48 protein-coding genes and 5 pseudogenes (1 of these 53 running past the window's edge) are annotated in these 56264 nt (G+C 72.0%); 27 read left to right on the top strand and 26 right to left on the bottom strand.

Annotated features, from left to right (window positions below; genetic code table 11):
- From ACX9I7_RS25540 to ACX9I7_RS25515, 6 genes are all read left to right on the top strand, one after another.
- Window positions 1–69 carry the 3' portion of a 3-oxoacyl-ACP synthase III family protein gene (locus ACX9I7_RS25540; RefSeq protein ID WP_459388642.1) on the top strand. It extends 975 nt beyond the left edge of the window, so only the last 69 of its 1044 coding nucleotides appear in the window; the start codon falls outside the window, past its left edge; the stop codon is at window positions 67–69.
- A complete protein-coding gene (locus ACX9I7_RS25535; protein WP_459388641.1) occupies window positions 66–815 on the top strand; it encodes a glycosyltransferase family A protein in 750 nt (249 codons plus the stop codon). Before ACX9I7_RS25540 ends, ACX9I7_RS25535 begins: the two co-directional genes overlap by 4 nt.
- Window positions 815–2317 (top strand): AMP-binding protein, encoded by a 1503-nt coding sequence (locus ACX9I7_RS25530; protein WP_459388640.1) that lies wholly within the window; start codon window positions 815–817, stop codon window positions 2315–2317. Before ACX9I7_RS25535 ends, ACX9I7_RS25530 begins: the two co-directional genes overlap by 1 nt.
- Window positions 2318–2618: 301 nt before the next feature.
- Window positions 2619–3953, top strand: coding sequence for a cytochrome P450 (locus tag ACX9I7_RS25525; RefSeq protein WP_459388639.1), 1335 nt, complete (start codon window positions 2619–2621; stop codon window positions 3951–3953).
- Complete coding sequence (locus ACX9I7_RS25520; protein ID WP_459388638.1) at window positions 3950–4873, top strand: NAD-dependent epimerase/dehydratase family protein; 924 nt, start codon at window positions 3950–3952, stop codon at window positions 4871–4873. Before ACX9I7_RS25525 ends, ACX9I7_RS25520 begins: the two co-directional genes overlap by 4 nt.
- A gap of 154 nt (window positions 4874–5027) precedes the next feature.
- Window positions 5028–5597: a peptidase inhibitor family I36 protein gene (locus ACX9I7_RS25515; RefSeq protein WP_459388637.1), complete on the top strand. Its 570-nt coding sequence runs from the start codon at window positions 5028–5030 to the stop codon at window positions 5595–5597.
- 50 nt (window positions 5598–5647) lie between these two features.
- Here ACX9I7_RS25515 and ACX9I7_RS25510 read toward each other — a convergent pair whose 3' ends face one another.
- The 4 genes from ACX9I7_RS25510 to ACX9I7_RS25495 all read right to left on the bottom strand — a co-directional run bounded on the left by ACX9I7_RS25510 (window position 5648) and on the right by ACX9I7_RS25495 (window position 10090).
- A complete protein-coding gene (locus ACX9I7_RS25510) occupies window positions 5648–5896 on the bottom strand; it encodes a DUF5133 domain-containing protein (protein ID WP_459388636.1) in 249 nt (82 codons plus the stop codon).
- 96 nt (window positions 5897–5992) lie between these two features.
- Window positions 5993–6439 (bottom strand): nitroreductase family deazaflavin-dependent oxidoreductase, encoded by a 447-nt coding sequence (locus tag ACX9I7_RS25505; RefSeq protein ID WP_387573737.1) that lies wholly within the window; start codon window positions 6437–6439, stop codon window positions 5993–5995.
- 119 nt (window positions 6440–6558) lie between these two features.
- The gene (locus tag ACX9I7_RS25500; RefSeq protein WP_459388635.1) at window positions 6559–8928 is read right to left on the bottom strand and encodes a collagenase; all 2370 of its coding nucleotides are present in this window, start codon (window positions 8926–8928) and stop codon (window positions 6559–6561) included.
- Between the two features lie 193 nt (window positions 8929–9121).
- A complete protein-coding gene (locus ACX9I7_RS25495; protein WP_459388634.1) occupies window positions 9122–10090 on the bottom strand; it encodes a LysR family transcriptional regulator in 969 nt (322 codons plus the stop codon).
- 101 nt (window positions 10091–10191) lie between these two features.
- Between ACX9I7_RS25495 and ACX9I7_RS25490 the strand changes: the two genes are divergently transcribed.
- Window positions 10192–11394 (top strand): M6 family metalloprotease domain-containing protein, encoded by a 1203-nt coding sequence (locus ACX9I7_RS25490; RefSeq protein ID WP_459388633.1) that lies wholly within the window; start codon window positions 10192–10194, stop codon window positions 11392–11394.
- 167 nt (window positions 11395–11561) lie between these two features.
- Here the strand turns inward: ACX9I7_RS25490 and ACX9I7_RS25485 are convergent, their stop codons facing one another.
- From ACX9I7_RS25485 to ACX9I7_RS25465, 5 genes are read right to left on the bottom strand one after another with little or no spacing between them, the layout of a single operon-like run.
- Window positions 11562–12548 carry an ABC transporter ATP-binding protein gene (locus ACX9I7_RS25485; RefSeq protein WP_459388632.1) on the bottom strand — a complete coding sequence of 329 codons (987 nt, stop codon included), beginning with the start codon at window positions 12546–12548 and terminating at the stop codon, window positions 11562–11564.
- Window positions 12545–13573 (bottom strand): ABC transporter ATP-binding protein, encoded by a 1029-nt coding sequence (locus ACX9I7_RS25480; RefSeq protein ID WP_459388631.1) that lies wholly within the window; start codon window positions 13571–13573, stop codon window positions 12545–12547. Before ACX9I7_RS25480 ends, ACX9I7_RS25485 begins: the two co-directional genes overlap by 4 nt.
- Entirely contained in the window at window positions 13573–14559 is a 987-nt protein-coding gene (locus ACX9I7_RS25475) for an ABC transporter permease (RefSeq protein WP_459388630.1), read from the bottom strand. Before ACX9I7_RS25475 ends, ACX9I7_RS25480 begins: the two co-directional genes overlap by 1 nt.
- Window positions 14556–15494 carry an ABC transporter permease gene (locus tag ACX9I7_RS25470; RefSeq protein WP_459388629.1) on the bottom strand — a complete coding sequence of 313 codons (939 nt, stop codon included), beginning with the start codon at window positions 15492–15494 and terminating at the stop codon, window positions 14556–14558. The genes ACX9I7_RS25475 and ACX9I7_RS25470 overlap by 4 nt, the downstream gene beginning before the upstream one ends.
- A 14-nt stretch (window positions 15495–15508) precedes the next feature.
- Complete coding sequence (locus ACX9I7_RS25465) at window positions 15509–17257, bottom strand: ABC transporter substrate-binding protein (RefSeq protein WP_459388628.1); 1749 nt, start codon at window positions 17255–17257, stop codon at window positions 15509–15511.
- Window positions 17258–17388: 131 nt separating this feature from the next.
- On the opposite strand from ACX9I7_RS25465, the gene ACX9I7_RS25460 reads away from it, so the two are divergent.
- From ACX9I7_RS25460 to ACX9I7_RS25425, 8 genes are all read left to right on the top strand, one after another.
- Entirely contained in the window at window positions 17389–18759 is a 1371-nt protein-coding gene (locus ACX9I7_RS25460; RefSeq protein ID WP_459388627.1) for an aminopeptidase P family protein, read from the top strand.
- 50 nt (window positions 18760–18809) lie between these two features.
- The gene (locus ACX9I7_RS25455) at window positions 18810–19958 is read left to right on the top strand and encodes an NAD(P)/FAD-dependent oxidoreductase (RefSeq protein ID WP_459388626.1); all 1149 of its coding nucleotides are present in this window, start codon (window positions 18810–18812) and stop codon (window positions 19956–19958) included.
- 148 nt (window positions 19959–20106) lie between these two features.
- On the top strand, window positions 20107–20421 hold the full coding sequence (locus ACX9I7_RS25450; RefSeq protein ID WP_387573715.1) for a (2Fe-2S)-binding protein: 315 nt from the start codon (window positions 20107–20109) through the stop codon (window positions 20419–20421).
- On the top strand, window positions 20402–21892 hold the full coding sequence (locus ACX9I7_RS25445; RefSeq protein ID WP_459388625.1) for an FAD/NAD(P)-dependent oxidoreductase: 1491 nt from the start codon (window positions 20402–20404) through the stop codon (window positions 21890–21892). Before ACX9I7_RS25450 ends, ACX9I7_RS25445 begins: the two co-directional genes overlap by 20 nt.
- On the top strand, window positions 21889–22797 hold the full coding sequence (locus tag ACX9I7_RS25440; RefSeq protein ID WP_189447131.1) for a dihydrodipicolinate synthase family protein: 909 nt from the start codon (window positions 21889–21891) through the stop codon (window positions 22795–22797). The genes ACX9I7_RS25445 and ACX9I7_RS25440 overlap by 4 nt, the downstream gene beginning before the upstream one ends.
- 45 nt (window positions 22798–22842) lie before the next feature.
- Window positions 22843–23847 (top strand): proline racemase family protein, encoded by a 1005-nt coding sequence (locus tag ACX9I7_RS25435; RefSeq protein ID WP_387573711.1) that lies wholly within the window; start codon window positions 22843–22845, stop codon window positions 23845–23847.
- Entirely contained in the window at window positions 23844–25244 is a 1401-nt protein-coding gene (locus tag ACX9I7_RS25430) for an aldehyde dehydrogenase family protein (RefSeq protein WP_459388624.1), read from the top strand. Before ACX9I7_RS25435 ends, ACX9I7_RS25430 begins: the two co-directional genes overlap by 4 nt.
- A 76-nt stretch (window positions 25245–25320) precedes the next feature.
- Complete coding sequence (locus ACX9I7_RS25425; protein WP_358629248.1) at window positions 25321–25992, top strand: GntR family transcriptional regulator; 672 nt, start codon at window positions 25321–25323, stop codon at window positions 25990–25992.
- A 73-nt stretch (window positions 25993–26065) separates the two neighbouring features.
- Here the strand turns inward: ACX9I7_RS25425 and ACX9I7_RS25420 are convergent, their stop codons facing one another.
- Window positions 26066–27400: an FtsW/RodA/SpoVE family cell cycle protein gene (locus ACX9I7_RS25420; RefSeq protein WP_459388644.1), complete on the bottom strand. Its 1335-nt coding sequence runs from the start codon at window positions 27398–27400 to the stop codon at window positions 26066–26068.
- Window positions 27401–27679: 279 nt separating this feature from the next.
- Between ACX9I7_RS25420 and ACX9I7_RS25415 the strand changes: the two genes are divergently transcribed.
- The gene (locus ACX9I7_RS25415; protein WP_387573706.1) at window positions 27680–28189 is read left to right on the top strand and encodes an O-acetyl-ADP-ribose deacetylase; all 510 of its coding nucleotides are present in this window, start codon (window positions 27680–27682) and stop codon (window positions 28187–28189) included.
- Window positions 28190–28833: 644 nt separating this feature from the next.
- On the opposite strand, the gene ACX9I7_RS25410 is transcribed toward ACX9I7_RS25415, so the two are convergent.
- Both ACX9I7_RS25410 and ACX9I7_RS25405 read right to left on the bottom strand, forming a co-directional pair.
- On the bottom strand, window positions 28834–29715 hold the full coding sequence (locus ACX9I7_RS25410) for an IS5 family transposase (RefSeq protein ID WP_459388623.1): 882 nt from the start codon (window positions 29713–29715) through the stop codon (window positions 28834–28836).
- 236 nt (window positions 29716–29951) lie between these two features.
- Window positions 29952–30947 (bottom strand): ArsR/SmtB family transcription factor, encoded by a 996-nt coding sequence (locus ACX9I7_RS25405; RefSeq protein ID WP_459388622.1) that lies wholly within the window; start codon window positions 30945–30947, stop codon window positions 29952–29954.
- A gap of 146 nt (window positions 30948–31093) precedes the next feature.
- On the opposite strand from ACX9I7_RS25405, the gene ACX9I7_RS25400 reads away from it, so the two are divergent.
- The gene (locus ACX9I7_RS25400; RefSeq protein ID WP_459388621.1) at window positions 31094–31465 is read left to right on the top strand and encodes a peptidase inhibitor family I36 protein; all 372 of its coding nucleotides are present in this window, start codon (window positions 31094–31096) and stop codon (window positions 31463–31465) included.
- 148 nt (window positions 31466–31613) lie between these two features.
- On the opposite strand, the pseudogene ACX9I7_RS25395 reads toward ACX9I7_RS25400, so the two are convergent.
- Window positions 31614–32084: pseudogene (locus tag ACX9I7_RS25395) on the bottom strand (helix-turn-helix domain-containing protein); the annotation flags it as partial.
- 29 nt (window positions 32085–32113) lie between these two features.
- Here ACX9I7_RS25395 and ACX9I7_RS25390 point away from each other — a divergent pair.
- Window positions 32114–32797: an FAD:protein FMN transferase gene (locus ACX9I7_RS25390; RefSeq protein WP_459388620.1), complete on the top strand. Its 684-nt coding sequence runs from the start codon at window positions 32114–32116 to the stop codon at window positions 32795–32797.
- Between the two features lie 199 nt (window positions 32798–32996).
- Here the strand turns inward: ACX9I7_RS25390 and ACX9I7_RS25385 are convergent, their stop codons facing one another.
- From ACX9I7_RS25385 to ACX9I7_RS25370, 4 genes are all read right to left on the bottom strand, one after another.
- The gene (locus tag ACX9I7_RS25385; RefSeq protein ID WP_459388619.1) at window positions 32997–34226 is read right to left on the bottom strand and encodes a PP2C family protein-serine/threonine phosphatase; all 1230 of its coding nucleotides are present in this window, start codon (window positions 34224–34226) and stop codon (window positions 32997–32999) included.
- 663 nt (window positions 34227–34889) lie between these two features.
- Window positions 34890–35741, bottom strand: coding sequence for an IS5 family transposase (locus ACX9I7_RS25380; protein WP_459388643.1), 852 nt, complete (start codon window positions 35739–35741; stop codon window positions 34890–34892).
- Window positions 35742–35844: 103 nt separating this feature from the next.
- Window positions 35845–38253, bottom strand: coding sequence for an ABC transporter permease (locus tag ACX9I7_RS25375; RefSeq protein ID WP_459388618.1), 2409 nt, complete (start codon window positions 38251–38253; stop codon window positions 35845–35847).
- An 82-nt stretch (window positions 38254–38335) separates the two neighbouring features.
- Window positions 38336–39082, bottom strand: coding sequence for an ABC transporter ATP-binding protein (locus ACX9I7_RS25370; RefSeq protein WP_459388617.1), 747 nt, complete (start codon window positions 39080–39082; stop codon window positions 38336–38338).
- A 142-nt stretch (window positions 39083–39224) separates the two neighbouring features.
- On the opposite strand from ACX9I7_RS25370, the gene ACX9I7_RS25365 reads away from it, so the two are divergent.
- Window positions 39225–40421, top strand: coding sequence for a sensor histidine kinase (locus ACX9I7_RS25365; RefSeq protein WP_459388616.1), 1197 nt, complete (start codon window positions 39225–39227; stop codon window positions 40419–40421).
- Complete coding sequence (locus ACX9I7_RS25360; protein WP_459388615.1) at window positions 40418–41101, top strand: response regulator; 684 nt, start codon at window positions 40418–40420, stop codon at window positions 41099–41101. The genes ACX9I7_RS25365 and ACX9I7_RS25360 overlap by 4 nt, the downstream gene beginning before the upstream one ends.
- Window positions 41102–41801: 700 nt before the next feature.
- Here the strand turns inward: ACX9I7_RS25360 and ACX9I7_RS25355 are convergent.
- Window positions 41802–42998, bottom strand: a complete 1197-nt coding sequence (locus ACX9I7_RS25355; protein ID WP_459388614.1) for an alpha/beta hydrolase family protein — start codon at window positions 42996–42998, stop codon at window positions 41802–41804.
- Between the two features lie 227 nt (window positions 42999–43225).
- Window positions 43226–43420, bottom strand: a complete 195-nt coding sequence (locus ACX9I7_RS25350) for a hypothetical protein (protein WP_459388613.1) — start codon at window positions 43418–43420, stop codon at window positions 43226–43228.
- 67 nt (window positions 43421–43487) lie between these two features.
- Here ACX9I7_RS25350 and ACX9I7_RS25345 point away from each other — a divergent pair, with 67 nt between their 5' ends.
- On the top strand, window positions 43488–44111 hold the full coding sequence (locus ACX9I7_RS25345) for a TetR/AcrR family transcriptional regulator (protein WP_459388612.1): 624 nt from the start codon (window positions 43488–43490) through the stop codon (window positions 44109–44111).
- A gap of 17 nt (window positions 44112–44128) precedes the next feature.
- Here ACX9I7_RS25345 and ACX9I7_RS25340 read toward each other — a convergent pair whose 3' ends face one another.
- The 3 genes and pseudogenes from ACX9I7_RS25340 to ACX9I7_RS25330 form a co-directional block, all read right to left on the bottom strand.
- Window positions 44129–44470 carry an SDR family NAD(P)-dependent oxidoreductase gene (locus ACX9I7_RS25340; RefSeq protein ID WP_459388611.1) on the bottom strand — a complete coding sequence of 114 codons (342 nt, stop codon included), beginning with the start codon at window positions 44468–44470 and terminating at the stop codon, window positions 44129–44131.
- A gap of 82 nt (window positions 44471–44552) precedes the next feature.
- Window positions 44553–44732, bottom strand: a pseudogene (locus ACX9I7_RS25335) (SDR family NAD(P)-dependent oxidoreductase); the annotation flags it as partial.
- Between the two features lie 54 nt (window positions 44733–44786).
- Window positions 44787–45122: a hypothetical protein gene (locus ACX9I7_RS25330; RefSeq protein ID WP_459388610.1), complete on the bottom strand. Its 336-nt coding sequence runs from the start codon at window positions 45120–45122 to the stop codon at window positions 44787–44789.
- Window positions 45123–45534: 412 nt separating this feature from the next.
- On the opposite strand from ACX9I7_RS25330, the pseudogene ACX9I7_RS25325 reads away from it, so the two are divergent.
- The 5 genes and pseudogenes from ACX9I7_RS25325 to ACX9I7_RS25305 all read left to right on the top strand — a co-directional run.
- Window positions 45535–45702 (top strand): annotated as a pseudogene (locus ACX9I7_RS25325) (macro domain-containing protein); the annotation flags it as partial.
- 387 nt (window positions 45703–46089) lie between these two features.
- Window positions 46090–46503, top strand: a complete 414-nt coding sequence (locus tag ACX9I7_RS25320; protein WP_387573685.1) for a hypothetical protein — start codon at window positions 46090–46092, stop codon at window positions 46501–46503.
- Window positions 46500–48413: a GMC family oxidoreductase gene (locus tag ACX9I7_RS25315; RefSeq protein WP_459388609.1), complete on the top strand. Its 1914-nt coding sequence runs from the start codon at window positions 46500–46502 to the stop codon at window positions 48411–48413. The genes ACX9I7_RS25320 and ACX9I7_RS25315 overlap by 4 nt, the downstream gene beginning before the upstream one ends.
- Window positions 48410–50272: a peroxidase family protein gene (locus ACX9I7_RS25310; RefSeq protein ID WP_459388608.1), complete on the top strand. Its 1863-nt coding sequence runs from the start codon at window positions 48410–48412 to the stop codon at window positions 50270–50272. Before ACX9I7_RS25315 ends, ACX9I7_RS25310 begins: the two co-directional genes overlap by 4 nt.
- 3 nt (window positions 50273–50275) lie before the next feature.
- Window positions 50276–50550, top strand: a pseudogene (locus ACX9I7_RS25305) (macro domain-containing protein); the annotation flags it as partial.
- Between the two features lie 393 nt (window positions 50551–50943).
- On the opposite strand, the gene ACX9I7_RS25300 reads toward ACX9I7_RS25305, so the two are convergent.
- Both ACX9I7_RS25300 and ACX9I7_RS25295 read right to left on the bottom strand, forming a co-directional pair.
- A complete protein-coding gene (locus ACX9I7_RS25300; RefSeq protein ID WP_459388607.1) occupies window positions 50944–52179 on the bottom strand; it encodes an MFS transporter in 1236 nt (411 codons plus the stop codon).
- Window positions 52180–52354: 175 nt separating this feature from the next.
- Window positions 52355–53197: a CAP domain-containing protein gene (locus ACX9I7_RS25295; protein ID WP_459388606.1), complete on the bottom strand. Its 843-nt coding sequence runs from the start codon at window positions 53195–53197 to the stop codon at window positions 52355–52357.
- 333 nt (window positions 53198–53530) lie between these two features.
- On the opposite strand from ACX9I7_RS25295, the gene ACX9I7_RS25290 reads away from it, so the two are divergent.
- Window positions 53531–54610 carry a hypothetical protein gene (locus tag ACX9I7_RS25290; RefSeq protein WP_459388605.1) on the top strand — a complete coding sequence of 360 codons (1080 nt, stop codon included), beginning with the start codon at window positions 53531–53533 and terminating at the stop codon, window positions 54608–54610.
- Window positions 54611–54622: 12 nt separating this feature from the next.
- Here ACX9I7_RS25290 and ACX9I7_RS25285 read toward each other — a convergent pair.
- A pseudogene (locus ACX9I7_RS25285) lies at window positions 54623–54844 on the bottom strand (hypothetical protein); the annotation flags it as partial.
- Window positions 54754–55653 (bottom strand): transposase, encoded by a 900-nt coding sequence (locus tag ACX9I7_RS25280; RefSeq protein ID WP_459388604.1) that lies wholly within the window; start codon window positions 55651–55653, stop codon window positions 54754–54756. The pseudogene ACX9I7_RS25285 and the gene ACX9I7_RS25280, both read right to left, overlap by 91 nt.
- Window positions 55654–56264 lie beyond the last annotated feature (611 nt).

The raw sequence follows: 56264 nt of genomic DNA, 5'->3' as shown, positions 1-56264 counted from the left end.
TTCGTCGGCCTCGGCGGCGGCATCAGCGTCATGACCATGGTCTGGGAGAAGTCGGAGGCGGCCGCGTGACCACCGCACTGTGGGTCGTCGTCCCCGCCCACCAGGAAGAGGCCCGCATCGGCGACACCCTGCGCGCCCTCGCCGCCCAGCACGACCGCGACTTCACGCTCGTCGTCGTCGACAACGCCTCCACCGACGCCACCGGCCGGATCGCCCGGGACTTCGCCGCCCGCGCCCCCTTCCCCGTCCACGTCCTGGACGAGCCCGAAAAGGGCGTCGGCAGCGCCGTCGACACCGCCTTCCGCCACGCCATCGACCACGGCGCCGCCTACCTCGCCCGCACCGACGCCGACTGCCTGCCCCGGCCCGGCTGGACCGCCGCCGCCCGCGCCGCCCTCACCCGGCGGCCCGGCCCACGGCTGGTCTGCGGCCGCGTCGACGCCCGCCACGACGAACACGGGCCGCTCGGCCGCGCCGCCTTCCGGACCGCCGTCGCGCTCGCCGCCGCCTTCGGCCGGCTGCGCCCCGCCCACGCCCGCCGGCACGGCTACCTCGCCCCCTACCGGATGCACGCCGGCAACAACATGGCCATCACCGCCGGGCTGTACCTCACCGTCGGCGGCATGCCCCGCCGCCCCTCACCCACCGACCGGGCCTTCCTCAACCGCGTCCGCCGCCACACCACGGCCATCACCCACGCCAAGGACATGGTCGTGGAGAACTCCACCCGGCGCCTGCGCGCCTACGGCCTCCTCGCCACCGCCCGGTGGTACCTCGACAAGGGCTGCGGCCACCTGGGGGAGGACCCGCGCTGATGCTCGACCGCCTCGACCACGCCCTGCGCCGCCACCCCCACCACCCCGCCGTCCTCACCACCACCCCCACCGGGGCCGTCCGCGTCCGCGCCACCCGGGGCGAACTCGCCGAACTCGCCGACGCCTACGCCGCCGCCCTGCGCGCCCGGGGCCTCGCCACCGGCGACACCCTCGGCGTCGCCGTACGCCCCGGCCCCCGCGCCCTCGCCGTCCTCCTCGCCGCCGACCGGCTGGGCCTGCGCGCCGCCGTCCTCGACCCCGGCGCGGGCCCCGACGTGCTGCGCGCCCGCCTCGCCCTGGCCCGGCCCGCCCTCGTCCTCGCCGACGCCACCGCCCAGGCCGCCGCGAGCTGGGCCCGGCCCCTGGCCCGCCGCGCCCGCCTCGCCCTGCCCGACCTCGCCGCGCTCGGCCCCGTCGCCACCCTCGGCCCCCGGCTCCCCGGCTGCGCCGCGCCCCTGGACCTCACGGCCCCGCGCACCGCCCTGCCCGCACGGCCGGACGGCGACGGCGACGCGGCCGTCGTCTTCACCTCCGGGACGACCGCGAGCCCCCGCGCCGTCGTCCACACCCGCTCGTCCCTCGCGGCGGGCATGAGCGCCGTCACCGAACTCGTCGCACCCCGCCCCGGACGGCCCGTGCTCGGCGGCACCTTCTTCGTCCTCGTACCGTCCCTGGCCCAGGGCGCCCCCGTCGCCCTCCCCGCGCGCCGGCCCCGCGTCCTCGCCCGCCAACTCGCCCGGCTCCGCCCCCAATCCACCTACCTGACGCCACCCCAACTGCGGGCGGCGCTCGGCGCCGAAGCCCGTTTCACCGGCGGCGTCTGGACGGGCTCGGCGCCCGCGAGCGCCGAGCTGCTCACGCGCGTCAAGCGCGCCGGGGCGGCCGAGGCGTGGGGCGTCTACGCGCTGACGGAGCTCTTCCCGGCCGCCGCCGTGGAGCAGGCCGAGAAGGCCGCGTTCACGGGCGACGGGGACATCGTGGGCGCCCCGCTGCCAGGAGTCGAGGCCCGCCGCGACACCGACGGCGAACTGCTCCTGACCGGGGCCGCCGCCCGCCACCGCTACCTCGGCGAGGACCCCGACCCGTGGGTCCGCACCGGCGACCGGGCGCGTCTCGACGCGGGCCGGATCGTGCTGGAGGGCCGCTGCAAGGACATGGTCCTGCGCGGCGCCGAGAACATCTATCCCGGCCTGTACGAACCGGCCCTGCACGTCCCCGGCGTCGAACTCGCCCTGCTCGTCGGCGTCCCCGCGCCCGACGGCGACGAACGGCTCGCCGCCCTCGTCCAGCCCGCGCCCGGCACCGATCCCCGCGCCCTGCGCGAGGCGCTCGCGGCGCCCCTCGCCCGCATGGGCACGGCCCGCCCCGACGCCGTCCTCCTGGCGACCGTCCCCCTCGCGGGCCGCTCCCGCAAACCGGACCGCGCGGCGGCCGCGAGCAAGGCGGCGGCGATCCTCGCGGGGCGTGAGGCGGGCGGGGGCCGGAAGGGAGGGTCACGGTGACGGTCCGTCCATGGCGCGCGGGGGCGAGGCACGCGGCCGTGGTCCGGCCGGAGCGCGTGGCGGCGACGCCTGCCCGGCGAGGCGACCGTGCCGGCCCCACCGGCGGCCGGACGGGGATCCGTGCTGCCCCGGCCACCCGGTGCGCCCGGGTCCGGGGCCGTACCACCGGGCGCCAGGATCCAGGCAACCTTCCGCCCGGTGGTCGCGGCGCCGGACGCCGAGCCCACGCCCGGCCCCACCGTCACCGGATCACGACGCACCGGACCGTGGTGCACTCCAACACCCCGAAGCGAGACCTGACATGACGACAGCGCGGACCGCGACCCAGGCGGCCGACGAGCCACAGCGGACGCTGCCGGAAAGCCGCCCCGTCACCGGCGCCCCGGCGCGGCCCGCCGCGTCGCCGCGCCCGCCCGGGACCGCCGCCGCGCGCCGGCGTGACCTGCGGGTCTACCGGGCCGGGCACCCGGTCCTGTTCACCCTGCTCGCCGCCGCGCGCCGCAGGCCGGTCCTGCGCGTCGGCCGCACCCTGATCGTCAACGACGCCGACGCCCTGCGGCACGCGCTGACCCGCCTGCCGCTGGACCGGGCCGCCGCCGGGACGACCGGGCGCGCCGCCCGCTCCGCCCTGGAGCCCGGGCGGGCCCACGGCGACGCCCCCGCCGGAGGCGTGCTGTTCGACCAGCAGGGCGCGGCACACCGCGCCGCGCGGCGGGCACTCGCCGACGACCTGTCCACCGCGGGCGTCGCCCGCCTCCGCCCGCTGTGGCAGGCCACCCTCACGCGCGGCCTCGCGCCGCTGGCCGAGGGGAGAGACGTCGACCTCGTGGCGCTCGCCCGGGAGGCCGCCGGGGTCACCGCGTGCGCCCTGCTGGGAGTGGACGCCGACCCGGTGCGGCTCGCCGAGGCGGCCGCCGACGCCGCCGCGGCGGCCGTACGGGAACACCTCCCCGGCCTGCCCCGCCCCCGCCTCCGGGCCCGTTCCCGGACCGGCGCCGCGGACGCGGCACGGCGGCTGAGCGACCTGCTCGACAGGGGCGCCCACTCCGACGACGCCGCCGCGCGGGCGATGCTCGCCGTCGCCTCCGTCACCACCGTCGTCGCCGCGCTGCCCCGCGCCGCCGCCTGGTGCGCGGACGCCGGCTGGTGGCACCTCGCCGCCGACGACACGACGCGCCCCGCCCTGGCCCGGGAACTGCTCCGCGTCACCGCGCCGTCCCCGCTGCTGCCCCGCGTCGCCGCCGGACCGGGCACCCTGGGCGGCCGGCCCGTACGGGCCGGCGACCGGCTGCTGCTCGTCGCCCGGCACGCCGTCCGCGCCCACACCGACGACCCCGACTGCCACCACCCGGCCGAACCCGCCCTGTCCCGGCTCGTCTTCGGCGCCGGACCGCACGCCTGCCCCGGGGCCCGGCTCGCCACCGCCCAGCTGGAGGACTTCCTGAACGCCCTCGCCCCCCACCGCCCCGTCGTCGTCCGCGCCCGCGCCGACCGGCGGGCCGCGCTGCCCGGCTGGCGCTCGCTGGTCGTCCGGCCGGGCGTCCGACCGGACGACCAGCCGGACATCCGGCCGGGCGGCGCCCGGTCGGCCGCGCGCACGGCCCCCGGCGCGCGCACCGCGCCGGAGCCGGCATGAGCCAGGCCCCGTCGCTCCGTATCGCCGTCACCGGGGCGAGCGGCTTCTGCGGCTCCCACATCGCCCTCGCCGCCGCCCGGTTCGCGGACGTGGTGTGCGTGGGACGCCGACCCGGCCCCGTCGGCCGGCACGTCGTCTGGGACGCCGCGCGCGAGACGCCCGCCCTCGCGGGCGCCGACGTGGTCGTCCACTGCGCGGCCGCCGTCGGCGACCCCGCCCCCGGCTCCCGCGCCGAGGCCCTGATGCGCGCCGTCAACGTCGACGGCACCGCCCGGCTGATGGACGCCGCAGCCGGACGCCCCGTCGTCTGGATCAGCAGCGCCAGCGTCTACGACCCCCGCGCCGACCGCTCCCTGGTCCGCGAGGACCACCCGGTCTCCGGCCAGCTCAACGCCTACGGCCGCACCAAGGCCGCCGGCGAGCGCCTCGCCCTGGCCGCCGGCGCGGTCGTCCTGCGCCCCCGGGCCGTCTACGGCCCGGGCGACCCCCACCTGCTGCCCCGGCTGCGCTCCCGCGTCCGCGCCGGCACCCTCCTGCTGCCCGGCCCGGACGTACCACTGAGCCTGACGTCGGTCACGAACCTCGCCGACGCCGCGCTCGCCGCCCCCGGCTGGCCGCCGGGCGCCTACAACATCGCCGACGCCGTCGCCCACCACCGCGACGCGGCGCTGCGCCGCGTGCTGCGGGCCCACGGCGTCCGCGCCCGGATCCGCCACCTGCCGCTCGGCCTGGCCCGGTCCGCCGCCCGCGCCGCCGAGACGGCGGCACGGCTGCGCCCGGATGCCGAGGCCGCGCTCTCCCGCTACGCCGTGGACCAGCTCGCCCACCCGGTCGTCCTGGACACCGGCAAGGCCCGCGCCCGGGGCTGGCTGCCCCGCCACGGCCTCGACGACTACCTGGCGGAGGTGGCCGGTCGGTAATCCGGCCGACTTGCCGCCGCCGTCGTCCGGGGTGTGCCGCATGGGCCCTGGTGGGCGGCTGGCGCGTTTGCCCGCCCCGGCCGGTCGCCGCCCTGGCGACGTACGCGCTGCCTGCGGTAGTCAGCAGGGGCAACCACCCTTGGATGGAGGACCCATGCGTACATCCCACAGAGCCGCCCTCGCCGCGGCCGTGGCCTTCGCCGGACTGTCCGCCGCCATCGTGCCGACGAACAGCGCCGCGGACACCCGCTCCGCCTTCACGGACCAGGCCGTGCGCGCGGGCCTGACGGCGGCTCAGACGGACGGGTTGCGGCAGCGCGTCGACGCGTACGTCGACGCGACGGGCGGCCGGCGGATCGCGCTCAACAAGATCGCCGTCAAGGGCGGCACCATCCTGGTCACCGTCCCCGGCGAGAGGTACGCGCGCGAGCTGAACGGCGTGCTGGACCGCACCGCCGTGGCCGCTTCCTGCCCGTACCTGTACTTCTGCGGCTGGCAGGGCGCCAACCGCTCGGGCGACCAGTGGAACATCTCCAAGTGCGGCGTCCAGCAGGAGATCCCGGACGGCTGGAACAGCGGCGGATCCTGGGAGAACAACCAGTCCAGCGGCACCCGGGCCCGGATGTACAACAAGAACCACGAGCTGATCTACACCACCCCGCCGGCCCCCTACGGCCCGGTCAACGGCGACTGGGGACCCGTCTGGTACGTCCGGGCCTGCTAGGCCGTCCGGGCCCACTGGGCCGTCCCGGCTCACCGGGCTGTCCGGGCCCGTCAGGCCTCGGGCAGCCGCAGGGCGGCCCGCGCGCCGGGCGCGCCCGGATCCCTCCGGTCGAGCCGGCGCCGGGCCGCCGCCAGGGCCGCGTCGATGTCGCGGGTGCCCGTCGACACGCACAGCGTGTAGACGACGTCCTCCCGCCCCCGCCGGGTCGCGGGGTCCTCGTCGCCCGACGCCAGTGCGCGCTCGAGCGCTGTGTACCGCCGGACGAGCTCGTCGAGCAGGGCAGGGTGGGCGAGCAGCATGGGTTCCCCTCCGGGCGGATCTGGACGACAGTTCTTCGTGCGTCTGCCCGGACGTCCCGGTCCCATGCCACTCGGCTCCCACCCGGCCGCCGGGGATCAGTGCCCGTCGGGCGAGGGCTCCAGGACGAAGACGGGGATCTCCCGGGAGGTCTTCGTCTCGTACTCGGCGTAGTCCGGCCACACCTCGACGGCCCGCGCCCACCACGCGGCCCGCTCCTCGCCGGTGACCTCACGGGCCGTCATGTCCTGGAGCAGGGTGCCGTCCCGCAGTTCCACCCGGGGGTCGGCGACGAGGTTGTGGTACCAGACCGGGTGCTTGGGGGAGCCGCCCTTCGAGGCGACGGCGGCGTACGAGCCCTCGTGCTCCACCCGCATCAGCGGCGTCTTGCGGAGCTTGCCGCTTTTCGCGCCCCGGGTGGTCAGGAGGATGACCGGCACGCCTTGCAGAGTGGTCCCCTCGGTGCCCCCGGAGCGCTCGATCAGTTCGACCTGGTCCCGCACCCACTTCGCCGGGCTCGGCTCGTACTCGCCTTTGAGTGGCATCTCATCCGTCCCCTCGTTCTTCGTCGTACGGCTGCCTCCATGGAATACCACCGGCCGTGGGGTTATTCCCGCAAGACCCCGGGCCGGTCCCGAAGGACCGGCCCGGGGACCCGGACGGGTCAGCCCCTCAGCGGACCCTCACAGCTGAAGTCCGCCGTGCCCGCGGCACGGCCGGACCACAGGTCGACCTTGCCGAAGGAGCAGTTCATGTCGGCGAAGTTGTTGGCGCCCGCCTTGCTGCGCTCGAGGACGAAGTAGTCGATCGTCTTCGACATGTCCTTGAAGACCAGGTCGGCGTCGCCCGGGCTGCTCAGGTTCGCGGTGATCCGGCCGGTGCAGACGAAGCGCGGGCGGTCGGACGAGCCCGCCGCCTTGCAGTCGGGCGACTGGCCCGTAGCGGCGGCGAAGGAGGAGCGGACCGAGGCCGCCGAGGCGTCCTGCAGCCGGTTCACCGGGGTGAAGGCGGTGGCCGGCACGTACAGGTCCTTGACCTTGCCGATCTGCTTGTCGAGGAACGCGTTGTAGTCGCGCTGCACGGCCCCGTCGCGCCCCATGCGGCTCCGCCAGGCGTCGAAGCCCGCCACGTCGTTCGCGCGCAGGTAGCCGTACATCTCCCGCAGCAGCGACGGCCGCTCGCTCCACAGGTACTCGAAGAACGTGCCGGCGTAGTTGTAGAACCGGAAGCCGTCGCGGTCGTACTCGGCGTGGAGCAGCTGGTCGACGGTCATGCGCGGCTTGCCGCCCGCCGTGTCGTTGATGATGCCCTGCACCAGCGACTTGCGCACCCGTATGCCCTCGTCGCGGGTCGACCCGTCGAAGAACTCGGCCGTGCCCTCGTCCATGGCCGTGGTGCGGTCGTTCTGGTACCACGGGCCCTCGCCGAAGCTGCCCGGCACCGCCCAGCGGCCGTTGAGGTAGTGGGTGTACTCGTGGCGGAAGAGCTCCTCGAGCGTCAGCGTGGAGTCCTGCGGCACACGGCGCTCGTACGTGTAGAAGGTGGCGCCGTTCTCGATGTAGATGCCGCCGTTGTTGGTGCCCATGCCCGTCAGCAGCGGGTGGTAGATCTCGTAGTCCGAGCGCGAGGCGTACAGGACGATGTTCAGCGTGGAGTTGGTGTCGCCCGCCAGCGGCTGGTCGGTGCCGAGCACGCGGTGGTACTGCGCCTTGACCTGCTTGCTCGCGTAGTACAGCCGGTCGACGGTGGCCCGGTCGAGCGCGGTGCGGACCTTGATGCCGCCGTTGTCGTAGGTGTACGTGTACGGGAACAGGCGCCGGTCGATGTCCGCCTTGCACACGCCGTACTGCTTGCAGGCGCCGTACTCGTTGAGCCAGGCGACGGCCTTGCCCCAGGGCTCGCTGCCCTGGCCGAAGGTGCGGACGACCGTGTCCAGCAGCCCGCCCAGCGAGGAGGTGACCTCGCCCTTGAGCGCGTCGATCTGGCCGAGGCGGCCGTACTCGTTGACGGCGTCGCGGGCCACCCAGGCGTTGTCCGTGCCCTTGAGGTGGGAGTAGCCGGCGAACGCCTTGAGGGCGGCGCGGTAGGCCGGGTCGGCGGCGACGGCCGAGCGGAAGGCGGTGTCGTTGTTGTTGACGCCCAGGTAGCCCACGGACAGCGCGCCCAGCGCGGCACCGCCCCAGCCCGCGTCCTTGGCGGTGTCGGGGTGGGAGGCGTCGAACATGCCCAGGATCCGCTTCATCAGCGGGAGTTGGTACTGGCGCAACCCTTGGCCACTGGCGGCGTACAGGGCCTCGCGCAGGGTCTCGCCGTTGACGCGGGTGGCGTCGAAGGTGTGCCCGCCGATGCCGAAGTAGTACACCGCGCGGCGGACGGCCTCGACGGTGGTGGCGTCGGTGAGGTCGATCTCGTCGTGCGAGAAGTCGTGGTAGGCCGCCGCGTGGAGGTAGGTGAACATCTCCAGCACATGGGAGGTGTTCTTCCCGTCGTGCCAGTAGCCGTAGCGCTCGGCGCGCTGGGCGACGGCCCGGACGTTCTCCCTGGAGAAGACCCGGGTCATCCGCGAGTCCCAGGTCCACAGGACGTCGCGCAGGCAGCCGTCGGCGGTGACGGCCGGGTCCATGAGGAAGTCGGCGAACTGCTCGGGCGAGAGCCGGCTGATGCCGTCGACGGTGCAGGGAACGCTGGTGCCGCCGATGTTGACGCGCGGGGTGACGGACTTCGCCACGCCCTTGGGGACGGCTTTGCCGTCCTTGGCCTTGTGCGGCCCGGGCACGCGTCCGTCGGTGAGCTCGCCGGGCGCGCTGGACTTCGCCGACTGCTGCTCGGGGGCCTTGGCGAGACGGGTGACCTCGTCGAAGGGGTTGGGCGTGCGGGCGTCGGGCCGTACGGCCGCGGCGGGGGCGGCGGGGGACGCGGCGGATTTCGCGGGAGCGGGGGAGTCCGCGTAGCCGGTCTGGACGGCCGTGGCGCAGAGGGTCACCGCGATGGCGGTGGTCAGCAGGGATCTGCGCACGAGGGTGGAGTGGAACACCGATGAACTCCTGTGTGGGAGGTGGAGTGGCCGCTCTGTTACGGGTGGCGCTCTGTTGCGGGTGTGCTCTGTTGCAGGTGGTGCGTGGGGGACCCGTGCGGCGGCATGTGATGTGTAACGTAGTAATGTGAAATGGCACTGACAAGCCCCTGGGCGACTGAGGATGTGTCAGGAGCCTCACACGCGAAATCCGTTATCGGTCCGTCAACTGCGCGGAACGCGGGTTCTGTTCACGCCATCGCGTGTACGAGCCGCTCGTGGCGCACGTGGTCAGATATCCCGCGCCGACCCCGCGTACGATCTCCTCGCCCCGGCCGGCGAGCGGACCGTCGCGACGCCACCCCAGCACATGGCGGTACCAGAGCGGATCGCCCGCCAGCGGGCGCACCACGACGCCCGGCACCTCCAGGAAGGTGGCCTGGCACAGGCTGACCGCGAGCCCCGCCCGTACGAGCTCGACCAGCTGACGGCCCTCCGCCTCGTAGGGCGTCCGCGGCCGACGGCCCGTCAGGGCGAGTGCGGTCGACCAGTATTCGCGCGTCCGGTCGCTGTCGGGGCGTGGCACCGCCCACACCTCCTCGACGAGGCGGCCGAGGTCCACCTCCTCCCGGGCCGCCAGCGGATGCGCGGCGGGCAGCAGCGCGAAGACGGGCTCGGTCACCAGCGGCCGCAGCTCGATGTCGCCGGGCGGCACCAGCTCCTGGCCCGGGCTGTCACCGAGCACGGCCGCCTCCAGCCGCCCGGCGGCCAGGTCGTCGAGCAGCGGCGCGGCCGCGTACTGGCAGCGTGCCGTCACCTCGGCCCCGGGCCGTACCGCGCGGATCGCCAGGACCAGATGGCCCAGCAGGGGCGCGCCCACCGAGCCGACGCGCACCCGGTCCGGGTCCGCCCGGCGGCGCGCGGCACGGGCGGTGTCGGCCAGCAGACCGTCGACGCCCGGCAGGACGGCCCGGGCCCGGGCGAGGACCAGCTCCCCCAACGGCGTGGCCACGACGCCCGCGCGCCCCCGGTCGAAGAGCGTCCCGCCCAGCATCGCCTCGATGCGCCGGAGCTGGGCGCTGAGCCCCGGCTGCGTCGTGCGCAGCGCGGCCGCCGCGCGCGTGAGGCTGCCCGCCTCCTCGATCGCGCACACCACCCGCAGATGCCGTAACTCGAGATCCATGCCGCGGATGTTATGGACCGGCGTGAGCTTCCCGACAGGCCCGGGCCTCAGCACCCTTATGCGAAACATCACACGCTCCTGCGAAGGGAGTTCGCGATCTCATGAACGGAAATCCTCCCTCCGGACCGGCCCGATCCGCACTTCTGCCGGCCATGGCCGCCGTCCTGCTCCTCCTGTGCGCACCAGCGCCACCCGCCTCGGCGACCGCGCCGACGCGCGACAGACCCTCGGCCTGTGCCCTGCCCGGCACCACCGGCTGGACCGACGAGGGCCACGGCACCGACCACTCCGTCTTCCAGCGCTCCTCCGGCCCGGTCCGGGTCGCCATGCTCTTCGTGGACTTCCCCGACGCGCCCGCCACCGAGTCCCCGGCCGAGGTCGCCGCCGGTGTCACACCCGGCGCGGACTGGATGCGGAGGGCCTCCTACGGCAAGGCGTGGCCGGACATCACCGAGCACCGGCGCTGGGTACGCATGCCCCACGCGTCCACGGACTACGGCTTCGCCCGGGGGCTGAGCCACGAGACCCACGAGGCCTACGTCAAGGACGCCGTGACGGCGGCCGACCCCCACGTGGACTTCTCGCGGTACGACATGGTCTACGTCGTTCCCACCCGGAACGCCTCCGCCATCTCCTTCTCGCCCACCTACATCCACGAGCCGGGAACGCGCGGTGTCGTCGCCGACGGCCACCGGCTGAAGTGGGCGGTGACCTTCGGCCAGGACGTCCGGCGCTGGGGGCCGAGGATCGTGGGCCACGAGACCGCCCACACCTTCGGCCTGCCCGACCTCTACGCCTTCGACGCGGCCGGCGACGCCCACCGTTTCGCCGGCGGCTGGGACGTGATGGGTCTGATCGGCGGCGCGGCGCCGCAGTACTTCGCCTGGCATTCGTGGAAACTCGGCTGGACCGAGGACCGCCAGGTGGTCTGCCGCGCGACCGTGGGCGCCGGCACCGTCCGCCTGACCGCCGTCGAACACGGCGGCGGCGTCAAGATGGCCGTCGTCCGCACCGGCCCCACGACCGCCTACGTCGTCGAGTCGCGGCGGGCGGTCGGCACGGACGCGCGTGCCTGCGCGACGGGTGCGCTGGTGTACAAGGTCGACTCGTCCGTACCGACGGGCAAGGGCCCGATCCGCGTGATGGACGCCCGCCCCGCCACCACCCCGCCGACCGGCTGCCGCCCCCTGGACGACGCCCCGTACCGGCCGGGCGAGTCGTTCACGGACCCGGCCGCGGGCGTGCGCGTCGACGTCCTGCGCTCCGACGCCCACGGCGACACGATCCGCGTCACGAAGTCGTAGCGTCTGTCCGGAGGCCCCCCTTGACTCCGGCCCTCCGGCCCCCGCCGGGGCCCGGGGCTTGCCCCGGTTACGGGAAGGGGCGGGACTGGGGAAGAAACCCCGCCGCGACGGCGCTCAGCCACGATCCACCGCCCCGGCGGTGCCGGACCGCCCTCGGCCCCGGCCGCTCAAACCGTCGCCGCCTCGGGGAAGTGGCAGGCCACCCGCCGCCCCTCACCCGGCACCAGGTCCCCCAGCGTCGGCGCCTCGCGCCGGCAGATCTCCCGCGCGGCCGGGCACCGCGGATGGAACGTACAGCCCGGCGGGGGAGCCGCCGGACTCGGCGGATCGCCGAGCAGGGTGATCCGCTCGCGCGTCCGCTCCGCCGCCGGATCCGGCAGGGGCACAGCCGAGAGCAGGGCCCGCGTATACGGGTGGGCCGGGGCCGCGTACACCCGCTCCTTGTCCCCGACTTCCACGATCCGCCCCAGGTACATGACGGCGACCCGGTCGCACACCCGCTTCACCACGGACAGGTCGTGGGCGATGAAGAGACAGGCGATCCCGAGCTCGCGCCGCAGCCGTTCCAGGAGATGGACGATCTGGGCCTGCACGGAGACGTCGAGGGCCGAGACCGGCTCGTCGGCGACGATCAGGCGGGGGCCGGTGGCGAGCGCGCGGGCGATGCCGATGCGCTGGGCCTGGCCGCCGGAGAACTCGTGCGGGTAGCGGTCGACGTGCTCGGGGATGAGCCCCACGAGCTCCATCAGCTCCACGGCCCGCGCGCGGGCGGCCGCCGCCGAAGCGCCCTGCGTCAGCAGCGGGTCGGCGATGATCCGGGCGACCGTCTGGCGCGGGTTGAGGGAGGAGTGCGGGTCCTGGAAGACCATCTGCAGCTCCTTGCGGAGCGGTTTCAGCTCGCGCTGCCGCAGCCGGCTGATGTCCCGGCCGTCGTAGGCGATCGTTCCGGAGGTCGGTTCCAGGAGCCGTACGATCATGCGGCCGGTGGTGGACTTGCCGCAGCCGGACTCCCCGACCAGCCCCAGGGTCTCGCCCGCGGCGACGTCGAAGGAGACGCCGTCGACGGCCCGTACGGGAGCGGAGCGGCCCCGTCTGCCGGGGAAGGTCATGGTCAGGTCCCTGACGGAGAGCAAGGGACGGTCGGCCGCGGTCATCGGGTGCCTCCGTGGGCTCCGGCGCCGGAGCGCAGGGGAAGGTGACAGGCCACCAGACGGTCTCGGGCCCGGACGAGCGGCGGCCGTGTCGCCTCGCACCGGCGCCGTTCGGCGCCCGTCGCGGCCGCCGCCACGGGACAGCGCGGCGCGAAGGGGCACCCGGGGGACGGGTCCAGCAGCGAGGGCGGGCTGCCCGGGATGGCCCGCAGGGGCGCGTCGTCCGGGTCGTCGAGGCGGGGGACGGAGTCGAGCAGCCCCTGGGTGTAGGGGTGGGCGGGGTCGGTGAAGAGGGCGTCGACGGGAGCGTGTTCGGCGGCCCGCCCCCCGTACATGACCAGCACGTCCTGGGCGACGCGGGCGACGACGCCGAGGTCGTGGGTGATCAGGACGACGGCGAGTCCGCGCTCCCGCTGCAGCCGGGCGATCAGCTCCAGGATCTGGGCCTGGACGGTGACGTCGAGGGCGGTGGTCGGCTCGTCGGCGATGAGCAGGTCGGGTTCGCAGGCCAGCGCCATGGCGATCATCGCGCGCTGGCGCATCCCGCCGGAGAACTGGTGCGGATGCTCTCCCGCCCGGCGCGCGGGCTCCGGGATGCCGACCTCGCCGAGCAACTCGACGGCCCGTCGGCGGGCGGCGGCGCGGCCGGTGCCGAAGTGGACGCGCTGGTGTTCGGCTATCTGCTCGCCGACGGTGTAGTAGGGGTGGAGGCTGGAGAGCGGGTCCTGGAAGATCATCGCCATCCGCCGTCCGCGCAGTCGGTTCAGTTCGCGTTCGGGCAGTCCGACCAGCTCGCGGCCGTCGAGGACGATGGAGCCGGTGACCTCGGCGGAGGTGTGGAGGCCCAGGACGGCCAAGGAGGTGACGGACTTCCCGGAGCCGGATTCGCCGACGATGCCGAGGGTGCGGCCTCGTCGTACGGAGAAGCCGAGGGAGTCCACGGCCCGTACGGGCCCGTGCCGGGTGGGGAAGGTGACGGTCAGGTCCGTGACGGACAGCAGGGGTGGTTCGTGCGCGGTGGCGGCCATCAGTACCTCACTCGCGGGTCGACGACGGCGTAGAGCAGGTCGACGGCCAGGTTGGCGACGACGATGAAGGCGGCGGCCAGGAGGGTGACGCCGAGGACGACCGGCTGGTCGCCGGTGGACAGGGCGCCGTAGAAGAGCCGCCCGATCCCCGGGAGCCCGAAGAGGGACTCGGTGATGACCGCGCCCGCGAGGAGTCCGCCCAGGTCCATGCCGAAGAGGGTGAGGACCGGGGTCATGCCCGCGCGCAGCCCGTGCTTGACGACGACGGTGCGGCGCGGGAGGCCCTTGGCGCGGGCGGTGCGGATGTATGGCTCCGTCATCGTCTCGATCATCGAACCGCGGCTCTGGCGGGCGTACATGGCGGCGTACAGGACGGCCAGGGCCAGCCAGGGCAGGAGGAGGTTCGACGCCCAGTGGACGGGGTCGTCGCCGAAGGGCACGTACTGCGGGTAGGGGAGCAGTCCGGCCGTGCGGACGATGCCGTAGATCAGCGTCATCGAGGTGAAGTAGACCGGCAGCGAGGCGGCGGCGACGGCACCGACCATCAGGACCCGGTCGGTGAGGGTGTCCTTGCGCAGGGCCGCGGTGACCCCGGCGCCGAGGCCGAGGAGCAGCCAGAGCACGGCCGCGCCCAGGGCGAGGGAGGCGGAGACCGGCAGCCGGTCCATCAGCAGGTCCCAGACGGCCTCGGAGTTCTCGTACGAGTAGCCGAGGCAGGGGAAGGCGCAGTGCAGGGCGTACTGTCCGCCGCCCAGGGTGCGGCCGGTGAAGATGCCGGTGACGAAGTCGGCGAACTGCCGCCACAGTGGCTGGTCGAGGCCCATGTGGGCGCGGATGGCGGTCAGTCGCTCGGTGCTGCAGGACTTGCCGCAGGCCGCGGCGGCGGGGTCGGAGGGCAGCACGTAGAAGATGGTGAAGGTGACGGCGGCGATGGCGACGAGCACGCCGATGACGCCGAGGAGCCGGCGGCCGATGTAGAGGATCACGCGCGGGCGCTCCTCGGGTCGAGGACGTCGCGCAGGGCGTCGCCGAGCAGGGTGAAGGCGAGCACCGTCAGGAACAGACAGGTGCTGGGGATGACGAAGTACATGGGGTCGGTGTCGTAGAAGGCGACGCTCTCGGCGATCATCTGTCCCCAGGAGGGTGTGGGCGGGCGGACCCCGACGCCCAGGTAGCTCAGCGCCGCCTCGGTCGCGATCATGCCGGGAACGATCAGGGTGGTGTAGGCGATGACGGGTCCCGCGACGCCGGGGAGGATCGCGCGGGTGAGGATCCGCCAGGGGCCGGAGCCGCTGACGCGGGCCGCGTCGACGTATTCGCGGCGCTTGAGCGAGAGGGTCTGGCCGCGGACGACCCGGGCGACGCCGGGCCAGCCGAACAGGCCGATGACGGCGGTCATCAGCAGGACGCGGTTGACGTCCTTCGCCACCGACAGCATGGCGATCATGAAGATGAGGGAGGGGAAGGACATGGTGAGGTCCATCAGGCGGGAGAGGACGGCGTCGACGCGGCCGCCGAAGTAGCCCGCCGCGATGCCGGCCGCCGTCCCGGTGACGACGACGATCGCGGTGGCGGTAAGGGCGATGAGCAGCGAGACCTGGGCGCCGTGGACGACGCGGGCGAAGAGGTCGCGGCCGGTGAGGGGTTCGACGCCGAGCCAGTGGTCGGCGGAGATGCCGCCGAGCGGGCCGATCGGCCGGCCGCCCAGGTAGGGGTCGACGGCGGTCTTGTCGAACTCCTCCGGCGTGAAGCCGCACAGCGCGCTGAGCAGGGGGGCGCCGGCCGCCATGAGCAGGAAGAGGGCGACGACGCCGAGCGAGATCCGCACGGAGGCGCGGCGGAGCAGTTCCGCGCGGGCGAGCCGCCAGGGGCCGCTGCCGGCGGGCACGCCGGCCGGTACGGGGGTCGTGGTGGTGGTCATGTCGCGGCGGCCTCTCAGCCCTGGCCCTTGGCGGGGTCCTTGAGGCCGATCGTCGCGTAGTCGAGCTGGCCGCCGAAGGAGGTCTGCCCGTAGGCGCCGGCGATGTTGCCGCCGACGACCAGGGGATAGCGACGGACCAGCACCGGCACGGCCGGGGCCTTGGCGAGGATGGCGCCGTCCAGCCGCTGCCAGGCCGCGGCCGCCTGCCGGGTGTCGGTCATGGCGGCGATCTCGTCCATCCGCTTCATGGTGGCGTCGTCGCGGAAGAGCGAGTGGTTGCCGGAGTTGCCCTTCTCCTTGATGTAGCGGGCGTCGAAGACGAAGGGCAGGAAGGTGGAGCCGGAGGGGTAGTCGGGGCACCAGCCCGTGTACACCATGTCGGTGCGGTTCTTCGTGTCGCCGATGGTGGCGTAGAACGCGGAGGGGTCGACCGTCTCGATGGTGACCTTGATGCCGGCCCGGGCCAGGGATTGCTGTATCGCCTCGGCCCGGCCCTTGTCGCCGGACGGTACGGTGATGCCGGTGGAGAAGCCGTCCGGCTTTCCGGCCTCCTTCAGCAGTTGTCTGGCCTTCGCGGTGTCGCCCTCGGCGGAGACCTTCAGGGTGTCGGGCTGGGTGCCGCCGAAGAGCGCGGCCGGCATGTACGCGGTCGACAGGTCGTTGAAGGCGGGGCCGCCGGACGTGGTCAGGACGGCGTCGCGGTCGAGGGCGTAGCGCACGGCCTGACGTACCTTCACGTTGTCGAAGGGCGCGCGGCCGGTGTGCATCTGGACCATGTCGGTGCAGTTGGTGGACTCGGCCACGAGCCGCTTGCGCACCGCCGGGTCGGGCAGCACCTTGACCGCGCTCTCCGGCCGCAGCGCGTACCAGGGGACGGCGGAGGCGTCGGCGCCCTGATCGGCGATCATCCGGTCGTCGATCTGGTTCGCCCTGAGGCCCATCACCATGACCAGCCGGTCCGGGTACGCCTTGCGCACCTCGTCCGTCGCGGGGTCCCAGTGCTCGTTGCGGACGAGGACCAGCTTCTTGCCCCGCGCATAGGAGTCGATCTTGTACGGCCCGGAGGAGAACGGCCGGTTGTCGTACTGTGGGCCGTTGTCGCGCGCCCGGGGTACGGGGGCGAAGGTGGGCATCACCGTCGCGTTGGGGAACTCGGCGAAGGGCTTGCGCAGTTCGAAGACGATGGTGCGGTCGTCGGGGGTCTTGACCGAGTCCAGGTGCTTGCCCTGGGCGGGGCCCTGGTAGCCGTCGGCGCCGGCGAGGTAGCGGGCGGCGTAGTCGGCGCCGCCGGGCAGGTCGGGGGAGAAGGACCGCTCGACGTTGTATTTGACGTCCTGCGCGGTGACGGGCGTCCCGTCCTCGTACTTCACCCCCTGTTTGAGATGGAACGTCCAGGTCCTGGCGCCGTTCGAGGGGGTGCCGAGGTCGGTGGCGAGGTCGGGCACCAGGTGGTTGCCCTGGACGCCGGGGGCGGCCTGGTACGTCACCAGCGTGCGGTAGAGCAGCCGGGTCCCGAAGCCCATGGCGTTCATGACCCAGTTGCGGGCGGGGTCGAGGTGGGCGAAGTCCTGGTTGGACAGGACGGTGAGGGTGCCGCCCTTCCGCGGTGTGCCGCCGACCACGGTGCCTTCCTCGGCCGGGGCGGGGTGCCCGGTGCCGTCCCGGCCGCCGCCGCCCGCCCGGTGTCCGCCGGAACAGCCGGACGCGCCGAGTGCGAGGGTGGCCGCCAGGGCGGCTAGAGCCGTACGGGTGCGCTTGTTCATCAGTGGTCACTCCGTGAACAGTCGAACAGCCGAACTGCTGGCTGAAATGTGACCCGTAACATAGTAATGTGAAATTGCACTGACAAGATGTCAGCATCTCTGTTACCCACCTGTGTCCGAGGAGGAGTCCCATGAACGAACCGACGGCCACCGCGATCCGGACGGTGAGTCACGACCTGCCCGTCACCCCCGAGTTCGAGCGCTTCATGGCGGGCGGCTGGGCGGCCACCCCGCTGCCCGGCGACATCCGGCTGCCCGTGGCGGACCTCGCCGCCGCCCGCCGGGCGAAGCTCTCCGCGCGCTTCCCCGGCGAGCGGCTGATCGTCCCCGCCGGGGAGCTCGCGGTCCGATCCAACGACTGCGACCACCGCTTCCGCCCCCACAGCGCGTACGCCTGGCTCACCGGGCTGACCGGCGAGGAACAGGCGGGCCACGTCCTCGTCATGGAGCCGGACGGCCCCCACGGCCACGAGGCGGTCCTCCACCTGCGGCCCCGCTCGCCGCGCGTCGGCGAGGAGTTCTACCGGGACCGCCGCTACGGCGAGTTCTGGGTCGGCCGGCGCCCCGACCTGGCCGAGGCCGAGCGCATGACCGGCATCCGCTGCACGGCCCTCGGCGCCCCCGGCCCGCTGCCGCCCGGCCGTAACGCGTCCACCGACTCCGAACTCGCCGCCGTCCTCAGCGAGCTGCGCCTCGTCAAGGACGCCTGGGAGGTCGCGCAGCTCCAACTGGCCGTGGACCACACCACCGCCGGGTTCGAGGACGTCGTCCGGGCGCTGCCGCGCGCCCTCGCCCACCCCCGTGGCGAGCGGTGGATCGAGGGCGTCTTCGGGCTGCGCGCCCGCGCCGAGGGCAACGGAACCGGCTACGAGACCATCGCCGCCTCCGGAGCGCACGCCTGCGTCCTCCACTGGATACGCAACGACGGGCCCCTGGACGCCGGCGAACTGCTGCTGCTGGACGCCGGAGTGGAAACGGACACCCTCTACACCGCCGACATCACCCGCACCCTGCCGCTCTCCGGCCGCTTCTCGCCCGTCCAGCGCCAGGTGTACGAGCTGGTCCTCGCTGCCCAGGAGGCGGGCATCGCCGCCCTCAAGCCGGGCGCGAGCTTCCGCGACTTCCACCGGGCCGGCATGCGGGTCATCGCGGAGGGCCTCGCCGAGTGGGGCGTACTGGCCGATGCCGAGGGTGACTTCCACCGCCGCTACACCCTCTGCAGCAGCGGCCATATGCTCGGCCTGGACGTCCACGACTGCGCCCAGGCCCGGGCCGACGTCTATCTCGACGGCGTCCTGGAGGAGGGGCAGGTGCTCACCGTCGAACCCGGGCTCTACCTCCAGCCCGACGACGAGACGCTGCCGCCCGAGCTGCGCGGGATCGGGGTGCGGATCGAGGACGACCTGGTGATCACGGCCGAAGGGGCGCGGCTGATGTCGGGGGCGCTGCCCCGCACTCCGGACGCGATCGAGGCCTGGATGGGGGAGTTGCTCGAGGGCTGATCGCTCGTCAAGTCTTGGCAGTGGCTAGTGCAATGTGAAATATTACTGCTGTGTTCACGAGCGACTCCCCGGACGTCATCGTCGTCGGAGCGGGCGTGGTCGGCGCGGCCTGCGCCTACTACGCCGCCCGCCACGGCCTCTCCGTCACCGTGCTCGACCGTGGTCCCGTCGCGGGCGGGACCACGGGGGCCGGTGAGGGAAACCTCCTGGTCTCCGACAAGGAGCCCGGACCCGAACTCGAACTCGCCCTCCTCTCCACCGGATTGTGGCGGGAGCTGGCCGACCGGCTCCCGGAGCGGGTCGAGTACGAGCCCAAGGGCGGCCTGGTCGTCGCCTCCGCCGACGCCGGCATGAAAGCGCTGCGGGACTTCGCCGCCGCGCAGGCGACGGCGGGCGTCACCGCCCACGAGATACCGGCGGACCGCCTGGCCGACCTGGAGCCGCACCTGGCCCCCGGCCTCGCCGGCGGCTTCCACTACCCCCAGGACGCCCAGGTCCAGCCCGCCCTCGCCGCCGCCCATCTGCTGCGCGCGTCGGGTGCTCGGGTGCGCACCGGTGAGGAGGTCACCGCGATCCTCACCGGGCCGGACGGCGGGGTGCGGGGTGTCCGCACCCGGGCCGGCACGGTGCGCGCCCCGCGCGTCGTGAACGCCACCGGCACCTGGGGCGGCGAACTCGCCCGCCTCGCCGGGTCCCACCTGCCCGTCATGCCCCGCCGCGGCTTCGTCCTCGTCACCGAACCCCTGCCGCGCGTCGTACGGCACAAGGTCTACGCCGCCGACTACGTCGCGGACGTGGCCAGCGGCTCCGCGGCCCTGCAGACCTCGGCCGTCGTGGAGGGCACCCCCAGCGGGCCCGTCCTCATCGGCGCCAGCCGCGAGCGCGTCGGCTTCGACCGCACCCTGTCGGTGGAGGCGCTGCGCCGCCTCGCGGCCCAGGCCACCGCCCTCTTCCCGGTCCTCGCCGGGGTACGGGCGATGCGGACGTACGCGGGATTCCGCCCGTACCTGCCCGACCACCTGCCCGCGATCGGCGCCGACCCGCGCGTGCCGGGACTGCTGCACGCCTGCGGGCACGAGGGCGCCGGCATCGGCCTGGCACCGGCCACCGGGCTGATCCTCGCCCGGCTTCTGACGGACGCCGAACCACCGCTCGACACCGGACCGTTCGACCCCGGTCGCTTCACGCCCGGCCCCTGACCGACCGCGCCGCCCACCCACCACCACGTGCCGACCGCCGAGCGCCCGCGCGTTTCCGCCCGTCGCGTCCCGCCGTCCGTCAACCGCCCGCCCGTCCAGGGCCAGGGCTCCGTCCCCCCGCTCACCCACCCCCGAGAGGAGGCCCGCAGTGGCCCGTACGCCCGTCGAACTGGCCGGGGCGGAGCCCGGTCCGTCGTTCGCGATCTCTTTCGACGGCCGTGACGTCCCCGCCCTGCCCGGGCAGAGCGTCGCCGCCGCGCTCTGGGCGGCAGGCATCCTCGCCTGGCGCACCACCCGCGAAGGCGGGCGCCCGCGCGGCGCGTTCTGCGGCATCGGCCAGTGCTACGACTGCCTCGCCACCGTCAACGGCCGCCCGAACCGCCGCGCCTGCCTCGTACCCGCCCGCCCCGGCGACCGCGTCACCACCCAGGAGGGACACGGCCGTGCCGACCTCGCCGTCTGAGACCTTCGACCTCGCCGTCATCGGCGCCGGCCCCGCCGGCCTCGCCGGAGCCGTCACCGCGAACGAGGCCGGGCTGTCCGTGGCCCTGCTGGACTCCGCCGCGCACACCGGCGGCCAGTACTTCCGCCACCCCGCCCCCGCCCTCGGCGCGACCCGGCCGCAGGCCCTCCACCACGACTGGCCCGCCTACGCCGCCCTGCGCGCACGCCTCGCCGCGAGCAGCGTGAAACACCTGCCCGGCCACCACGTGTGGACCGTCACCCGCGAGGCCGAGGACCGCTGGACCGTACACGCCCTCACCGGCACCGACAGCGAAGCGGACGAACCGGTGACCGTACGGGCCCGCGCCGTCCTGCTCGCCACCGGCGCCTACGAACGGCAACTGCCCTTCCCCGGCTGGACCCTGCCCGGCGTCGTGGGCGCCGGTGGAGCCCAGGCCATGCTCAAGGCCGGGCTCGTCCTGCCCGGCAAGCGCGTCGTCGTCGCCGGCAGCGGACCCCTGCTGCTCGCGGTCGCCTCCTCGCTCGCCACCGCCGGCGCCCGGGTGCCCGCCGTCGTCGAGGCATCCGGCTACCTCGGCTACGCCCGTCGGCCCCGAGCCCTCGTCACCAACCCCCACAAGCTCCTCGAAGCGGCCGTCCACGGCTCGGCGCTGCTGCGCCACCGCGTACCGGTGCGCACCCGCAGCGTCGTCACCCAGGTGCACGGCACCGACCGCGTCGAGGCCGTCATCGTCGCCCGCGCCGACCGCCACTGGCGGCCCGTGCCCGGCACCGGGCGCCGCATCGCCTGCGACGCCCTGGCCGTCGGCCACGGGCTCGTCCCCCAGATCGAACTCGCCACCACCCTCGGCTGCGCCACCCGGCGCACCCCCGACGGCACCACCGCACTCGACCTCGACGGCTTCCAGCGCACCTCCGTACCCGGCCTCTGGGCCGCCGGTGAGCCCGGCGGCATCGGCGGCTGGGCGCTGGCCCGCACCGAGGGCGAACTGGCCGGTCTCGCCATCGCCGCCCGGCTCGCCGGCCGGCCCCCGCACACCGGCGGACGGCTGCGCGGCCTGCGCCGCGACCGCGCCAGGATGCGGGCCTTCGCCGAGGCCATGGCCGCCGCCCACGCCCCCGGCCACGGCTGGACGCGGTGGCTCACCGACGACACCGACGTCTGCCGCTGCGAAGAGGTCACCGCCGGCCGCGTCCGCGAAGCGGCCCGCGACCTCGGCGCCCATGACGCCCGCACCGTCAAGCTCCTCACCCGCGCCGGCATGGGCTGGTGCCAGGGGCGGATGTGCGGGGCGGCCGTCGCCTGCCTGGCGACGGAAGGCGTGACGGACGGCACGGCGGAGGGGACCGTGCCGCCGTCCGCCGAACGCAGACCACTGGCCGTACCCGTCGCGCTCGGGGCCCTCGGCTCCGAACCTTCCGAGCGGCACGCCGCAGAACCCGACACAGAAAGGCCCACCGCACCATGACCGTCAACTCCTGGAGCACCGACCGACCCTGGCGCGGCATCATGGTCGCCACCGCGCTCCCGCTGCGCGACGACCTCTCCGTCGACCACGATGCCTACGCCGAGCACGTCCGCTGGCTCCTCGACAACGGCTGCGACGGCGTCGTCCCCAACGGCTCCCTGGGTGAATACCAGACCCTCACCGCCGACGAGCGCGCCCGCGTCGTGCGCACCGCCGTCGAGGCGGCCGGTGACGGCGCCCGCGTGATGCCCGGCGTCGCCGCCTACGGCGCCGCCGAGTCCCGCCGCTGGGCCGAGCAGGCCGCCGAGGCCGGCTGCGGCTCCGTCCTGCTGCTGCCCCCCAACGCCTACCGCGCCGACGAGGACGCCGTACGCGCCCACTACGCCGAGGTCGCCCGGGCCGGCATACCGGTCGTCGCCTACAACAACCCCATCGACACCAAGGTCGACCTCACCCCCGCCCTGCTCGCCCGGCTGCACGCCGACGGCCACATCGTGGCGGTCAAGGAGTTCTCCGGCGACGTCCGGCGCGCCTACGAGCTCGCCGAGCTCGCCCCCGAACTCGACCTGCTCATCGGCGCCGACGACGTCCTGCTCGAACTCGCGGTCGCCGGGGCCGTCGGCTGGATCGCCGGCTACCCCAACGCCTTCCCCGCCGCCTGCGCCGAGCTCTACCACGCCGCCGTCGCCGGCGACCTCACCACGGCCCTGCCGCTGTACAAGTCCCTCCACCCGCTGCTGCGCTGGGACTCCAAGACCGAGTTCGTCCAGGCCATCAAGCTCTCCATGGACATCGCCGGACGCCACGGCGGCCCCACCCGTCACCCCCGTCTGCCGCTGACCGGCGAGACCGAGGCCGCGGTGCGCGCCGCCACCGAGAAGGCCGTCGCCGACGGACACCACTGAGCCGCCCGTTCCGTCTCCCGTCTCCCGGCTTCCGAAAGGACGTCCGTGCGCACCCGTCACGTCTTCCACGCCGTCGACTCGCACACCGAGGGCATGCCCACCCGCGTCATCACCGGCGGCGTCGGGGTGATTCCCGGCGCCACCATGGCCGAGCGCCGGCTGCACTTCATCGAGCACCTGGACCACCTGCGCACCCTGCTGATGTACGAGCCGCGCGGCCACGCCTCGATGAGCGGCGCGATCCTGCAGCCGCCCACCCGGCCCGACGCCGACTACGGCGTGCTGTACATCGAGGTCTCCGGCGTGCTGCCGATGTGCGGGCACGGCACGATCGGGGTCGCCACCGTGCTCGTCGAGACGGGCATGGTGCCGGTCGCCGAGCCCGTCACCACCGTACGGCTCGACACCCCGGCCGGCCTGATCACCGTCGACGTACGGGTCGAGGACGGCGCGGCCAGGTCCGCCACGCTCACCAACGTGCCCTCCTTCTGCCTCGGCCTCGACCGCAAGGTGGACGTGCCCGGATACGGCACGGTGACCTACGACCTGGCCTTCGGCGGCAACTTCTACGCCTTCGTGGAACTGGACGCGCTGGGCCTGCCCTTCGACCGGTCCCGCAAGGACGACCTGCTGGCCGCCGGGCTCGCCGTCATGGACGCCGTCAACGCCTCCCCGGACCGGCCCGTCCACCCCGAGCGCCCCGAGATCAGCGGCCTCAAGCACGTCTACCTCGCCGCGCCCGGCTCCGACGCCCACCACTCGCGGCACGCGATGGCCATCCACCCCGGCTGGTTCGACCGCTCGCCCTGCGGCACCGGGACCTCCGCCCGGATGGCGCAGCTGCACGCCCGGGGGCTGCTGCCGCTGGGCCGGGACTTCGTCAACGAGTCCTTCATCGGCACCCGCTTCACCGGCCGCCTGGTGGGGGAGACCGAGGTCGGCGGGCTGCCGGCGGTCGTCCCCACCATCACCGGGCGCGCCTGGATCACCGGCACCGCCCAGTACTTCCTCGACCCGGACGACCCCTTCCCCGGAGGCTTCCTGCTATGACGTCCTTCCCTACGGCGTCCTCCGCCATGACGTCCTTCGTCTCCCGCAACCCGGCCGATCCCTCCGACGTCCTCGGCGAGTTCCCGGCGTCCGGCGCGCCCGCCGTGGCCGCCGCCGTGGAGCGGGCCCGCGCCGCCCAGCCCGGCTGGGCGGCGTCCGGCGCCGCCGCCCGTTCCTCGGCGCTCACCGCGGTCGCCGCCGCCGTCGAGGCCGCCGCCGGGGAACTGGCCGCGCTCGCCGTGCGGGAGGTGGGCAAGCCGATCGCCGAGGCGCGGGCCGAGGTGGCCCGCACCGCCGCGATCTGGCGGTACTACGCCCAGGCCCCCTACGAGCCCACCGGAACCGTCCACGAGCCGGCCGCCGGCCCCGGGCTGCTGCTCACCCGCCGTCGCCCGCACGGCGTCGCCGGCCTGATCGCTCCCTGGAACTTCCCCCTCGCCATTCCGAGCTGGAAGGCCGCCCCGGCGCTGGCCGTGGGCAACACCGTCGTCCTGAAACCGGCTCCCGAGGCCACCGCGTGCGCCCGGCGGCTGGCCGGCATCATCGAGGAGGCGCTGCCGGACGGGGTGTTCACCCTCGCCCCCGGCGGCGCCGCCGAGGGCGGTGCCCTGGTCGCCACCGCCGACGTCGTCTCCTTCACCGGCTCCACCGCCGTCGGCGAAGCGGTCGTCCGCGCCGCCACCGCCCGTGGCATCCCCGTCCAGGCCGAGATGGGCGGCCTCAACGCGGCGATCGTCCTGCCCGACGCCGACATCGAGCGGGCCGCCGCCCACATCGCCGTCGCGATCGCCGGGTACGCGGGCCAGAAGTGCACCGCGACCAGCCGGGTGATCGCCGTCGGCGCGGCCCGGGACCCCTTGCGCGAGGCTCTGGCCGAAGCGCTGCGGAAGCTCGCCGTGGGCGATCCGGCGGACCCGGCCACCGTGTGCGGACCGCTCGTCTCCGAGCAGGCGCGCGACCGCTTCGAGCGGGCCCGGGACGGCCTCCGCGCGGTCGTGTCGGGTCCCTCTTTCGCGGGCCCGGGCTGGTACGCGGCCCCCACGCTCGTCGAAGAGGTGCCGCAGGGTCACCGGTTGCTGAGCGAGGAGGTGTTCGGCCCGATCGCCGCCCTGTTGCCGGCGCGGGACACGGCGGAAGCCGTACGGATGGCGAACTCCGTCGCCCAGGGGCTGGTCACCTCGGTCCACACCGCGGACCTCGACGTGGCGCTGCACGCCCTGGACCGCCTGGACACGGGCATGATCCGCGTCAACGCCCCGTCCACCGGAGTCGACTTCCATCTGCCCTTCGGCGGCGCGAAGGCATCCGGCCACGGCCCGCGCGAACAGGGCCGCGCGGCGCTGGAGTTCTATACGTCGAGCCGTACGTACACCCTGGCGCCCGGTGACGCAATGTGACATTGTACGCTGGATGGTCCAGACCGCGTCCGCGTACAAACAGACCGCGTCCGCGTACAAAAGGGAGTCGGACACCATGGGGCACCTCAAGCAGCGCAACCTCATCACCGCCACCGAGCGGCTGCGCGACCAGGTGGCCCATGCCCTGCGGGCCGCCCTGATCTCCGGTGAACTCCGCCCCGGCCAGGTCTACTCCGCGCCGGGGCTCGCGGAGGATTTCGGCGTCTCCGCCACGCCCGTGCGGGAGGCCATGCTCGACCTGGCCCGCGAGGGCCTCGTCGAGCCGGTCCGCAACAAGGGCTTCCGGGTGACCGAGGTCAACGAGCGGGACCTGGACCAGTACACCGAGATCCGCACGCTGATCGAGGTCCCCACGGTCGGCCGGATCACGCGCACCGCCGCCCGCGAGGACCTCGAAGCGCTCCGCCCGGTCGCCGAGGAGATCGTGCGCGCCGCGCGCGACCACGACCTCATCGGCTACCTGGAGGCCGACCGCCAGTTCCACCTCGCGCTGCTGACCCTGTCCGGCAACGAACGCCTCGTCGAGACCGTCAGCGACCTCCGCAAGCGCTCGCGCCTCTACGGCCTGGACGCCCTGGACGAGCGCGGCGAGCTGATCCACTCGGCCGAGGAGCACCTGGAGCTCCTCGACGTGATGCTGGCGGGGGACGCCGAGGGCGCCGAGGCGTGCATGACGCGCCACCTGGGACACGTCCGCTCGCTGTGGGCGAAGGACGCCGAGGCGTGACCTCGACGACTCGCGACCTCGACGACTCGCGACCTCGACGACTCGCGACCTCGATGACTCGTGACCTCGACGACTACTGCCGGATCAACTGGGTGGCCTGTTCGTCCACCCCGGCCGTCGGCCCGGGATCGGGCCGGCGCGCGGAATCGCTGATCTTGAGCAGCAGGGCGATGAGTATCCACGTGGCCACTTGCGAGGAGCCGCCGGAGGCTAGGAAGGGAAGCGCCTTGCCGGTGAGCGGAATGAGGCCCATGACGCCTCCGGAGACCACGAACACCTGAAGCGCCAGCGCCCCCGACATCCCCGTGGCCAGCAGCTTCCCGAACGGGTCGCGGGCGTCGAGCGCGGTCCGCAGACCGCGCTCGATCAGCAGCGCGAACAGCAGGAACAGGGCCGTCATGCCGACGAGCCCGAGCTCCTCGCCGACCGTGGTGAGGATGAAGTCGCTGCGCCCGGCGAACTTGATGAGGTCGGAGTGGCCCCGGCCCAGCCCGGTGCCCAGGACGCCGCCGCTGCCGAAGCTGAACAGCGCCTGCGCGGCCTGGTCGGAGACGACCCCGGGCGGCCGGGGCACCTTGTAGTAGTCCATCGGGTGGAGCCAGGCGGCGACACGGCCGTGGACGTGCGGCTCGAAGGACGCCACCACGACCGCTCCGACAGCGAACATCAGCAGCCCCGTCACCACCCAGCTGGTGCGTTCGGTGGCCACATAGAGCATGATCACGAAGAGCCCGAAGAAGATGAGCGACGTGCCGAGGTCCCGCTCGAAGATCAGGACCAGCAGGCTCAGCACCCACACCCCGGCGATCGGCCCGAACTGCCGCCCGCGCGGCAGCTGGAAGCCCATCATCCGCCGGCCGGCCAGCGCCAGGGCGTCCTTGTGCACGGTCAGGTACCCCGCGAAGAACACCGCGATGGCGATCTTGACGAACTCGCCCGGCTGGAACGACAGCGCGCCCAGCTTGATCCACCGCTTGGCGCCGTAGGCGTCCGCGCCGAAGAACGCCGGGGCCATCAGCATCACCAGCGCCGCGAACACCATGATGTAGGTGTACCGCTGGAGCAGCCGATGGTCCTTGAGCAGCGCCACGATGCCCAGACAGACGGCGAGACCGATGCCGCTCCACATCAGCTGGTTCCGCTCGAACGGCTCGGAATGCCAGCGGAGGGCGTACGAGATGTCCAGCCGGTGGATCAGCACCAGCCCCAGCCCGCTCAGCCCGATGGCGATCGGCAGGATCAGCGGATCCGCGTACGGCGCGAACGCGCGCACCACGGCGTGCGCGACCGCGGCGGCCGCCGACAGCCCGAGGGCGTACCACGGCAGCGCCTCGGGCACCCGACCATCGGTGGCCAGCCCCACGGAGGCGTAACCGAGCACGGTGAGCAGCACCGCGAAGCCCAGCATCATCAGCTCGGCCCCACGCCCCCGTCCCACCCCCGCCCGGGATGTCACCCTTCCTCCCACGCCCATGTATCCCTCGTTTTCCCGCGTGCCGTACGCGATGAAGTCGATGAAGTCCGCGCCTCGTGCGTGACGGTGCGGCCGCACACAACAGAAGGAGGCACGGGCCCGGTGACAGGTTGCCCGGTTTCCCCTTCCCGAATGGGCGGATCTCACCGATCCCCGGGGAAAACCGCAGGCAGGACTGCCTCTTACCGGGATAATGTGGCTGAATACGGTGTCATGACCACCATCACCTGTGTCCAGGGCGATATCACCGAGCAGCACGTCGACGCCATCGTGAACGCGGCGAACTCCTCCCTCCTCGGAGGCGGCGGCGTCGACGGCGCCATCCACCGCAAGGGCGGCCCCGACATCCTCACCGCCTGCCGCGCCCTCCGAGCCGCCCACTACGGCAAGGGCCTCCCCACGGGCCAGGCGGTACCCACCCCGGCGGGCCGCCTGCCGGCCCGGTGGGTCATCCACACGGTGGGGCCGGTGTGGGCGGCGTCGGAGGACCGTTCCGGGCTGCTGGCGTCGTGCCACCGCGAGTCCCTCCGCGTGGCGGACGAACTGGGCGCCCGCACGGTCGCCTTCCCGGCGATCTCGACGGGCGTCTACCGCTGGCCGATGGAGGACGCGGCCCGCATCGCGGTGGAGACGGTACGGGAGACGGAGACGAGGGTGGAGGAGGTCCGCTTCGTCCTCTTCGACGAGCGCGCGTTCGAGGCCTTCGCGTCGCAGATGCATTGATGGCTGGACGGTCGGGAGGATTGCCCTCGTCCGGGCCCCCAAGAAGAGGCAAATGGACGGCCGCAACCTCATGGGAGGCGGCGGCCGTCCGTCTATCACCAGGCACTGCTGACCGACCCCGAATAACCCAACCGCCGTTGCTGTTGACCGAGGTGTGGGCAGCGGATGCCGGCTGCCGTCGGTGCTGGTCACGGCAGCCGTACCGGCGGTACACGCGCCCCCGGTGTGCGGCGGAGCGCATAGAAGTCCGATCCACCGCTCGGCGATATCAGCGGGGCAAGTGTTCGCGGGCGAGCGCGTGCGGCGCTTCGGCGGTGTTCTGCGTCAAGCGACGATCACGCACGGGATCACCGCCAGGAGCCGGGCGCCAGGTCGACGGACAGCCGGCGCAGGTCGTGTTGGTCGCGGCGGAATTCACGGCCGACCCGCACCCGGGTGACGCACCGCCGCCCCGACGACATAGTGAACGCGAGCTTGCCCGTAACCAGCCCGCCCTGCCCTGGCAGGGGGGAATGCCCGCTGTTCGTCACCAGCCGTCGCCATCCCCTTGTGTGTCGGTCTCCGTCCAGTCGCGCGTGATCGATAATCGCCTCTTCATCGCGACACGCTCCGTCCGCTCGATGACGGCAGCTTAGAGGTCGTTTTCACCCGATGTTTCGTCCCGGATTGGGAGCTTGATGCCGAGGTTTCGGGTCTCGCCAGGAGATGGTGGCTTCGCCGGTGAGGCGGCGGGCCATCAGGTCGGTCATGGCCAGGTGAATCATGGCTTCGGAGCGGGCGGGAAGGGTTTCGTAGTCGCGGGCCAGGCGGCGGTGGAGCATGAGCCAGCCGTAGGTGCGCTCCACCGTCCAGCGTTTCGGTATCGGGGTGAATCCCCTGGTCCCGGGGGTGCGGGCGGTGATTTCCATGTCGATGCCGAGGGTGGCGGCGTGTTCGACGAAGTGCTTGCGGTAGCCGCCGTCGACCCAGGTCTTGCGGATCGTGGGGTGGTCGGCGGCGACCTGGTCGAGCAACTGGGTGCCGGCCACGGAGTCCTGGACGCTGGCCGCGGTGACCAGAACTGCGAGCAGGAGGCCGAGTGTGTCGGTCACGATGCTCCTCTTGCGGCCCACGATCTTCTTGCCTGCATCCGTGCCCTGGCTCGTGGCGGGGACGCTGGTGGCGGTCTTGACGCTCTGTGCGTCGATGACGCAGGCCGACGGGCTTGCGGTCCGGCCCTCCTTCTGCCGGACCAACTCCCTGAGCAGGCCGTTGACCTGGGTGAACACGCCGTCCTTCTGCCACTTCGCGAAGTAGCCGTAGACCGTCTCCCAGGGCGGGAAGTCGTGGGGCAGGTAGCGCCACTGCACTCCGGTGCGGTCCACATACAAGATGGCGTTCATGATCTCGCGCAGATCGTGCTCAGGTGGCCGTCCGATGTTCAGGGCATGGCGTCGGCGCTCGGCTCGCCAGGCGGCCAGTACCGGCTCGATCAGTGCCCAGCGGGCATCGGACAGATCACTGGGATACGGGCGACGCACGGTCATGAGCTGGGCGTACTGCTGGCGGACGCGTGCGTCCAGACACGGCGGAAAAGGCGCCGGAGCGCGACCCCCAGAACGCGCCGGACAAGTTGGGATGAGACAGGAACAAGCCTCCTCCGGTCCCGGCAGCCACGCCATCCGACAATCAAGCCCCGCCAGCACCGGCAATCTCACCGACCCCGCACCCATGCACCGCAAGAACCAGGAAATAACGGCACATTGATGAGGAAAACGACCTCTTAGAAGGGCGGCAGGCCGAATTCACCCTGAAGAAGCGCCATCCCCAAGGACGTGACCGTATGGACGACGGTGTTGCGGTGACGCCGGCTGTGGATCAGGTCCGCCTCGCGCAGCACCGTGGCCTGGTGACTGGCCGTCTGAATCGGCACACTCGCGCGTTCGGCGAGCTGCGTCGTGGTGCACGCCTCCGTCGCGACCACCTCCAGGACGCGCGCCCGCGTCTTGCCCAGCAGCGCGGCCACGGCCTGTCGCCGAGGGGCGTGCGACGGCGCCGCCCAGCCGAGGCTGCGTTCGACCGGATACACCAGGACGGGCGGAAGCCTCGTGTCCAAGAACGTCGTGGGCGCGCCCCAGCAGAAGAACGACGGCTGCAGCGTCAGGCCCCGGCCGCCGAGGTGGATGTCGTGGTCGGCCGGAAAGGCGAGTTCGAGGACGGGGTACTGCCAGGTCGCGGACGGATGCAGAGTCGCCAGCACCGCTTCCCACCCGGTCGCGTCGAGAGCGCGGGTCCGCCACTCACGATCACGGTCCACTTCACGCCGCACCTGCGGCCAGTACGGCTGGAGCGCGGTGGCGAAATACGCGCCGACCGCATCGGCCACCGCTGTCACCGCCTCCGGTTCGCCCTCCGCCAGACCACGTGCCCAGGCGGGCAGCGGGCGGCCGGGGTGGCGGTCGTGCAGTTCCTGCAGGTCGTTGCGTAATCGCGTGCACGGTGTCCGCCGCAGGGCCTCCATGCCCGCCGCCAACGACGGGCCCGCGCCCGCCGGGGTGAGGAAGTCGACGGCGTAACCCGTCGGTGGCGCCAGGGCGGTCAGCACATGCGCCGAAGGCCTCAGCCGCGAGGCGACCGCCCGCCGCCAGTCACCGAAGTACGCCGCCCCGCTCGGATGCCGCAGCCGATACGAGCTGAGCAGCACCTCCCACAGCGGGCCGGGCGCCGGGACCATCCGGATGCGCGCCAGATCGTCGCTGGTGAAGTGGATCCGAAGCATGGCTCGTGCCTTCCCGCCTCCCTCTTCCCACCTCTCTGGGAAGACGTTGCCCCGGTTTCCCGGTCCGCGACAGGCTTCTTTCAGCACTTGTCAGGCCACGTCCGCAACGGACACACGAACATCTCATAGGGGGTAACAGCATGCATATGAACAGGAAGGTAGCGGCCATCGCCGGCGGCATCGTGCTGACCGGTGGCCTGCTGGCCGGAAGCGCGGGCGCCGCCGGCGCGGCACAGAGCACTCCGCAGGCGGCATCGGACTGCCCGTCGGGCTACTTCTGCGTCTGGGCCGGGACGAACTACACCGGTCACCGGCAGCAGGTCGCAAAGAACAACCGGGACCTGACCATCTACCCGGTCTTCCAGAACTTCAAGTCGTGGTACAACCACGGCGCTTCCTGCGCCTTCACGGCGTACTCGGAGAAGAACTACGGCGGAGAACATGTAACTCTTGCGAAGGGGGAGAAGGACCCCGGCAACGGCGGGTCCATGTCCATCAAGTCCAACACGTGGTGCTGACCAGTGCCCCGCCGAGCACACGAGGGCGGCGCCCCGCCAGGGGCGTCGCCCTCGGGCTGTCCGTCGAGCCGGCAGGCAGAGCGGCCTCAGGCGCGGGAGGCGTAGCCGACGAAGACGGTCCAGACGGCGGGGGTGGCGGTGAGCCGCAGTCGGGGCCGCGGGATGCCTTCCAGGCCTTCAGGCGCTGAAAGGAGACGCCCTCCTCGCAGAGCAGGATGCGCAGGCCCTCGTGGCTGATGTCGTCGACCACCCCCTCGGCGACCAGGAAGTCCGCCGGCTTGGTCAGGCTCCGGGTAGAGAACGGCAGGTCGTGCTCACTCGGCTTCGGCTTGGCGATCTTCTTGATCTCGCGCCACTCGGGCAGGGTGAAGGTCTTCGGCCTGCCGCCCTTGTACTTGGGATACAGGGAGTCGAAGGCGTCGGTGTTGAAGGTGTGGATCACATCGCGGACCCGGTCGTCGCTGGTGAACGTCACCTCGGCGATCCTTGCCACCGGCATGCCCTGTGCGGGCAGCAGGACCATCTGGGCCCGCCACCAGGTCACCACCGACTCGGTGCCCCGGCGGATGATACAGCTCCACGCGTTGGACGCTCGCGCCCGCGAGGTCCTTGGTGAGATCGGCGGAGAAGCCGGCCAAGGACGCGAGGGTGTTCTCCCCCTACCGGCCCGACAGCGCCGTCAGTCGCCTGGACCGCGGCGAGACCACCGTCGAGCGGTGCCCGCCCGAGGTCGGCGAGGTCCTCCGGCTGTGCGCACGGGCGGAAACAATCACCGGGGGCTGGTTCAGCGTCCGGGCCGACGGACGCCTCGACCCCTGCGGACTGGTCAAGGGCTGGGCCGTCGAGCGGGCCGCGGACCTGCTGCACGAGGCCGGCGCCCACGACCTGTGCGTCAACGGCGGCGGAGACCTCCAGCTCCGTGGCGAGGCGGCACCCGGCACACCTTGGAGGGTGGGCGTCGCCGACCCGGCGCGCCCCGGTCGGCTGCTGACCGTAGTCACGGGCACCGACGGCGGCCCCTGGGCTGTGGCGACCTCCGGCACCGCCGAACGCGGCCACCACATCCTCGACCCCCACACGGGCCGGCCCGCACACGGCCTGCTGTCGGCCACCGTCGTCGGCCCCAGCCTGACCTGGGCCGATGTCTACGCCACCGCGGTCTTCGCCCGGGGCACGACGACGGAGGGCCAAGGGCCCATGGTCATGGACGGCTACGCGGTCTTCACCGTGACGGACGACGGCCGGGCCGGGGACCCGGCGCGTTCCCCGGGCGGTCCGTACCCGCCTCCACCAGGGGCTTCGACCACGAGCACGTCGCCGGCCCACACGTAGACCGAGTCGCAGCCGGCCACGCCGTAGAGGGGGATCCGGCGGGTGTGACCTCGGTCTCCGCGAGCTCCCGGACAACTTCCTTGAACGACGTGTCCGGGCGTGCGTGGATTGCCTTCCGGGCCATGAGCTCGTCGACCGTGCGGTGCTCCCTCATGTTCGGATCCTTCGCATCCTGATGCCCCGCTCATCAGGATGGCGGTCAGCGGACGATGCGGGGCGGCAGCTGCGCGAGGAGCAGGGTCACGTCGTCGTCGCCCGCGCTGCGCGGCAGCAGGGCCGAGAGGGCCGAGTCCGCCACTGCTTCCAGGTCTTGTGTTTCCAGGTCCTGCTGCTTGTCCAGGGCCGTGCCCAGTGCGGCGGCGAGGGTCGTGATCTGCTTCTCGATGTCGGTGCCGGGCGTCTCCACCAGGCCGTCGGTGTACAGCACGAGAGTGGCGCCCGGTGGCACGGTGCGGGTCACCTGCTCGTGCGGGAAGCCGCTCACGCCCAGCGGCACGTTCACCGGTGCGGGCAACGGCAGGACGTCGCGCTCGGGAGCGGCCAGGAGCACTGGCAGGTGCCCTGCCGAGCAGAGGGTGATCTCTCCGCTTCCGGGGTCGACCACCAGGTAGCAGCAGGTGACCAGTTGGCCGGGGAGGTCGGTGACGATGGCGTCGAGGACCTCCATCAGTCTGCGGGGCGGCATGCCGGTGCGGGCCAGGGCGTTGGCGGCGGAGCGCAGCCGGCCCATGACGGCGGCCGCTTCCAGACCGCGGCCCATCACATCGCCGATCAGGACACCGACCTTGCCGTCCGCCAGCGGGACGAGATCGAACCAGTCGCCGCCGACGCCGGCGCCTTGGGTGGCGGGCAGGTAGCGGCTGGCGGTGAGGAGGCCGGGCACGTCGGGTGGGGTGCCCATGAGGCTGTGCTGCAACGTCAGCGCGACGTGCCGCTGCTGCTCGTAGAGCCTGGTCAGCTCGGCTTCCGCCGCCTTGCGCTCGGTGACGTCGCGCACGGCCGCCGAGAACAGCACACCCTCACCCGTTCGCAGCGGGCTGAGGCTGATCTCGACGGAGAACTCGTGCCCGTCCTTGCGGAGCCCGTAGAGGTCCAGCCCGGCACCCATGGGACGGAACTGCTGGTTGTGCGCGTAGTCCTTGCGGTGTGCCGCGTGCCGGTCGCGGAACCGGCCGGGCACGAGGACCTCCACCGGGCGACCCAACAGCTCGTGGCGGCCGTAGCCGAACAGAACCTCCGTCTGGGAGTTGACCAGGCGGATGGCGCCCGTGTCGTCCACGATGACCATGGCATCGGGGGCTGATTCGAGCAGCCCCCGGAACTGCTCGTCCGCAGCCTCGCAACCGTCGGCACGGATGACCTCGGCCCCACAGGGGCAGGCCGCCCGGTCTATGGGGTCATGCCCGTGAGAAACGGTGCGTCTGGTCATCCGCCTGCCTTTCCTGGGTGCAGGAGGTGCTTGCGTCGCGCGCACAAAGGTCCCACCGCTGCGAGCCGATCGTGGCACGCAGACCCCGCCCGTGACGTCCCATGGCTGTAGTTGATCACTTCTCTCCAGAAGAGGGGGAAGAACTGTCCATTCGTGGCAGGACGCCCGAAGCGCGGGCTCTTCGCCCCATGGCCGGTACGGCGTACCCCAGTTGTGATGGGGCCCTGACAGCGGCCCAGATGAGGAGTCCCGATCCCGAGACCGGAACTGCCCGGTTCGTCGACGGCTCCCACCTCACGAGCACGGTGACGTCCTTCCTCGAGGCTGTCCCGCTTGAACGCGCAGATCAGCATGGCGTCGGGGTTGTCGAAGAGCGCGATGCCGTCCCGGGTGAGGAAGGCGGCGGCCTTCTTCGCGAACGCCTTGGGGACAATGCGGCCTTCGAAGCGCGGGGTCTCGCGGCTGCGGTGAGAGCTCTTCGGGCGGCGGGACCGGAGACCTTCTCCCCGGCGGCGACGCGGTCGCGGAGGTGAGCGGCGGTTCTCGCCCCGGGGGCCGGATGCCACGGCCGGGGCTCTGGGGCCTGACCACGACACGGAAGCCGATTACCGACAGTAGTGACTCGGCTGCGCTGGATGTATTCTCCGCGAAGATCACCGGCGTTCAATCGAGAAGCTCATGCGGCAAACGGTCCGGACGTCTCCAGGCGAGCTCCCGCTGATCGGGCATGCGGGACGGCTTGCGGTGGACCCGCCGGCGGGGCATGAGATCGGTCATGGCCAGGTGGATCACGGCCTCGGAGCGGGCTGGAAGGGTTTCGTAGTCGCGGGCCAGGCGGCGGTGGAGCATGAGCCATCCGTAGGTCCGCTCCACCGTCCAGCGTTTCGGTATCGGGGTGAAGCCCCCGGTGCCGGGGGTGCGTTGGGTGATTTCCATGTCGATGCCGAGGGTGGCGGCGTGTTCGACGAAGTGCTGGCGGTAGCCGCCGTCGACCCACACCTTGCGGATCGTGGGGTGGTCGGTGGCAACCTGGTCGAGCAGCCGGGTGCCGGCTGCAGAGTCCTGGACACTGGCGGCGGTGACCAGCAGCGCGAGCAGGAGGCCGAGTGTGTCGGTGACGATGCTGCGTTTTCTGCCCACGATCTTCTTGCCCGCATCCGTGCCCTGACTCGTGGCCGGGAGGCTGGTGGAGGTCTTGACGCTCTGAGCATCGATCACGCAGGCTGACGAGCTCGCGTTCCGGCCGCCCTTCTGCCGCACCAGTGCCCTGAGCAGGCTGTTCAGCCGGGCGAATACGCCGTCTCTCTGCCACTTCGCGAAGTAGCCGTAGACGGTTTCCCAGGGAGGGAAGTCGTGCGGCAGGTAGCGCCACTGCACCCCGGTCCTGTCTATGTACAAGATCGCGTTCATGATCTCGCTCAGGTCGTGCTCGGGCGGACGCCCGATGGCCAGGGCATGGCGCCGACGCTCGGCCCGCCAGGCGGTCAGCACTGGTTCGACCAAGAATGCCGGAATGCCGACCTCCCGAGGCTGTCAACCAGGGGAGGTCGGCATTGGCATTCTTGCCGCGCCGTGCCCAGCACGCTTTTGCTGCGGCGGCCGGCGGCTCTGCGCGGTCCTACTCGGTCCGCAGCGCGGTGGCGGTCCGGGTCCGTGCCGCCCAGCCGGCCGGCAGCAGTGCGCCGAGCAGGGCGATCACGAGCCCGCCGGCCAGCAGGGGGATGAGCAGCCCGGTGGTGTAGACGTGGGACACGCTCGGCGGCAGGTGCCGGCCGATCGCGTTCCCCATCGGGGTCAGCGTCGCCTTCTCCACCGCGACCCCGAGCGGGACCCCGATCAGCCCGGCGATCAGGCCGGTGAGGGACACCGAGGTCAGCACCATCGCGATGGTCTGCTTGGGTGTCATCCCGAGGGCCTTGAAGATCCCCAGATCACGAACCCGCTCCCGGGTGTCCTGCACCACCATGCTCAGCACTCCGAGCGCGGCGACCGCCACCATCATCAGCGTGAGCGTGGCCACCAGGGCGCCCATGGTGATCACTATGATGTTCTTGCCCCCGCCCGAGTTCGGATGGACCGAGGCGTTCAGCGGCGTCAGCGCGGCGGCGGCTGAGGTGGACCAGTCCGGTCCGCTGACGTTGTCGGCCAGCTCGACGTTGAACTGCTCGATGTGCGGGGCCAGACCGGCGGCGGTGAAGGTGGCCGCATCCGTCATGACCGTGTAGTCGCCCACGTTGGTGTCGAAGTTGATGCCGACGACCTTCAGCGGCAGTTGCTTGTTCTGCTGCACCACAGTGACGTTGTCACCGACGTGGATCCCCACCGTCGTGGCCAGCTTGTCGCCGACCACGGCCTCGCCCGGCGTCGAGAACCAGCGGCCGGACAGCAGCTCCATGTTCGTCCAGGAGAAGTCGCCGGTGACCGTGAACACCTTCGGCGGTTCGCCGCCGGGCGGGGCGCCGACGATGGTCGCGCCGCTCTCGCCCCAGCCGAACGCGGCCTTCGTGCCCGGGATCTCGGCGAGCGCGGCGGCCACCTTGGCGGCGTCCAGGTGCGGCCTGCGCGGGTCGTTGGGGCCGTAGAGACCCCAGGGCACGCCTACGTCGGCTGTGGGTATCACGAACTCCGACGCGACGTTGAAGCCTGAGGTACTGGTGTCCAGGTATTTGTTGAACGAGGTCCCCAGCCCCACCGCGAACGTGACACTCACCACGCCGAACAGCACCGCCGCACCGACCAGTACGGCCCGGGCCGGCCGGGCGAACGGCTGGGCCAGACCCAGCGACATGGCCCGGGGCAGCGGCAGCCGCGAGGCCAGACGCTGCGCCGTCCGACCGCCCCCGGCCTTGGGGACGCGGCCGACCACCAGAGCCCGCACCGTCGGCATCCGGCCGGCCCGCAGTGCCGGGATCAAAGCAGTGATGCCGACGATCAGCAGGGTGCCGAGCGGCACCACGGCGCTGACCCACAATGGAATCGTGGCACTGGCCGCGCCGAGTTGCCTGGTGGCCCCGTCCAGGATCGGCACAGCCAGGAGGTTGCCGAAAACCGTGCCGAGCACCAGGCCGAGTGTCGCCGGGATCATGGCCTGCGCGGTGTAGGCACGGGCCACCTGCGAAGGGGTGAAGCCCAACGACTTCAGAATCCCGATGCGCCGGACTCCCGAGGCCACAGCCCCGCTGACCACGATCGAGATGATCAGCACCGACATGAACAGCCCGAGGACCCCGAAGCCGATCAGGAACGGCACGTAGGCCTTGGCGTTGCCGGTCGCCTGCTGCTCTGCGGTCAGGTACGACTGTCCGCCCTCGACCGCGCCGGCCGGCGCGGCGGCGGCCACCGCCTGCTTGTCGGTGGCGATGTCGGCGTCGGTCCCGGCCTTGGCGAACCGGTAGAGCATCTGCACGTCGGACTTGGCACCGGCGGCGGTGAGCCGCGCGAAGCCGTCGGCGGTGGCGAAGGCGGTCGCGCTGTTGGTCACCGAGCCGCCGAAGCCGACGACCTTGAACGACGGCTTGCCCGGCAGGGAGGAGAACACCACCGAATCGCCGAAGCAGACGGTGGCATAGTGCTGCCACGGCAGGGCGATCTCGCCCGGGCCGGTCGGCCAGCGCCCCTGGGTCAGCACGAGTTGGTCCATCCCGGAGGTGCTCCCCAGGTCGGGCCGGGTGGTGACGGTGATCGGACCGTTGTCGTGACCGGCGAAATCCTTCTTGGGGCAGTCCGTGCCGACGGTCGTGTCCAGGGCGGCGGCGATCGGGTACGGTCCGGCCGCCTCGGTGACGCCGGCGGCGTGCGCGGTGGCGGCGGCCTGCGCGGCCGTGGCCTTCGAGCCGTCGAACTGGACCGCCAGGTGCGCCCCGTTCCGAGAGCTGAAGGCGTGGTCGAACGGGGCCTGCACGACGGCCAGCAGGCCGAGGGAGAGCACTGAGGACGTCACCGCGGCGAATGTCGTCAGCGCCATGACGAGGGACTGGACCCGACGCCGGCCCACGCCGGAGCGTACGACCTTGCCCAAGGCGCTCACCGGCTCACCACCGGCAGCAGGCGGGCCACGGCCCGGAACCCGACCTCGAAGAGGCGCCGGGGCATCGGCGGCTTGCGCAGTGTCATCCGACCGCTCCCGCCGGACGGGTCAGCGGCGTGCGGGCGGCCAGGCCGGCACCGCTGCCGTCGTTGACGACGTCCCGCTTGACCGCGCCGTCCACCAACTCGATCGTGCGGCGCGCGGTGCTCGCGGCCAACTGCACATCGTGGGTCACCAACAAGATGGTCTGGCCCTCACTGTTCAGGTCCAGCAGCAGACGGCGCACGTCCTCGGCCGAGCTCGAGTCCAGCGCGCCGGTGGGCTCGTCGGCCAGTAGCAGGGCCGGCTTGTTCATCAGGGCCCTGGCCACCGCCACCCGCTGCCGTTGCCCGCCGGACAGCCGCTGCGGGTACGCCTTGGCATGCCGGTCGATGCCCAGCGAGGCGAGCAGCTCGGTGGCCCGCCGCTTCGCCTCACCCTTGCCCATCCCGGCCAGCTGCGCCGGAACCATGACGTTGTCCAACACGGTCAGGTCGTCGAGCAGATTGAAGAACTGGAAGATCATGCCGATCGAGGCCCGGCGGTGCTTCGCCGAACCGGCCTCACCGAGCCGGTCGACGCGGGTGCCGTCGACGGTCACGGTGCCACTGGAAGGCTTGTCCAGACCGGCGATCAGATTCAGCAGCGTGGACTTCCCGCTGCCGGAATGGCCGAGGATCGCCACGCACTCACCGGACGCCACGGACAAGGTCACACCGGCCAGCGCGGGCGGGCCGTCGTCGTACTTCTTCATCGCGTCTTGGAGAGCGATCATCGGCGGATTCGTCATGGCCATGAATCTAGGAACGGGCCATGATCCGTCGCGTCGGCCGGCGGATGTCACTCTTCCCCAGGTCATCGGCCCGGTGGCGTACCCCGCGTACATCCCCGGGGCGACGCGCAGAGCCGACGCCACTGAATAGGATCTTCGTATGGAAGAGCTTCTCCAGCGTCTCTCGACATCGAAGCGCGTGACCTGGCTGATGTCACAGGCCGTGGTGCCGGCCACCGCCTGCTTCTACGCGATGCTGCTCCCCTGGACGATGCCGACCCCTGAGGACGGCCTGTTCCGGTTCCCCGACCTTGAGCCCGTCCAGATGCTGGGTCTCTACGTCGTGCTCGCCCTTCCGGTTCTGCTGGTGCGCCGTCTGCCGGCGACCGTCTTCGCGGTGGTCCTGGGTGAATCAGTCCTCGGCGAGGCCTTCGGCGCGCGGCCCTTGATCGTGTTCGTCCTGCTCGTCGCCTTGGGCGGGTACCTCGCCGCCCGGCGGCCGAAGGCTGCCGCCGTCGGCTCCGTCGCGGGCGTCGCGGCCGCGTTCGTCAACGACATCCACGGCTACCCCGGGGAGAGCGTCGGCGACGCGGCCCAGTGGACCGGGGGGATCGCGTTGTGGTTCGCGGTCGCGTGGGTCTTCGGTGGGGTGTATCGCAAACGCCGTGAATACCTCGAAGCCCTGCACGAGCAGAGGGCGGCCCGCGCCGTCATGGCCGAGCGGCTGCGGATCGCCCGTGAACTGCACGACAGCGTCGCGCACAGCATCGGGATCATCACGGTGCTGTCGGGAGCGGCGGCACGGGTCGTGGAGACCAAGCCCGAACAGACGCGGCGGGCGCTGACCGGCATCGAGACCACCAGCCGGGAGACGCTGCTCGGGCTGCAGCGCATGCTCGGGGCGCTACGCCGCGCAGAGCCGGACGACGCCATGCCGCAGGCCGCCCCGCTGGCGCCGGCCGGCAGCCTGGCCGACGTCCCGCGGCTCGCCGAACGCACGGCCGACGCCGGGGTGCGGGTCCACGTGACCTGGCAGGGCGAGCGGCGTCCACTGCCGCCGGAGATCGAGCTGTCGGCATACCGGATCATCCAGGAGTCGGTGACCAACGTGGTGCGGCATTCCGGGGCGCGAACGTGCCGGGTCGCGGTCGGTTACGAGCCGGAAGGAGTGAGGATCGAGGTGGTGGACGACGGGGATGACGGTTCCGGCGGGGGCCGTCCGAGGCACTCCGCGGCCGGCGGGAGCGGCTTCGGCCTGCTCGGCATGTGCGAGCGGGTGACGTTGCTGTCCGGCCAGTTCAGCGCGGGCCGGCGTCCGGAGGGCGGCTTCCGGGTGGCTGCGAGGCTCCCGGCATGAGCGTGCGGGTGCTGCTGGTCGATGACCAACCCCTGATGCTGGTCGGGCTCGCCATCCTGATCGGCAACACCGACGACCTGGAGGTGGTCGGCGAGGCCGGCGACGGCCGCGAGGCGGTGCGCCTGGTCCGTGAGCTGCGGCCGGACGTCGTGGTGATGGACATCCGGATGCCGGGCACGGACGGGATCGAGGCGACCCGGCAGGCGACCGCCGAGCCGGACCCGCCCAAGGTGCTGGTGCTGACAACCTTCGACGACGACGAGTACGTCTACGGCGCACTGCGCGCCGGGGCCAGCGGATTCCTGCTCAAGAGCATGGCCCTGGACGCGATCCTGGACGCGATCCGCGTGGTGGCGGCCGGCGACGCGTTGATCGCGCCGAGCGTGACCCGACGGCTGATCGCGGACTTCACCGGAACGTCCGGCCCCGCGGCCCCCGAACCGGACACCGAGCCCGCCGCGGACCCGAGTCCCATCGCGGGGATCACCGGCCGGGAGCGCGAGGTGCTGGCACTGGTCGGACAGGGACTGTCGAACGGTGAGATAGCCGAACGGCTGGTCATCAGCGCGGCGACGGCGAAGACTCATGTCGCGCGTCTGTTCGCCAAACTCAAGGCTCGGGACCGCGTCCACCTGGCGATCATCGCCTTCGAGTCCGGACTCGTGCCGCGTAGACGGTAGGGCAGGACGAGAAGAACGATCGCCGACCACGAGTTCGCCGCGGTCGCCAGACGCGCCAGCTCACCCACCTGCACCTGGCGTGTTCGCGTGCTGTCTCAACGAACCGACTTAAAAAACGCGCCGCGTGGTCCGTGAAGAACCACGCGCTCCGGCCCGTCTAGCCCTATTCCTCGGTCCGATCCTCTCGACCCCGATCGTGAACCGGCCGTCGGCGAGTTTGCGCAGCCAACCGCGGCAGGCGAGCTTGGTCCGTTACGCGCGAAGCGGCTCCAGCTGCTTGCCCCGGACGTCGTCAGGAAGGTCGAGCACCTCGCCGACCCGACGGACCGTGACCAGCCGATGCGCTCGTAGCCCAGCCGGAGCGCGTCGGGGTCGGCACCGCCGGCACAGGCCGGGATCAGCAAGCACCAACCGGCCGCCCACCCGGGCCTCCGGTGGCGCTCATCCCACGTCGCGAAGAAGACGAAGGCCTGGCCGGCCACCCGTCCCCGCTTCAACACCCACCACACAGCTGTTCTTCTCCACCCTGGCCCGACGTCTACTACGCCGCGGCCGGTTCGCCTCCCGCGACGAACTGGCCGCGGCCATCGACACCTTCGTCCTGGCCTACGACGAACACGACGCCAAGCCCTACCGCTGGACCGGCGACGGCGGCCACTCAAATCCGCATGACCCCCCGAAGGATCAACGCGGCGCCGCACTAGTGCTGGAAGAGTACTTCCGGATTGTTCGGTGAGGGGCCGTCCAGCAGTGGACTGTGGATCCCCTTCAGCGTCCGGTCGAAGAACGCCGTCACGTACTCACGCGTGATCACGATTCCACGTTCGGGGTCGAGGGGCGGCGTCGGGAACCCGGCCTCCTCCTCGAGCAGGTCCACGTCGGTGAAGCTGGGGTGGTTGGCGCCGGTGACCGCCAGCCACTTCTTGTAGCCGCCGAGGGCGGCCCAGGCCTGCCCCCACGTGGTGTCGGTGCGCTGGCTGTCGGGTGCACCCAGCATGAGGAACGGTCGGTTGATCTGGCCTGGCATCGGGACCGGGTAGAACTTGCCGTCCATGTTCGCTCCGGCCCGTACTCGCGGGTCGGCGATCATCGTGGTGGCGGCCGTCGCTCCGCCGATGGAGTGTCCGGCCATGCCGATCTCGTGCTTGTCGATGAGGTGTGCCAGGGGCCACGCGGTATTGCCATGCGTCAACTGGTCGATCACGAAGGACACGTCCAGCGCGCGGCTGGCGGTGACCGTGTCCATGTCGCGGTTCGGGTCATCGCAGATCGCGCACGGCGGCGTCTGGCCGTTCGCCAGCGTCTCGCCGCTGTCCTCGTGGGTGTGGCCGACGAGCGCGACGACGTAGCCGTGACTGGCCAGGTCGGTCGCGAGCGAGGTGAGCACCATGCGTGGGTCCCCGAACCCGGGGGAGAGGACCACCAGCGGATGCTTGCCGCGCTGCGGCCGTGCGCCGTCGAAGGCGTGAGTGGTGACGCTGGAAAGGTTCTGCGGGGTGATGCCGGAGCTCGCCGGTATCTTCGCGCGCCGGATGTGTCCGGCTGCCTCGGCGAGGGTCATATATGGGGCCGGAGTCCCGGTCCCGGGGACGGCCGGATAGACCATCGTGACGGTCAGTTGGCGGGGGCCGGATGACGGCACCCACGGGTCGGGACGGCTCGCGTCGGTGAGGTGGATGACGTCCTCGCCGGCGGCGTAGCGGCCGGTCGGCGCGGGGAGCGTGCCGTGGAAGGGCCGCGTGGGCGCGGAGGCCGTGGCCGGTGCGGTGTCGAACGCGTGCGTGGCCACCGATGTGGCCGACGGTGTGGTCGTGGCGGCGAACCCGGCGCCGGTTCCGGTGACGAGGGCGGCGAGCGCCAGCACCGCGACAGCGCTGATACGGCGATTGTGTTTCATGGGAGCGACGCTAGGTTCCGCAGCTCCATATCGAATCAGCCCGAGGATGTAAACATTCTGGTGTCGTTCGTGTCGTCCGTAGCCCCCGCGAGGTACCGGAGTCATCCGCCGGGACTATGTCGTGCGGCGCGGGGTTCCCTTCGTCGGCATCGTCGAGCGCCACCTTCGTCCTGGCCTACGACGGGCACGACGCCAGGCCCTACCGTTGGACCTACGACGGCGGCCACTCAAATCCGCATGACCCCCCGAAGGATCAACGCGGCGCCGCACTGGGCGGTGCCGGCCACCGCGTCGCCGGCGAGGGCGAGGATGGCTGCGACGACTCTGGCGTCCCACTCGGCCATGGCCAGGGTGCTGCGGATCGCTTCGCGGGCCTGGGACCGTTCGCCGGTCGCGGCGCGGCGCCACGCCTCGGTCACCACGTCGCGCATCCTTGTCCGGACGCGGGCTTGTTGCTCCGTGCCCCGATGCGGCCCCTATGCTCCGGGCATGAGTACTGCGCAACCCGCCCGTAAGCGTGACGCCGCCGCCACGCGCGAGGCGATCCTCGCCGCCGCGGTCGTGGAGTTCACCGAGCACGGGTACGCGGGTGCCGGAGTGCGTGGGATCGCCGAGCGGGCGGGGGTGACGGCGATGATGGTCAACCGTTACTTCGGCTCCAAGCAGGGCCTGTTCACGCAAGCCGTCGCGCGTTCCTTCGCGCCGCCGACCATCGTCGGCGACGAACGCGCCGACTTGGCGGGGGCCATCGCCCGTACGCTCACGGAGCGCACGGCGTCCGACGCCGAGCGGCTCGACCCGTTCCTCCTGTTGCTGCGCTCGGCACCGGATCCCGAGGCGGCGGACATCGTCCGGGAGGGCGTGGAAGCCAATGTGGGTGCTCGCCTGGCTGGGCTGCTGGACGGACCGGACGCCGACGTGCGTGCGCAGCTCGCCCTCGCGCTGGTCGCCGGGACGTGGCTGCTGCGCGGTGTCGTCGGCACCACCGCGCTCGCCACGGCCGATGACGCCCGCCTCGTCGCCCTGCTCACCGACATGCTCGAACCGGTCGTCCACGAGGTGGGTGGCACGTCCGCGGCGACGGGAACCGGTCCTGACGGCACCGCAGGCTAGCCACCCGCCGTCGGTGCTCAGAAGGCGGAGCGGACGAGCCCGCCGTCGACGCGGATGGTGGCTCCGCTGATGTACTGCGCGTGGTCGCCGCAGAGGTAGGCGACGGCCGCGGCGACCTCCTCGGGCTTGCCGAAACGTTCCTGGTCGTTGATGACGATCGCTCCGGGGGAGACGACGTTGGACGTGACGCCGGTGCCCTTGAGTTCGCGGGCGAGGGAGACGGCGAGGTTGTGCCGGGCGGCCAGGGTGGCGTTGTACTGGGGGTGGGCGTCCATCGGCTGGGAGGCGAGCCCGCCGCCGATGGTGACGACACGACCCCAGCCACGTTCGCGCATGGCGGGGACGAGGTGCCGGATCATCCGGACGCCTGACCGGACCGCCCGCCGTGGCGGCGCGGGCGACGCCGGCTGCGGCGTGATCGTCGGCGAGGTCGCCGACGACCACGTCGGCCGTCCCGCCGGCCTCCCGGATTTCCCGGGCGACCCGCTCCCTACGGCGCGGGTCCCGGCCGTGTACCACGACCGCGGCGCCCTCGGCCGCCAGGAATCTCGCGGTGGCCTCGCCCAGCCCCGCGCTCGAGCCGGTGACGAGTGCGCGCTTGCCGATGAGATTGAGGTTCATACCGTGTTCCCTCTCAGGGCCCGCTTCGTGGCCCGCGCTGTGGCGTCCGCTGTTCTAGCTGCGGATAAGGCCGCGCTGTTGCAGGGGCATGCCCTGACGGCGCCGCGTGGACGAGCCGTCGGAGTGCGGTGTGCCGGCGTGATCGTGGGCGAGTGAGACCCACAGCGCCTTGGCGCTGCCCTTCAGACTCTCGGTCAGCTCCGCGCGGATGGGTGGCCAGCGGTCGAGGGCGGCCCGGCTCAGGGGCGACAAGGGGATGGTTCGGCGGCGCGGTGGCGTGTCCGTGCCGTGCTGTGGGCGGTGGAGAACGTCCATGCTGCGGCCGTCCCCTGACAGGTGACCGATGCGCTGGACCACCAGCTCGCCGGCCCTCGCCCGCGTGTCGAGCATCACCGCCAGTACGGCGATGAACCTCGCCTGACCGGGAGACCGAGCGGTGCACACATCGCGATGCAGCCGGCGTCGCAGAGCTCTGAGCTGATCATCCTGCGGGACGGGCCTCAACACGACAGGTCCCGCGACCTCTATGGCCAAGGCCGGAGGCCCGGCCTCTCGGTGGAAGATGTCCAGGCAGGCGAGCCGGGCCGCGTTCGTCGGCTCCGATGTCGGCGGCTTCTCGCCGTTCACCAGGCCCAGGTCCTGCGTAGCGACTCCTGATCCGGTAGCCCGAGCCTTCATCGACGCCGTCAGCACGGCTGCCGGACTCTCCGGACCGGAGGCCGGATCCGCCTCGACTGCCGCGCCGTATGCGGACCGCGTTCCGGGGCTCATGCCGTGCGAAGACGGTGGGTGAACGCTCATCACCGTGGGCCCGGTGTTCCGGGTTTCCGGCGGCGACGAGTCGCTGCTGGCCTCCTGCTACCGGGAATCCCTGCGGGTCGCGGACGAACCGGGCGCGATGACGGTCGCCTTCCTGGCGATCTCCACGGGCGTCTACCGCCGGCCCATGGAGGACGCGGCGCGCATCGCGGCGCCGCCCTGGTCCTGCGGAGCGCGGCCAAAGCCGGCACGCGGATCCGTCTGCTCACATACGGCAGCCCGCCGATCCACACCGCTGGTGCTGGCGCAATCTCCACCGGCTGAGCGATCCGATCGGTGGCTGGGTGCTCGAACCACCCCCGAAGGACCCCGGAGGGAAGCTCCCGATCGACCAGCGGCTCCTCGACCCTCGCGTTTCGGGCGACGGAAAGGGAACCCTTGCCACCCGGCGACCTCGGGCCATTCGCACTACTTCGCAGACCCCGCCTTCGACGAGACAGTGCAGGCATTCCGAGAGGGGGCGATCCCCCAAGGTGCGTCCGGCCCGCCGCACCCATAGCGTGGAAATCAGTGACCCTGCGTTTCCGGGGGAGACAACATGGCCAAGAACAGTGCCACCCGCCGCCCCGTCACGGTGTACGCACTCGCCGGGGTCCGGCTCCTCAACGGGGTCACCGGCCTGCTGATGCCCTCTGTGCTCATCCACCGCCTCGACCCCGACCGTGAGCTCAGCCCGGCGGCCGTCTATGCCTTCCGGCTCTTCGGGATCCGTACGATCCTCCTCGGCCTCGATCTGCTGACCAACCACGGCGAGCGGCTCCGGGAGGACCTGCGCGAGGGCATTCTGATCCACGGCAGCGACACCGCGACGGCGGCCGGACTCGGCATCCGCGGCCAACTCGCACCCCGCACGGCGGCACTGACCACCCTCATCTCGGCCACCAACACGGTCCTGGCCATCAGCGCGACCGCCTCCGTCACCGACGACTGCGGGAAGAGGAAGCGGAAGTGACCGCGGAGCCTCACGCTTCCGCCGTCGAGACCGGCTTCGACTACATCGTCGTCGGCGCGGGCGCAGGGGGTGGACCGCTGGCGGCCAACCTCGCCGCCGCGGGGATGCGCGTCCTGCTGCTCGACGCGGGCGGCGCCGACGAAAACGACAACTACGCGGTGCCCGCCTTCCACGCCGACGCCTCCGAGGATCCCGTCCAGCGCTGGGACTACTTCGTACGGCACTACGCCGACGAACAGCGGCACCGGCGCGACAGCAAGATCGTGCCGGACCAGGGCATCCTCTACCCGCGCGCCGGGACGCTCGGCGGCTGCACCGCGCACCACGCGCTGATCACCGTTTATCCGTACAACCAGGACTGGGACGCGATAGCCGAGGAGACCGGCGACGCCTCGTGGAACAGCACCGCCATGCGCGGCTACTTCGAGCGGCTGGAGCGCTGCGAGTACCGGGACAGGCCCAGGAAGCCGCCCGCGAACCCCCTACTGGCCGAGCTCGTGAAGCGACTGCCCTTTATCGCCGACAAGTACCGCAACTATTCGCGGCACGGATTCGACGGCTGGTTGACGACCGCTCTAGCGAACCCCGAGCTGATCGTCCAGGACAAGCAGCTGCTGAAGGTCATCCTCTCGGCAGCGGAAGAGACGCTCGCGGATTTCCTCCACCGACCGCTACGTCCGGAGGAAGGGCTGGAACACCTCGTCGACCCCAATGACTGGTCGGTGCAGACGGATGCCCTGCAAGGGCTCTGGCAGATTCCCCTCTCCACGACCGGCGGGCGCCGCAGCGCCGCGCGTGAGCGCGTCCTGGCCGTACAGCGCGGCCACCCCGGCCACCTCGTCATCCGTACGCACACCCTGGCCGAGCGCATCGTGCTGGACGACGACGGAAGGGCCGTCGGCGTCGACTGCCTGGACCTGCCGCACGCCTATCGCGCCGACCCGCTCAGCCCGCACGGCACCGGGCAGCCGGCCCGGTACAGGGTGCTGGCCTCCCGCGAGGTCGTCCTGGCGGCCGGGGCCTTCAACACCCCTCAGCTGCTGATGCTCTCCGGCATCGGTCCGCGCGAGGAACTGGAGCGGCACGGCATTCCCGTGCGCGTCGATCTGGAGGGCGTGGGCGCCAACCTGCAGGACCGCTACGAGGTCGGTGTGGTCAGCCGGATGGACCGGGAGTTCCCGGTCCTCAAGGACTGCGACTTCCACGCGCCCGCGCCCGGAACCGAGCCGGACCGTTGCTACCGCGCCTGGCAGCGCGGCGAAGGTCTGTACACGACCAATGGTGCCGTCGTCGGTATCACCCGTAAGTCCCGCCCGGAGCTGGACGCGCCCGACCTGTTCATCTTCGGCGGGCCCTTCGACTTCCGCGGCTACTTCCCCGGCTACTCGCGCGACCTGACACGCCACAGGGACCGGTTCACCTGGGCAGTCCTCAAGAGCCGCACGCGCAACACGGGGGGCCGGGTGCGGCTGCGGTCCACCGACCCCCTCGACACTCCGCTGGTGAACTTCCACTACTTCACCGAAGGTACGGACAAGGACGGCCTGGACCTCGAGGCGGTGGTGGAGGCCGTGTGCTTCGTGCGCCGCATGAACCGCAAGGCCGGGTCCGTGATCCTCCAGGAGCTGTGGCCCGGCGAGGAGATCCGCGACCACGAACAGATCCGCCGTTTCGTCCAGGACGAGGCGTGGGGCCACCACGCGTCGTGCACCTGCAGGATGGGCCGGGCCGACGCCCCGGAGGCCGTCGTGGACAGCCGTTTCCGGGTGCGCGGCGTGGGCGGCCTGAGGATCGTGGACGCCTCGATCTTCCCCCGCATCCCCGGATTCTTCATCGTCACTCCGGTCTACATGATCAGTGAGAAGGCGAGCGACGTGATACTCGCCGACGCCCAAGGAGTACCGCCATGAGCACGCGACGACGCACCCCCCGCCGGTCCGGTTCCGGATACCGCTCCACCCTCCCCTGGAGGATCGTCACCGGCATCGCCGCCTACGTCGACCGGCGCGTCGGCTGGGACAAACTCGCCGTCACCCCCGGCCTGCTGGTCCTTTTCGGTCTACGGGTCAGGCTCCGTCAGAAGAACCTCCACGACACCAACCGACTGCCCTCGGTCAACCTGCCCGACCCCGGGCCGCCGTCCGGGGACCACAAGGTCAACCGGTCCGCCGACGGCAGCTACAACGACCTCGACGAGCCGCGCATGGGCATGGCGGGCACCCGCTTCGGCCGCAACATTCCGCTCGACGCGATCGCCCCCACCACGGTCGAGGACGTGCTGTCCCGGCCCAATCCGCGCGAGGTCAGCCGCGCCGTGCTCACCCGCCGCGAGCTCATCGCGGCCGAATCGGTCAACTCCCTGGTCGCGGCCTGGCTGCAGTTCATGATCCGCGACTGGTTCAGTCACGGCACCAGCCCCACGGACCGGCCCTGGGAAGTGCCGCTCATGGACGACGACACCTGGCCCGAGCGGCCCATGCGGATCATGCGGACGCCGGATGACCCGACCAGGGACCCGAAGGCCCCGGCGGGAACGCCCGACACCCGCGTCAACGTCTTCTCCCACTGGTGGGACGCCTCCCAGATCTATGGGGCGAACGAGGAGGAACAGCGCTGGAAGCGCACCGGAGCGCTGGGCAAACTCCACCTGTGGGACGACGAACGCGTCCCACCGGCTTCGGGCGCCGTTCCCGACCCCACCTCCGTCCCCGGCTTCTGGCTGGGCCTGGCCATGATGCACGACCTGTTCACCCGGGAACACAACGCGATCTGCGACCACCTGCACGCCGCGTACCCGAACTGGAGCGACGAAGAACTGTTCCAGCGCGCCCGGCTCGTCAACGCGGCCCTCCTCGCCAAGATCCACACCACGGAGTGGACGCCGGCGGTGATCAGCCACCCCACCACCGTCAAGGCGCTGCGCGCCAACTGGTGGGGCGTTGCCGGAGAGCGCGTCCACAACCTGTTCGGCCGGATCAGTGACAGCGAGGTCATCAGCGGCATCCCCGGCGGCGAGACCGACCACTACGGCATCCCGTACGCCCTCACCGAGGAATTCGCCGCCGTCTACCGCATGCACCCGCTCATCCGCGACGAATGGCACCTGCGCTCTGCCGCCGACAACGCCACGCTGCGCCAGTGCACCTTCCGGGACATCGCCGGCCCCGCGGCGCTGCGGGTCCTTCAGAGCACGGACGCGGCAGACCTGCTCTACAGCTTCGGAACGCTCCCCCCGGGTCTGGTGACCCTGCACAACTTCCCCAGGTTCCTGCAGGAGTACGAGCGCCCGGACGGCCATCTGCAGGACCTCGCCGCCACCGACATCCTGCGCGGCCGGGAAATGGGAGTTCCCCGCTACAACGAATTCCGGCGGCTGCTGCGGCTGAAGCCCGCCGGGAGTTTCGAGGAAATGACGGACAATCGGGTATGGGCCAAGGAGATCGAGCGGCTCTACGACGGCGACATCGAGAAGGTCGACCTGACGGTCGGGATGTACGCGGAGAAGCTCCCGGCCGGATTCGCCTTCAGCGACACGGCGTTCCGCATCTTCATCCTGATGGCCTCGCGCCGGCTCAACAGTGACCGCTTCTTCACCGAGTACTACACCCCCGAGGTGTACTCGAAGGCCGGCATGGCCTGGATCGACGACAACACCATGCTCACGGTTCTCCTGCGGCACCACCCGGAGCTGCGCACCGCCCTCGCCGGGCTGACGAACGCATTCGCTCCCTGGCACGTCGCGGGGGGCTCGGGCCGTAGCGCTGGGTAATTCCTTCACGCCGCGGGCCCGGTGTTTCGGATTTCCGGCGGTGGTGACGCGTCTCTGCTGGCCTCCTGCTACCGGGAATCCCTGCGGGTCGCGGACGAACTGGGTGCGAGGACGGTCGCCTTCCCGGCGATCTCCACGGGCGTCTACCGCTGGCCGATGGAGGATGCGGCGCGCATCGCGGTGGAGACGGTGCGGGAGAGGAGACGCGGGTGGAGGAGGTCCGCTTCGTCCTCTTCGACGAGCGGGCGTACGAGGCGTTCGCCCGCCAGGTGACGTGACGACCGCTTGTCCGCCGAGAGTGTTTGTCGGCCCGAGCCCCTACAGAGCCGCTGGGATATCGCCGAGCCGCCAGGCTGCGGCACCCCGGCGGCTTTGTCTTTCGAGGACGTCTATCAGCAGCTTCACAGGGGTTAGGTCTCTGACGGGTCCCACTTGGCATAGATAGGCGGAAGCGTCTTCTGGTGCCCATATGGTCCAGATCGCTGCCGTTCACGCAGGTGGGGTCTTCGTGGTTCAGGTGCGTCGACGGTGTTGGTGATTGCGATGTGGCACGTGATGGTCGCTGAGGCCCCTGCTGGGCGTACCGGCAGGCGTTCCGTACGGGGTGAGGGACGTCTCGGCCTGCCCGTGTGTGTGCGGGCTTTCTGTCCTCGCCTTGCCCCGATCCGGAGTCAGGCCGCCGAGCGCGCGGCCGCGACGGACGCGGGGGCCTCGTCACGGCGCGTTCCCGCTGCCCACCGCGTCACCGGCGACAGCGCGGACGAGGCCGCGAGGAACAGCCCGCCGAGCAGGAACCAGCCCAGCACCCCCAGGCCCGTCAGCAGACCTGTGAGCACCAGTGGCCCGAGAGTGCGGGCGATCGTGGTGCCGGTGCCGAAGAAGCCCTGGTACTCACCGATGCGCCCGGGCGGCGCCAGGTCGAAGCCGATCTGCCAGGAACCGGCCGACTGGAGCATCTCCGCAGCCGCCAGCAGTACTGAACCGGCGATCAGCACGGCCACCGCGACCGCGGGCGACCGCCCCGCCGAGAAGGCGAAGACCACGCAGGTCGCGAGCGCCAGCACGCCGGAGCGGCGGACGGCCCGCGCGGCCGTGGGCAGCCCGCTCACCGAGCGGGCCGTACGGACCTGGAAGAGCACCACAGCGCCGGTGTTGAGCACGAACAGCGCGGAGACCAGCCACTCGGGGGCGTCCGTGCGCTCCGTGATCCACAGCGGCAGCCCGAGGCTGAGCAGCGGCATCCGGAGTAGCAGGACGGCGTTGAGGAGCGTGACGACGGCGTAGGGCCGATCCCGCAGGACCTCGAACTTCGGCCCTTGGGGCGCGTTCACGGGTACGACGGCCGGCAGGCGTGCGAGCAGCAGCGCGCAGAGGACGAAGCTCAGGGCATCGACCGCGAAGACCGCCCGGTAGGCCGTCCCCGTCCCGTAGGAGGCCGCGAGGCCGCCGAGCGCGGCGCCCACGGCGAGGCCCGCGTTGAGCGTCGACTGCAGGTGGGCGAGCACGCCGGTGCGCTCCCGCTCGGGGACCAGACCCGCCAGCAGCGCCTGCCGGGCCGCCGCCAGGCCCGACTGCGCCGTGGCGTAGAGGCAGGCGGCGACGAGGAACGGCAGGAAGCCCCGTACGACCAGGAAGGAGGCGACGGCGGAGCCTGTCGCGAGGGCGAGCAGCACGGCCGTGCCGCGCGGCCCACGCCGGTCCGCGATTCTGCCGAGCGGCAGACCGACGAACGAGCCGACCGCCCAGGCCACGGTGAGGCCGAGACCGATCCTGGCCGGCGCCAGACCGACGACGTGCGTGAAGTAGAGGGCCGAGGTGACGTAGTAGGTGCCGTCGCCGACGGAGTTGCTCAACTGCGCGAGGGCGAGAGTGCGTTGCGGCCCGGTGGGCGGAAGGAGCTGGGGCATGCCTTGACAGTACACAGGTATTGGATCACGCAAGGAGGCCAATTGAAGGCAATGTCCGTGGGCCACTTCGAGCAGGGTGAGCGGGCTGGAGGCCAGAAAGCGGAGGCCGGGAAGCGGAGGTGGTGCCGCGCGGGCCGGCGGTAGGACGCCGCCGGCCCGCGCGGTCACGAGCGGGTCAGAAGGACGCGCCGAAGTTCTGCGTCCACCACGGGCCGTTCGACGCGAAGTTGATGCCCACGCCGATCTCCTTGAAGGAGCAGTTCAGGATGTTGGAGCGGTGGCCGGAGCTCTTCATCCAGCCGTCCATCGCCGTGCGGGCGTCCTGGGGGCTCTTGAAGATGTTCTCGCCGTACGTGCTCCAGTGGTAACCGGCGGCGGTGATCCGGTCACCCGGGCCCTTGCCCTCCGGGCTGGTGTGGTCGTAGTAGTTCCGGGCGGCCATGTCGTCGGAGTGGCCCTGGGCCGCCGCCTGCAGCTTCGCGTTGATGGCGACCGGGGAGCAGCCCGCCTTCGCGCGCTCGGCGTTGACCATGTCGACGATCTGCTGCACGTACTTGCCGTTCGCGCCGCCGGCCCTGGCGCCGCCACCGCCGGATGAGGCCTCGCGGACGCTGCTCAGGCCCTTGCCGCTCCCGTCCCCATTCCCGCTGTTGCTCCGGCTGCTGTTGCTGCCGCCGCTGCCGCCGTCGCCGGTCGAAGGCGTGTCCGCGGACTTGGCAGACGTACGGGCATCCTGCCCTGCCCCGTCCTGGGCGCCCGTCCCGGCCCGCTTCTTCTTTTCCTCGTCCCGGCCTTTGCCCGCGGTCTCCGGCGTACTCGGGTTCGGGGACGAGGTCGCCGTGCGCGCGCCGGGAGCCGACGAGGCGGCCGCCGCCACGGAGAGACGGTCCCCGGACGGCACGGTGGCCTGGTCCGCGGTCGACTCGGACGCCGTTGGGGCGCTCGCGCGGGGCTCTCCGCCGCCCGACAACGACTGGGCCACGCCGTACCCGCCGCCCACGACGGCTATCAGGCCCACCGTTCCGCCTATGACCATCGCCCGCCGGGGGCGCCTGCTACGGCGTCGGCGCGTGCGCCGACCGCCCTCGGAGTCCGGGGCGAACGCCGGAGCCTGGGGTTCACGATTCACGTGGATCACTTCCGATGCGGGTCACTGAGTACTGGTCCAACACTTGGGAGACGCCGGACCGGAGCCCCGATAACAAAAATTCGCGAAGGGGTTCGTCCCACTCGGCGGCCGCTCGGCGACCGACGCCGATTGGGTGAGCCGTTGTCAGTGCCGTATGGCAAGGTCTGTCGCACGAGTGACAGGAGCTGTCACACGAGCACGGAACGGAACGAGGAGTTCGCGATGACGGGGGCCTGGGGCGAGGCACGCGTGCTGGAGCTGGCACGAAGGCTGAAGGCGGCGAAGACCGACGGCTGGAGCGGGCCGGCGCTGCGCGCCGTGATGGAGGGCCTCGGCTGGGAGTGGCGGGACGGCCCGGACGGGCCGCTGCCGGCCATCGGCCCGGAGCCCGGGGCATCCCCGTGGTGGACGCCCCGGTTGCGGCCGACGGGCCGCTTCGAGAAGGACTACGTGCACGGCGGTGAGGAGTACGTGGGGCTTTATGTTCCCGTCGCGCTGCCGGAGGGCGGTGCCGCAGGGAAGGCCGCAGCCTTCCGGACGGTTGCCGAGGCGCTGACGGAGGAGTTCGGACCCGCCCCCGTCATGGGCGCGTACGGCGACCCCGGGCCGTTCTACGACTCGGCCCCGTCGTGGGGCAGCCCGTTCCTCCGCTGGCGCGAGCGGGTGAACACGCTGGAGCTGCACGCCGGCGAGCACGGCCCCGAACTGCTGCTCCAGCCGACCGGTCCGGTGGAAGACTGGTTCTGGCGGCAGGGACACGGCGAGCACTACGCAGTCGGCGGGTTCTTCGGCTCCCGCCGCGTCGCCGCCAACGCGGGCCTGGGCTTCCCCGGCCGCTGGCGCACCGATGACTGGGACGTCTTCTCCCACACTCTCGGCGACTTCCTCCACACTCTCCCCGCCGAGACCCACGCCCTCGGCATCGAGCTGGACCTGGGCTTCCACGCCCGGGTGCCCGGCACCTACGGCCCCATCCTCTTCCACCTTGCCTGCGGCGAACGGCTGGAGATCGTCTACGACACGGAGCCACTCGGACCGGGCATCGCCGATCCGGGCTCCTTCGGCTGGATCCCGCATCCCACCCGCCCGGCGGCCCTGGACCACTGGCTCGAAGCCCCCTACCACTCCGGGGACTTCGGCATCGGCGAGGTGGACGGCCGCCGACTGGCCCGGATGATGATCGACACCTTGCGCGCCCTGGACGTCCCGTCCCCGCTGGACCTCAGCCTGAGCGACCACGCGCAGCGGGTCGGGGACTACCACGTCGACTACTACGGCTTGACCCTGCAGGAGAACCCGTAGCCGGGACGCCGCCTACGTCGTCCCCTGCGCTGCGTCGGCCTTGAGGGGACGGATACTTTGGGGCGGGGCTTGGGCCCGTTCCCTGTCCGTGTTCCTGCGGTGGGCGGGCATTCGGAGGCTGGCGGGGGCATTCCACGAGGTGATCACCGGGCGTCCGTGCTCGGTACCCAAGGAGCTGATCGTCGCGGTGTCGAGGTGAAAGAGCGCTCCTGTGGATGGCGGCAGGCCGAGTCGGGGCCCCGCCCCGATCCCAGGCCAACGTGCGCCGCATCTGCGCGGGAATGCCGAGCAGGTGGTGTGACAGGTGCGGGGTGACCTGCTCGGCCTTGATGCCGTCGGGTAGTGCGACCATGGCTGTGAAGCGGCTGGTGCGCTCGACGAGCGTGGCAATGGCCGAGGGTCGGCTGCCCATGACGAGGTCGCCTTCCCAGTGCCCTGGCACCGTACGGTCCGACCTCGGCCGGGCGTCGGCTGATGGAGACCATGTCGCGGATGATGCCCCAGCCTGTCGGCCGCCGGACCGCCCGCAGCTGGCGGATCGGGCGTCCCGTGCGGAGCCGCTGCTTGAGCTTCCGGTCGATGGCCTGCCGACGGCGCGGGTCGTAGAGGGAGAGATAGATCGCCTCATGCGAGATCTGCATGGCGGCATCACCGGGGAACCGGCGCCGCAGCCAGCCGGAGATCTGCTCCGGCGACCAGCTCAGCGCGGGCTTCTCCTCGGCGATCGCACGGAGGGCAGGCAGCAGGGCGAGCTTCGCCGACTTGGGACGGCGGGCCCGCTGATGCGCCTGCTGATCCGCGGCGGTGGCCCGGTAGTGCTCGCGCCCGCCGTTGCGTGCGCTCTCTCGTGAGATGGTCGACGGCGCCCTCCCCAGCCGGCGGGCGATGCGGCGGGCAGACTCGCCGGCCGCGATGCCGCGCGAGGTCTCCTCCCGGTCGACGGCCGTGAGATGTCGCTCCGCGCGCCTTCGCGGAGCCTGCCGGACACCGCCGGTCTGGGCGAAGAAGAACCGGAACCGGTGCGGGATGCCAGCCCGGCCCATCGAGTTGAACGACTCACCCGCCCGCCATCGCTACCAGATCTCATCCTGCTGGGCCACCGAGAACCCGTAATCGCGCACCACAACCCCACAACGATGTGATCGTCCACCTGGTGGTGCATCGATCTGTTGAGCCCGCCCTCCTTTGTGCGAGCGAGATCAGCAACGGGCCACCGGCCCCCCGCCGCACCCGGATTCGTTCGGGACGCCCTGGGCAGCCGCTTCATGACGCACCACACCGCTTTGGTGACAACCGCCGTCCGTGCCGGCACTCCTTGATCCGCCGCTCGGCGACGGCCGCGGCGGAAGGGGCCCCCACTTCCAGGGGCGTTGTGCGGGGTCCCAGCCGTTCGAGTGGCGCACGTCCTTTCCGCGGCCCTTCTCTTCCCTTTCGAGACCCGTGGGTTGGTTGTCGTCGCTCTCGGCTCCGATGCCCCATGTCGGCAATCCGACGATCCCATCATGGCATTCATCAGGACCGACCGGAGGCAACAGGGCTCCCGGCAAGCCCCCCGCACCCCCGGCCGGGCGGCGTTTGCGGGTCCGTCTCATCGCGTTCCATTTCGCGAAAAGGCCATCGCGTGATGCTTATCGGGCGAATCACCCACTTGGGC

This window comes from Streptomyces sp. L500, assembly GCF_054551825.1.
The sequence above is the reverse complement of the archived record's forward strand: the minus strand, read 5'-3'. Positions and strand labels throughout refer to the sequence as shown.

Excerpts from the sequence above, each read along its gene's own strand:
- ACX9I7_RS25340 (WP_459388611.1), bottom strand. The coding sequence starts at position 44,470 with ATGATCCGGCACCTCGTCCCCGCCATGCGCGAACGTGGCTGGGGTCGT.
- ACX9I7_RS25440 (WP_189447131.1), top strand. The coding sequence starts at position 21,889 with ATGACCGTCAACTCCTGGAGCACCGACCGACCCTGGCGCGGCATCATG.
- ACX9I7_RS25465 (WP_459388628.1), bottom strand. The coding sequence starts at position 17,257 with ATGAACAAGCGCACCCGTACGGCTCTAGCCGCCCTGGCGGCCACCCTC.
- ACX9I7_RS25510 (WP_459388636.1), bottom strand. The coding sequence starts at position 5,896 with ATGCTGCTCGCCCACCCTGCCCTGCTCGACGAGCTCGTCCGGCGGTAC.
- ACX9I7_RS25525 (WP_459388639.1), top strand. The coding sequence starts at position 2,619 with ATGACGACAGCGCGGACCGCGACCCAGGCGGCCGACGAGCCACAGCGG.
- ACX9I7_RS25330 (WP_459388610.1), bottom strand. The coding sequence starts at position 45,122 with ATGCTCGACACGCGGGCGAGGGCCGGCGAGCTGGTGGTCCAGCGCATC.
- ACX9I7_RS25345 (WP_459388612.1), top strand. The coding sequence starts at position 43,488 with ATGAGTACTGCGCAACCCGCCCGTAAGCGTGACGCCGCCGCCACGCGC.
- ACX9I7_RS25485 (WP_459388632.1), bottom strand. The coding sequence starts at position 12,548 with ATGACCGCGGCCGACCGTCCCTTGCTCTCCGTCAGGGACCTGACCATG.
- ACX9I7_RS25430 (WP_459388624.1), top strand. The coding sequence starts at position 23,844 with ATGACGTCCTTCCCTACGGCGTCCTCCGCCATGACGTCCTTCGTCTCC.
- ACX9I7_RS25515 (WP_459388637.1), top strand. The coding sequence starts at position 5,028 with ATGCGTACATCCCACAGAGCCGCCCTCGCCGCGGCCGTGGCCTTCGCC.
- ACX9I7_RS25520 (WP_459388638.1), top strand. The coding sequence starts at position 3,950 with ATGAGCCAGGCCCCGTCGCTCCGTATCGCCGTCACCGGGGCGAGCGGC.
- ACX9I7_RS25410 (WP_459388623.1), bottom strand. The coding sequence starts at position 29,715 with ATGACCGTGCGTCGCCCGTATCCCAGTGATCTGTCCGATGCCCGCTGG.
- ACX9I7_RS25385 (WP_459388619.1), bottom strand. The coding sequence starts at position 34,226 with ATGACCAGACGCACCGTTTCTCACGGGCATGACCCCATAGACCGGGCG.
- ACX9I7_RS25530 (WP_459388640.1), top strand. The coding sequence starts at position 815 with ATGCTCGACCGCCTCGACCACGCCCTGCGCCGCCACCCCCACCACCCC.
- ACX9I7_RS25490 (WP_459388633.1), top strand. The coding sequence starts at position 10,192 with ATGAACGGAAATCCTCCCTCCGGACCGGCCCGATCCGCACTTCTGCCG.
- ACX9I7_RS25400 (WP_459388621.1), top strand. The coding sequence starts at position 31,094 with ATGAACAGGAAGGTAGCGGCCATCGCCGGCGGCATCGTGCTGACCGGT.
- ACX9I7_RS25320 (WP_387573685.1), top strand. The coding sequence starts at position 46,090 with ATGGCCAAGAACAGTGCCACCCGCCGCCCCGTCACGGTGTACGCACTC.
- ACX9I7_RS25470 (WP_459388629.1), bottom strand. The coding sequence starts at position 15,494 with ATGACCACCACCACGACCCCCGTACCGGCCGGCGTGCCCGCCGGCAGC.
- ACX9I7_RS25405 (WP_459388622.1), bottom strand. The coding sequence starts at position 30,947 with ATGCTTCGGATCCACTTCACCAGCGACGATCTGGCGCGCATCCGGATG.
- ACX9I7_RS25360 (WP_459388615.1), top strand. The coding sequence starts at position 40,418 with ATGAGCGTGCGGGTGCTGCTGGTCGATGACCAACCCCTGATGCTGGTC.
- ACX9I7_RS25420 (WP_459388644.1), bottom strand. The coding sequence starts at position 27,400 with ATGCTGGGCTTCGCGGTGCTGCTCACCGTGCTCGGTTACGCCTCCGTG.
- ACX9I7_RS25425 (WP_358629248.1), top strand. The coding sequence starts at position 25,321 with ATGGGGCACCTCAAGCAGCGCAACCTCATCACCGCCACCGAGCGGCTG.
- ACX9I7_RS25280 (WP_459388604.1), bottom strand. The coding sequence starts at position 55,653 with ATGGGCCGGGCTGGCATCCCGCACCGGTTCCGGTTCTTCTTCGCCCAG.
- ACX9I7_RS25505 (WP_387573737.1), bottom strand. The coding sequence starts at position 6,439 with ATGCCACTCAAAGGCGAGTACGAGCCGAGCCCGGCGAAGTGGGTGCGG.
- ACX9I7_RS25290 (WP_459388605.1), top strand. The coding sequence starts at position 53,531 with ATGACGGGGGCCTGGGGCGAGGCACGCGTGCTGGAGCTGGCACGAAGG.
- ACX9I7_RS25365 (WP_459388616.1), top strand. The coding sequence starts at position 39,225 with ATGGAAGAGCTTCTCCAGCGTCTCTCGACATCGAAGCGCGTGACCTGG.
- ACX9I7_RS25415 (WP_387573706.1), top strand. The coding sequence starts at position 27,680 with ATGACCACCATCACCTGTGTCCAGGGCGATATCACCGAGCAGCACGTC.
- ACX9I7_RS25495 (WP_459388634.1), bottom strand. The coding sequence starts at position 10,090 with ATGGATCTCGAGTTACGGCATCTGCGGGTGGTGTGCGCGATCGAGGAG.
- ACX9I7_RS25370 (WP_459388617.1), bottom strand. The coding sequence starts at position 39,082 with ATGACGAATCCGCCGATGATCGCTCTCCAAGACGCGATGAAGAAGTAC.
- ACX9I7_RS25310 (WP_459388608.1), top strand. The coding sequence starts at position 48,410 with ATGAGCACGCGACGACGCACCCCCCGCCGGTCCGGTTCCGGATACCGC.
- ACX9I7_RS25460 (WP_459388627.1), top strand. The coding sequence starts at position 17,389 with ATGAACGAACCGACGGCCACCGCGATCCGGACGGTGAGTCACGACCTG.
- ACX9I7_RS25480 (WP_459388631.1), bottom strand. The coding sequence starts at position 13,573 with ATGGCCGCCACCGCGCACGAACCACCCCTGCTGTCCGTCACGGACCTG.
- ACX9I7_RS25300 (WP_459388607.1), bottom strand. The coding sequence starts at position 52,179 with ATGCCCCAGCTCCTTCCGCCCACCGGGCCGCAACGCACTCTCGCCCTC.
- ACX9I7_RS25355 (WP_459388614.1), bottom strand. The coding sequence starts at position 42,998 with ATGAAACACAATCGCCGTATCAGCGCTGTCGCGGTGCTGGCGCTCGCC.